The 57671-nt window shown below is 63.2% G+C and carries 50 protein-coding genes and 1 pseudogene (1 of these 51 cut by a window edge); 22 read left to right on the top strand and 29 right to left on the bottom strand.

Annotated features, from left to right (window positions below):
• On the bottom strand, positions 1-5001 hold the 5' portion of the coding sequence (locus D1F64_RS15940; protein ID WP_117413230.1) for an antitoxin. It extends 117 nt beyond the left edge of the window; only the first 5001 of its 5118 coding nucleotides appear in the window; its start codon is at positions 4999-5001; its stop codon lies beyond the left edge, outside the window.
• Between the two features lie 266 nt (positions 5002-5267).
• On the opposite strand from D1F64_RS15940, the gene D1F64_RS15935 reads away from it, so the two are divergent.
• From D1F64_RS15935 to D1F64_RS15910, 6 genes are all read left to right on the top strand, one after another.
• Positions 5268-5561, top strand: a complete 294-nt coding sequence (locus D1F64_RS15935) for a hypothetical protein (RefSeq protein WP_117413229.1) — start codon at positions 5268-5270, stop codon at positions 5559-5561.
• Positions 5562-5981: 420 nt separating this feature from the next.
• On the top strand, positions 5982-6374 hold the full coding sequence (locus D1F64_RS23505) for a hypothetical protein (protein ID WP_162901606.1): 393 nt from the start codon (positions 5982-5984) through the stop codon (positions 6372-6374).
• A 70-nt stretch (positions 6375-6444) separates the two neighbouring features.
• Positions 6445-6768, top strand: a complete 324-nt coding sequence (locus D1F64_RS15925; protein ID WP_117413227.1) for a 2Fe-2S iron-sulfur cluster-binding protein — start codon at positions 6445-6447, stop codon at positions 6766-6768.
• A gap of 450 nt (positions 6769-7218) precedes the next feature.
• Positions 7219-8400 (top strand): efflux RND transporter periplasmic adaptor subunit, encoded by a 1182-nt coding sequence (locus D1F64_RS15920; RefSeq protein ID WP_117413226.1) that lies wholly within the window; start codon positions 7219-7221, stop codon positions 8398-8400.
• Positions 8401-8419: 19 nt separating this feature from the next.
• The gene (locus D1F64_RS15915; RefSeq protein ID WP_117414648.1) at positions 8420-9142 is read left to right on the top strand and encodes an ABC transporter ATP-binding protein; all 723 of its coding nucleotides are present in this window, start codon (positions 8420-8422) and stop codon (positions 9140-9142) included.
• The gene (locus D1F64_RS15910; RefSeq protein ID WP_117413225.1) at positions 9142-10353 is read left to right on the top strand and encodes an ABC transporter permease; all 1212 of its coding nucleotides are present in this window, start codon (positions 9142-9144) and stop codon (positions 10351-10353) included. Before D1F64_RS15915 ends, D1F64_RS15910 begins: the two co-directional genes overlap by 1 nt.
• Positions 10354-10359: 6 nt before the next feature.
• Here D1F64_RS15910 and D1F64_RS15905 read toward each other — a convergent pair whose 3' ends face one another.
• Positions 10360-11595, bottom strand: a complete 1236-nt coding sequence (locus D1F64_RS15905) for an MFS transporter (protein WP_205470499.1) — start codon at positions 11593-11595, stop codon at positions 10360-10362.
• 193 nt (positions 11596-11788) lie between these two features.
• On the opposite strand from D1F64_RS15905, the gene D1F64_RS24720 reads away from it, so the two are divergent.
• Together D1F64_RS24720 and D1F64_RS24105 are read left to right on the top strand one after the other, a co-directional pair.
• The gene (locus D1F64_RS24720; RefSeq protein ID WP_117413224.1) at positions 11789-12796 is read left to right on the top strand and encodes a helix-turn-helix transcriptional regulator; all 1008 of its coding nucleotides are present in this window, start codon (positions 11789-11791) and stop codon (positions 12794-12796) included.
• Positions 12688-13101 (top strand): universal stress protein, encoded by a 414-nt coding sequence (locus D1F64_RS24105; protein ID WP_248304786.1) that lies wholly within the window; start codon positions 12688-12690, stop codon positions 13099-13101. Before D1F64_RS24720 ends, D1F64_RS24105 begins: the two co-directional genes overlap by 109 nt.
• A 17-nt stretch (positions 13102-13118) precedes the next feature.
• Here D1F64_RS24105 and D1F64_RS15890 read toward each other — a convergent pair whose 3' ends face one another.
• From D1F64_RS15890 to D1F64_RS15855, 8 genes are all read right to left on the bottom strand, one after another.
• Complete coding sequence (locus tag D1F64_RS15890; protein WP_117413222.1) at positions 13119-14297, bottom strand: VWA domain-containing protein; 1179 nt, start codon at positions 14295-14297, stop codon at positions 13119-13121.
• A gap of 37 nt (positions 14298-14334) precedes the next feature.
• On the bottom strand, positions 14335-14814 hold the full coding sequence (locus D1F64_RS15885) for a hypothetical protein (protein ID WP_117413221.1): 480 nt from the start codon (positions 14812-14814) through the stop codon (positions 14335-14337).
• A 184-nt stretch (positions 14815-14998) separates the two neighbouring features.
• Positions 14999-16087 (bottom strand): glycosyltransferase family 2 protein, encoded by a 1089-nt coding sequence (locus tag D1F64_RS15880; protein WP_117413220.1) that lies wholly within the window; start codon positions 16085-16087, stop codon positions 14999-15001.
• Positions 16084-17013, bottom strand: coding sequence for a Gfo/Idh/MocA family oxidoreductase (locus D1F64_RS15875; RefSeq protein ID WP_162901605.1), 930 nt, complete (start codon positions 17011-17013; stop codon positions 16084-16086). The genes D1F64_RS15880 and D1F64_RS15875 overlap by 4 nt, the downstream gene beginning before the upstream one ends.
• Positions 17010-17552, bottom strand: coding sequence for a dTDP-4-dehydrorhamnose 3,5-epimerase family protein (locus D1F64_RS15870; RefSeq protein WP_117414646.1), 543 nt, complete (start codon positions 17550-17552; stop codon positions 17010-17012). Before D1F64_RS15870 ends, D1F64_RS15875 begins: the two co-directional genes overlap by 4 nt.
• A gap of 210 nt (positions 17553-17762) precedes the next feature.
• A complete protein-coding gene (locus D1F64_RS15865) occupies positions 17763-18695 on the bottom strand; it encodes a TIGR01620 family protein (protein ID WP_248304484.1) in 933 nt (310 codons plus the stop codon).
• A 97-nt stretch (positions 18696-18792) separates the two neighbouring features.
• A complete protein-coding gene (locus D1F64_RS24715) occupies positions 18793-20304 on the bottom strand; it encodes a YcjX family protein (RefSeq protein WP_248304785.1) in 1512 nt (503 codons plus the stop codon).
• Positions 20305-20418: 114 nt separating this feature from the next.
• Positions 20419-20967: a histidine phosphatase family protein gene (locus D1F64_RS15855; RefSeq protein WP_117413216.1), complete on the bottom strand. Its 549-nt coding sequence runs from the start codon at positions 20965-20967 to the stop codon at positions 20419-20421.
• Between the two features lie 223 nt (positions 20968-21190).
• On the opposite strand from D1F64_RS15855, the gene D1F64_RS15850 reads away from it, so the two are divergent.
• The gene (locus D1F64_RS15850; RefSeq protein ID WP_162901604.1) at positions 21191-22000 is read left to right on the top strand and encodes an EAL domain-containing protein; all 810 of its coding nucleotides are present in this window, start codon (positions 21191-21193) and stop codon (positions 21998-22000) included.
• Between the two features lie 6 nt (positions 22001-22006).
• On the opposite strand, the gene D1F64_RS15845 is transcribed toward D1F64_RS15850, so the two are convergent.
• Both D1F64_RS15845 and D1F64_RS15840 read right to left on the bottom strand, forming a co-directional pair.
• The gene (locus D1F64_RS15845; RefSeq protein WP_117413214.1) at positions 22007-22540 is read right to left on the bottom strand and encodes a hypothetical protein; all 534 of its coding nucleotides are present in this window, start codon (positions 22538-22540) and stop codon (positions 22007-22009) included.
• Between the two features lie 5 nt (positions 22541-22545).
• Positions 22546-23391, bottom strand: a complete 846-nt coding sequence (locus D1F64_RS15840) for a MoxR family ATPase (protein WP_117413213.1) — start codon at positions 23389-23391, stop codon at positions 22546-22548.
• A 389-nt stretch (positions 23392-23780) separates the two neighbouring features.
• Here D1F64_RS15840 and D1F64_RS15835 point away from each other — a divergent pair, with 389 nt between their 5' ends.
• From D1F64_RS15835 to D1F64_RS15825, 3 genes are all read left to right on the top strand, one after another.
• Positions 23781-25148, top strand: a complete 1368-nt coding sequence (locus D1F64_RS15835; protein WP_117413212.1) for a flagellar hook-basal body complex protein — start codon at positions 23781-23783, stop codon at positions 25146-25148.
• Between the two features lie 77 nt (positions 25149-25225).
• Positions 25226-27115 carry a flagellar hook-associated protein FlgK gene (gene flgK / locus D1F64_RS15830; RefSeq protein ID WP_117413211.1) on the top strand — a complete coding sequence of 630 codons (1890 nt, stop codon included), beginning with the start codon at positions 25226-25228 and terminating at the stop codon, positions 27113-27115.
• Positions 27116-27123: 8 nt separating this feature from the next.
• The gene (locus D1F64_RS15825; RefSeq protein ID WP_117413210.1) at positions 27124-28638 is read left to right on the top strand and encodes a hypothetical protein; all 1515 of its coding nucleotides are present in this window, start codon (positions 27124-27126) and stop codon (positions 28636-28638) included.
• Positions 28639-28760: 122 nt separating this feature from the next.
• On the opposite strand, the gene flaF is transcribed toward D1F64_RS15825, so the two are convergent.
• The 12 genes and pseudogenes from flaF to D1F64_RS15770 all read right to left on the bottom strand — a co-directional run bounded on the left by flaF (position 28761) and on the right by D1F64_RS15770 (position 41353).
• Positions 28761-29099, bottom strand: coding sequence for a flagellar biosynthesis regulator FlaF (gene flaF, locus D1F64_RS15820; protein ID WP_205470498.1), 339 nt, complete (start codon positions 29097-29099; stop codon positions 28761-28763).
• Positions 29014-29508: a flagellar biosynthesis repressor FlbT gene (gene flbT / locus D1F64_RS15815; protein WP_117413208.1), complete on the bottom strand. Its 495-nt coding sequence runs from the start codon at positions 29506-29508 to the stop codon at positions 29014-29016. Before flbT ends, flaF begins: the two co-directional genes overlap by 86 nt.
• A 348-nt stretch (positions 29509-29856) precedes the next feature.
• Positions 29857-31314 carry a flagellin gene (locus D1F64_RS15810; protein ID WP_117413207.1) on the bottom strand — a complete coding sequence of 486 codons (1458 nt, stop codon included), beginning with the start codon at positions 31312-31314 and terminating at the stop codon, positions 29857-29859.
• Between the two features lie 370 nt (positions 31315-31684).
• Positions 31685-33154 (bottom strand): flagellin, encoded by a 1470-nt coding sequence (locus tag D1F64_RS23500; RefSeq protein WP_162901603.1) that lies wholly within the window; start codon positions 33152-33154, stop codon positions 31685-31687.
• 414 nt (positions 33155-33568) lie between these two features.
• On the bottom strand, positions 33569-34627 hold the full coding sequence (locus D1F64_RS15800; protein WP_117413206.1) for a flagellin: 1059 nt from the start codon (positions 34625-34627) through the stop codon (positions 33569-33571).
• Positions 34618-35037 carry a hypothetical protein gene (locus tag D1F64_RS15795; protein ID WP_117413205.1) on the bottom strand — a complete coding sequence of 140 codons (420 nt, stop codon included), beginning with the start codon at positions 35035-35037 and terminating at the stop codon, positions 34618-34620. The genes D1F64_RS15800 and D1F64_RS15795 overlap by 10 nt, the downstream gene beginning before the upstream one ends.
• 578 nt (positions 35038-35615) lie before the next feature.
• Positions 35616-37085, bottom strand: coding sequence for a flagellin (locus D1F64_RS15790; protein ID WP_117413204.1), 1470 nt, complete (start codon positions 37083-37085; stop codon positions 35616-35618).
• 544 nt (positions 37086-37629) lie between these two features.
• On the bottom strand, positions 37630-38013 hold the full coding sequence (locus tag D1F64_RS23495; RefSeq protein ID WP_162901602.1) for a hypothetical protein: 384 nt from the start codon (positions 38011-38013) through the stop codon (positions 37630-37632).
• Between the two features lie 483 nt (positions 38014-38496).
• Positions 38497-39266: pseudogene (locus tag D1F64_RS15785) on the bottom strand (IS5 family transposase).
• Positions 39267-39339: 73 nt separating this feature from the next.
• Complete coding sequence (locus D1F64_RS15780) at positions 39340-39822, bottom strand: hypothetical protein (protein WP_205470497.1); 483 nt, start codon at positions 39820-39822, stop codon at positions 39340-39342.
• Positions 39822-40187, bottom strand: a complete 366-nt coding sequence (locus D1F64_RS15775; RefSeq protein ID WP_205470496.1) for a rod-binding protein — start codon at positions 40185-40187, stop codon at positions 39822-39824. The genes D1F64_RS15780 and D1F64_RS15775 overlap by 1 nt, the downstream gene beginning before the upstream one ends.
• Positions 40187-41353, bottom strand: a complete 1167-nt coding sequence (locus D1F64_RS15770) for a flagellar basal body P-ring protein FlgI (RefSeq protein WP_117413203.1) — start codon at positions 41351-41353, stop codon at positions 40187-40189. Before D1F64_RS15770 ends, D1F64_RS15775 begins: the two co-directional genes overlap by 1 nt.
• A 285-nt stretch (positions 41354-41638) precedes the next feature.
• Here D1F64_RS15770 and D1F64_RS15765 point away from each other — a divergent pair, with 285 nt between their 5' ends.
• The gene (locus D1F64_RS15765; protein ID WP_205470495.1) at positions 41639-42025 is read left to right on the top strand and encodes a flagellar assembly protein FliX; all 387 of its coding nucleotides are present in this window, start codon (positions 41639-41641) and stop codon (positions 42023-42025) included.
• Positions 42026-42227: 202 nt separating this feature from the next.
• On the top strand, positions 42228-42644 hold the full coding sequence (dksA, locus tag D1F64_RS15760) for an RNA polymerase-binding protein DksA (protein ID WP_117413201.1): 417 nt from the start codon (positions 42228-42230) through the stop codon (positions 42642-42644).
• A 328-nt stretch (positions 42645-42972) separates the two neighbouring features.
• On the opposite strand, the gene flgH is transcribed toward dksA, so the two are convergent.
• Genes flgH through flgF form a run of 4 tightly spaced genes read right to left on the bottom strand, consistent with a single transcriptional unit; the run spans position 42973 to position 46298 of the window.
• A complete protein-coding gene (flgH, locus tag D1F64_RS15755) occupies positions 42973-43734 on the bottom strand; it encodes a flagellar basal body L-ring protein FlgH (RefSeq protein WP_117413200.1) in 762 nt (253 codons plus the stop codon).
• Positions 43731-44726 (bottom strand): flagellar basal body P-ring formation chaperone FlgA, encoded by a 996-nt coding sequence (gene flgA, locus D1F64_RS15750; protein WP_117413199.1) that lies wholly within the window; start codon positions 44724-44726, stop codon positions 43731-43733. The genes flgH and flgA overlap by 4 nt, the downstream gene beginning before the upstream one ends.
• 17 nt (positions 44727-44743) lie before the next feature.
• The gene (gene flgG / locus D1F64_RS15745) at positions 44744-45529 is read right to left on the bottom strand and encodes a flagellar basal-body rod protein FlgG (protein ID WP_117413198.1); all 786 of its coding nucleotides are present in this window, start codon (positions 45527-45529) and stop codon (positions 44744-44746) included.
• Positions 45530-45560: 31 nt separating this feature from the next.
• On the bottom strand, positions 45561-46298 hold the full coding sequence (gene flgF / locus D1F64_RS15740) for a flagellar basal-body rod protein FlgF (protein ID WP_117413197.1): 738 nt from the start codon (positions 46296-46298) through the stop codon (positions 45561-45563).
• Between the two features lie 285 nt (positions 46299-46583).
• Between flgF and D1F64_RS15735 the strand changes: the two genes are divergently transcribed.
• The 5 genes from D1F64_RS15735 (at position 46584) to D1F64_RS15715 (ending at position 53653) form a co-directional block, all read left to right on the top strand.
• Positions 46584-47114, top strand: a complete 531-nt coding sequence (locus tag D1F64_RS15735) for a flagellar basal body-associated FliL family protein (RefSeq protein ID WP_117413196.1) — start codon at positions 46584-46586, stop codon at positions 47112-47114.
• 27 nt (positions 47115-47141) lie between these two features.
• Positions 47142-48380, top strand: coding sequence for a flagellar motor switch protein FliM (gene fliM, locus D1F64_RS15730; protein ID WP_117413195.1), 1239 nt, complete (start codon positions 47142-47144; stop codon positions 48378-48380).
• A complete protein-coding gene (locus D1F64_RS15725) occupies positions 48377-48895 on the top strand; it encodes a DUF6468 domain-containing protein (protein ID WP_248304483.1) in 519 nt (172 codons plus the stop codon). Before fliM ends, D1F64_RS15725 begins: the two co-directional genes overlap by 4 nt.
• Positions 48892-49590: a hypothetical protein gene (locus D1F64_RS15720; protein WP_117413193.1), complete on the top strand. Its 699-nt coding sequence runs from the start codon at positions 48892-48894 to the stop codon at positions 49588-49590. The genes D1F64_RS15725 and D1F64_RS15720 overlap by 4 nt, the downstream gene beginning before the upstream one ends.
• Before the next feature lie 289 nt (positions 49591-49879).
• Positions 49880-53653 carry a hypothetical protein gene (locus D1F64_RS15715; protein WP_162901601.1) on the top strand — a complete coding sequence of 1258 codons (3774 nt, stop codon included), beginning with the start codon at positions 49880-49882 and terminating at the stop codon, positions 53651-53653.
• 105 nt (positions 53654-53758) lie between these two features.
• Here the strand turns inward: D1F64_RS15715 and fliP are convergent, their stop codons facing one another.
• A complete protein-coding gene (fliP, locus tag D1F64_RS15710) occupies positions 53759-54538 on the bottom strand; it encodes a flagellar type III secretion system pore protein FliP (protein ID WP_117413191.1) in 780 nt (259 codons plus the stop codon).
• A gap of 1125 nt (positions 54539-55663) precedes the next feature.
• On the opposite strand from fliP, the gene D1F64_RS24710 reads away from it, so the two are divergent.
• The 3 genes from D1F64_RS24710 (at position 55664) to flgC (ending at position 57612) form a co-directional block, all read left to right on the top strand.
• On the top strand, positions 55664-56221 hold the full coding sequence (locus tag D1F64_RS24710) for a hypothetical protein (protein WP_248304482.1): 558 nt from the start codon (positions 55664-55666) through the stop codon (positions 56219-56221).
• 449 nt (positions 56222-56670) lie between these two features.
• Positions 56671-57180, top strand: a complete 510-nt coding sequence (flgB, locus tag D1F64_RS15700; RefSeq protein ID WP_346432252.1) for a flagellar basal body rod protein FlgB — start codon at positions 56671-56673, stop codon at positions 57178-57180.
• A gap of 21 nt (positions 57181-57201) precedes the next feature.
• The gene (flgC, locus tag D1F64_RS15695; protein WP_117413188.1) at positions 57202-57612 is read left to right on the top strand and encodes a flagellar basal body rod protein FlgC; all 411 of its coding nucleotides are present in this window, start codon (positions 57202-57204) and stop codon (positions 57610-57612) included.
• Positions 57613-57671 lie beyond the last annotated feature (59 nt).

Genomic DNA, 57671 nt, shown 5'->3' with positions numbered 1-57671 from the left:
CGCCTCGAAGTCCTCGATGTAGCGGTCGACAGCGGAGCGGAACTCCGGATCGCGCTTGTACTTCTGACGGATCTCGTCGAACGTCTGCTGGCCCTGCAGCGTGTAAAGGCGTCGGGTGAAGACGTTGCGTTCGCCGGCGCGATAGCGGTCCCAAAGGTCGATGAAGGCCTCGTGATCGATGGCGCGGGCGATGTCCATGGACAGCGAGTTCAGGGATTCCACCATGTGCAGCGCGCTGCGCGAGCCGCCCGACGGCGCGGCCGCCGGTGCGGCGCGTTCGCTCGCGCCGGTGTCGCCTTCGTCCTGTGAGGCGCGGCGCAACAGATCGGACATCCAGCCCTTCTGTTGGGCGTCGTTGCCTGCGCCGCGTGCCGGTGCCGGCTGGTACGTGCTTTCGGGCGCTTGCGGACGGCGGCGCGCCTCATACTGCTGTGCGTCTGCCGCCGGTTGAGCCGGTTGCGGGGCAGGCTGTTGCGGCTGGGCGGCGGCGCGCGCGCCATTTCCGGCGCGAGCCGGTTCGGCGGGCTGTGTCGCGTCCAGCGCGTTGGGCTGGCGGGCGGCGATTTGCGAAAGCTCGTTCAGTGCGCGGATCTGTTCGCTCACCACCTTGCGCATGGCGGAGGACGATTCGCGCGCTTCTTCGGGAAGCTCCAGAACGCCGCGCTTGAGTTCGCTGCGGGTGACATTCAGTTCACGCTGCACCTCGCGAGCGATCGCACGCATGCGCTCGGTCGCCTCGTTGAAACGCTCGGAGGCTTCCGCCGCGGTCTGCGTGACCTCGTTGAGGAACGCGGCTTGCGTGGCTTCCACCGTCTCGCGGGTTTTCTGGCTTTCGAGCCCTGCGGTCCGCTGCATGGACCCCAGGTGTTCGGCCAGCGTCTGGGTCGCGGTGTCGGCCGTGGTCGCCAGCAGTTCGGCGACCGAGCGTGCCTTCTGATCGGCCGTTTCCAGGGTCTCGGCCATCAGGCTAGCGAAGGCGCGCGACAGGCTGTCGACGGCTTCCGTCTTGGCAACAAGCGTCTTGGCAACCGTCTCGATGGTCGCGGCCTTGTCGCCGACCGAGTCCTCGAAGGCTCGATTGCTTTCATCGAGATGGCGTGCGGCGGAGGTCAACTGGCGGCTCTGCTCCTCGAAGCGGTTTGCCAGATCCGTGATGTCCCCGAGCATCGATCCGCTCACCTGACGTAGGTTGTCCACCTGTTCGCCGATGAGGCCGCTCGACGCGTTGGTCTCGCTGACCGCGCGGTCGACCGCCGAACGGAAATCTCCAGCACGGCGGGTGAGACCGGTTTCGATCTCCGACAGATTGTCGCTGGCGTCCGCCAACACGCCCTGTAGGCTCGAATTGGACTGATTGAGCTTTTCGAGGATGCCGGTGATGTCCGACTGCAGCCGTTCGTTGGTCGTGTCCAGCATCGACATGGAATCGCGGGTGCGTTCCTCGATGGCGCGGGTCACCTGATCGCCGCTTTCGGCCAGGATGCGGCTGGTTTCCAGCCCCTGGCGGGCAATCGTCTCGCTGACGTTGCGGCCCTTGACGGTGATCGCCTCGAGGATGGCGTTGTTGACCTCGTTCACGCGGCTGGTCAGTTCGGAGGAGCGCGCCTCGATGGCGTTGATCAGCTCGTTTCCGTCGGTTCCGATCAGATGGGCGAGCTCGGAGGACCGGCTCGACAGCGCCTCGTTGAAATCGCCGGCCTGTGCTTTCAGCTCGTTCGCAACGGTGCGGCCGCGTGCCGACAGCGTGGCGGCGGCATCCTCGATGGCCGATGTGACGCGATCACGCAGATCGTTGGTCTCGCCGGAGATCAGTGCGTGCAGTTCCTTGGCCGTGCTGCCGAGGACGAGGCGCGCGTGTTCGCTCTCGGCGTTCAGGCTGCCGCTGACTTCGGCGATCGTGCGGGCGAGGTTCTCGCGCACCGCGTCGCTTTCGCCGGTCAGCGAGCCGGCCATCTGGGCGAGCGATGCCGAGTAGAGGGCCTGTGCCTTCTCGCTTTCGGCCATCATGGACCGGCCTGCCTGCTCGATGGTCTGCAGCACCAGGTCGCGAACGCGGGCGCTCTCGTCGCCGAGCGTATCGCCGGCCTGCGCCATCGCCTGCGAGACGACCATGCGGGCCTTCTCGCTTTCGGACGCCAGGGTGCCGGAGATCGCGGCGAGGCGGGTTGCGAGCATGCGCTCGATGCCCTCGGCGCGATCGTCCAGGGTCTCGGCGACCTCGAAGATCTTCGACCCGAGCGAAACGTTGATCTCGGCAATGCGCTCGGACAGCGTCTCTGTGAGCTCCTGGGTCTGCCGCGACAGGACCTGGCTGACTTCTTCCAGGCGGCCGTTGAGCGCCTCGGTCATCTCGCTCTGTCCGGTCACGAAGGCGCCGGCGATTTCGCGCGTGCGGCTGATCAGCGTTTCGCTGATCTGGCGGGCGCGGGCATCGAGCGTTTCGTCGACGCGCGTGATGTTGTGGCTCATGGAGGTGACGAGCTTGTCCGCCTTGTCCGACAGGCTTGTCGAGGCGGTTTCGATCTGCGTGCCGACGGAGCGGTCGAATGCCTGGATGTGCTCGCCCATGGTCTGGCCGATGGCGTCGGCGCGTTCCTCGAGCCGCTTGCCGATGGAATCGGCGCGTTCGCTGAGCGCCTCGGAGACCTGATCGGCCTTGCTCGACAGGTTGGTTTCCATCTCGCTGGCGCGCTGGCCGATGGCGTTGGAGACATCCTGCACCTTGGCTTCCAGGGTATTGGAAATCCGTGTTCCGCCGCTTTCCAGCGTCGTCGCGAGTTGGCCGGTGCGCTGCTCGAGCGCGGATTCGATGCTGGCGATATGGCCGTCGAGCGTCGAGGAGATGGCGCCGGTCTTCTGCTCGAAGCTGTTGACCAGATCGCCGCCGCGCACGTTGATCAGAGAGTCGAGCTCGGCGAGGCGTGTCGCCAGCCCGTCGTGCAGGACGCGGGCGCGGACGTCGAGCGTATCGGTGATTTGCGAGCCGATCTCGCCGAGTTCGCCGGTCAGCTTTTCGCCGCGCGCGCCAATCAGGCGCGCAAGCTCTGTGCCTGTTTCCGCGAGGTTTTGCGCCAGTTCCGCCGAGCGCTGTCCAAGGGCGGCGCTGATGTCCGCATTCGCCGTGCTGACGGTCTGTTCGAACGCGCCGGTGTGCTGGCTGATGACGTCAGCCAGTTCCTGGCCGCGGCTGTTGAGCCGCTCGTCGAGCGCAGCGCCGTCGACGGTGATCGACGAATGAATGCGGTCGCCGATGCTGCCAAGGCGGTCGGCAAGTTCGCCGCCCTTGCCCGAAATCGTCTCGGAAAGATGGGCGGCCGTCTCGTCCATCTTGGAGGCGATTTCCTGTCCGCGCAGCGACAGGTCAACGACGATGGACTCACCGGTGCCCTGAAGGATTTCGGCAACGTCCGTGGTGCGGCTGGTCACCGTATCGATGATCTCGGCGCCCTTGGTGGCGATCATGCTTGTGACCTGGTTGCCCTGGTGGGCAATGCTCTCGATGACGCTTTCACCAGTCTGCGAGAGGGCCTCGTCGAGGGCGCCGACGCGGCTCTCGAGCGTGTTCGTCAGTGTTTCGGTGCGCTCGGACACGGTGTCGACAAGCCGGTTGCCGGTCGCGTCGAGGTGCGCCGTGATTTCTTCGCTGCGCTGGGCGAAGGCGCTGGTGACCGACGCGCCGGTGGCGGAGAACGTCTCGGAGATCTCGGCGGTGGTGGAGGCGAGTGTCTCGTTGATCGCGCGGCCACGATCGGTCAGCGTGGTGATCAGGGAGTCGGTCGCATCCGTGAGGTGAATGTTGATCTCGTTGCCGCGGTTGGACAGCGCTTCCACGAGGCTGGTCGCCGTGGTGGTGATCTGATCGCTGAACGTGCCGCCCTGTTCCTGCAGCGCTTCGGCAAGCTGTGAGCCGGTGCTCGTCAGCTGGTTGACATAGGTCTCGCTGCGGCTCGTCAGGGTGTTGACGAGGGACTGGCTGGCGACGTCGACGCTGGAGTTCAGCTCCGAGACATGCTGGTCAACCGTCGTGGAGAAATGCAGCACGCCGGATTCGACTGCGCCGCCGATGCGCCCGGTGGCGCTGCTGACCGTGGCTTCGATCTGGTCGGCCGTGGTGGTCAACTGGGTGGCGATGGTCTCATGCGCGCCGGACAGGGATGTGCGCACCCGGTCGGCGTTGGAGACGATGGCTTCACGTTGGCTGACGAGTTCCTCGATCAGCGCGCGGATCTTCAGCTCGTTGTCGTTGTAGGAGCGTTCCAGCGAGGAGACCTCGTTGTGAACCATCACCTCAAGCTCGCTGGCGCGCGCCATGGCGCGTTCGATGCCGTCGCCCATGGCGGCGACTTCGCGGCGGATGGCCTGGCCGACGCTGAGGACGGATTCCTTGGCAATGTCTTCGGGTTCAGCAAGGCGCAAGGCGACTTCTGTCATGCCGCGGGCGACAATGCGCATTTCCTGCGCGCGCCGGATCATGATTGCCAGCACCCAGAAGAAGGCCACCGGAAGAACGACGGCGCTTGCGCCAGCGATGAGCGCCGGGCGGGCGGCCAGCTGCGCGAATGTGGTGATCGTCAGGATTTCCGGACCGAAGACGGACCACAGGATGCCGCCGCCGATCGCGAGCCACACGACGCTCATCATGAACGCCATCCAGATCGGCGCCGAGGAGGGCTGGCGCTGGAGTGCGTAAATCAGGTTGCCGATGGAGCGGCGGTCGTCGTTCGCGGCATTGGGGCGGTTGCCGCGGCCGCGGCGGGCGGCCGGGCGGCGATCCTTGGACCGCTCCTGCTCAGCAGCCTGTGCCTCGGACTCCGCCTGAGGCGCGGCGGGCGCGGGACTGGTCGCGGTCTTCGCGGAGGTGGAGGCCTTCTCGGGAGACACGGACGGCGCCGGTGCGCCGCCGGCATCGGCCGGTCCGCCAAAGTCGAGCTTGAGCGCCTCTTCGACTGCCGAGAGTGCCGCTTCAGCCGGATCCTTAACCTTTGGAGAGTTGCCCGCCATGATTGGTCGCCTCGTATCCGAACTCTACTAATTGCCGTTGCCGCCCGATTGACCCCGTGAATGTGGTCGTCTTGCGGCGTCGCGCGCGGCCGCTGCGGAGCTCGTATGTCCACACTTGGAAATAAGGTTTCAGTCCGCCGGGTAAATCGTTGTGGCCGAACGACCTTCTTCCCGTCTTGCCGCGCTTCCTATCGTAATGGCACAATCAGGGTAAATGAACAAGAAAAGACGGTTTGGCGAGGCGGCCTGCGGGAGCGGACAGAGCCATGACGAAGCGGCAGAAATCGACGGCGCGGACTCGTCGCGAAGAAGCTCCCCGGGGCCTCGCGCAGCCGTCCGCGGCGCAACGCCGGTGGCTTGAACTGGGCACGTCGCAGCCCGGTGGAAAGCTGCCGCTGTTTTACCACGATGGCCGCGAAGTCGGGCGGCGCACGATTGAAAGCTGCATCGCCAAAGGTTGGGCAGAACCTTGGTTTTCCAATCCAATTAAGCCTGACTGGGTCGTCTGCAAATTGACCCGGGCGGGATATGAGGCGCTCGATCGCCCGCCGTCCGGATAGCCGCCGGCCGCGCCCGTCGCACGGCAAAAGATGACACCCGGAATTCCGGTCGGACACGTCTGCGGCGCAGAGCCCTCCGGGTACGGGACGCAAGGTCAATCGGGTGCCTGTATGGCCGTTAACCAATAATTCACTTTGTTCTCAATCGTGGCGGCAATGCCAGCCGTTTTGCCAACATTCTTAACGGGGCATTCGTCTTCGACGTCCACTGTGGAGATCGACGGCAGAGGGTCGGCCGCGAATCGGAACAGGCCCGCGATCCGGGATCTGCGTGATTGCGGGGCGGCGTCCGATTGGCGCCCAGCGACGGAGACGATCATGGCTGTAGTGGCAGCACTTCAGAGGTACGTCCCTGGCGATTCATGCGCGGGGGATGCATCTGGCGGTTCGCGGGCCGTCCGCAGCCACGGCGCGCATCCCGTGGATCTGGTTCATCTTGCGCGCCACACACTGGGCAATCGCGATCTCGAGCAGGAAGTCCTGCGTTTGTTTATCCGCCAGTCGGTCGTGTTTCTCGACAAGATGAAGGGCGCCACAAACCATGAGCAGCGCGCCTGCGCGGCCCACACGATCAAGGGATCCGCCGCGGTATTGGTGCCTGGCAGGTCGCGGAATGCGCGGAAGCCGTCGAAGGGGCTGATACAGGGGAGCCGCTGGTTGCGCTGGAAGGCGCGATCGACGAAGCCAATACCTACATCAAGGCTCTTCTGGACTGAGTATCTGTTCCGGCCGGCGCCCGAAGCCGCCCTTCGGAAGGCAACCGCGACCGTTTCGACCGCCTTGCGGCACGGCTCAGGGCAGCTTCGCGCTTGACTGTTCGCGCTGAGTGGTTATCTGGGGACGAACATCTCCTTGGCCCAAACCCTCAATCCAGCGGACCTTCATGCCCAAAATCACATTTGTCAGCGCCGATGGCGCCGAGCGGACGGACATTGACGCCGCCTCCGGTTCGACCGTCATGGAAAACGCCATCAAGAACATGATCCCGGGCATTGAGGCCGAATGCGGCGGCGCCTGCGCTTGCGCGACGTGTCATGTCTATGTGGACGACGCCTGGGCGGAGAAGGTCGGATCGCCGGAGCCGATGGAAGAAGACATGCTCGACTTCGCCTATGACGTGAAGCCGACCTCGCGCCTGTCGTGCCAGATCAAGGTGACCGACGAACTCGACGGTCTCGTCGTCCAGGTGCCCGAGCGCCAGGCCTGAGAGCATTCCTGAAAGTCGGTCGCCGCTTTTCGAAATCGAACCCGCACCCGGCCTCCGGTGCCCGGCGCGCGTCGCGCAGCATGTGCCGGGGTGTCAGGTGGCTGCCGTCACACCCATGCCAACCCGCCAAGACATTTAATTATTTGTAATTATCGCGGGCTCTCCGGCGCTGTTATTGATCGAACTCATGGCGGGGGGCGTGTGTCGCCCTCACGCTGCCATGCAGGCGTGTGCCGCGCCAATCCCACAATTGGTATCGGACACGCTCGGCAGGCACTGAGTTGAACTCGATTGTCTGGATCTGTTGAGAGGGTGATCGCTCTATCGGATCCATCGCGTGAGGCGGCGTTTCATGAATATGCAGGATAACCCCCGGCGGGCGATGACATAGCGGCAATTCTGGCGCGCGAAAAGGCGGCCGGAGGAGGGCGCAGGCGGCGGATCATCCTGATGGTCGTGGCGCTGGTGGTACTCGCAGCCGGTGGCGCGTGGTATTGGACGCTGGCCCGGACCGGCGACAGCGTCCGTTACACGACCGAGACGGTCGTCCGGGGTGACGTCACGGTTTCGGTGACCGCGACCGGTACGGTGGAGCCCACCAATCAGGTCGATATTTCGAGCGAATTGTCCGGTATCGTTCGCTCTGTCGTGGTCAACTACAACGATGAGGTAAGCGTGGGCCAGCTTCTGGCAACGCTGGATACAGACAAGCTTGCGGCGGAAGTGGCCCATGCACGCGCCACCCTGCTGACCAAACAGGCGTCGCTTACCCAGGCGCGCGCGACGGTGCAGGAGAAATCGAGCTCGGTTGCCCGTGTGCGCCAGCTCGTGCAGCGCAATGTGGCCTCGCAAAGCGACCTCGACACGGCGGAGGCGGAGCACGCTCGCGCGCTCGCCGGCGTCGAGATCGCCAATGCGGACATCGATGTCGCCAGGGCGAGCCTGCAGATCGCCGAGACCAATCTGGAGAAAGCCCGGATTGTCTCGCCGATCAACGGCATCGTGCTCGATCGCGGCGTCGACCCGGGTCAGTACGTGGCGAGTTCCCTGCAAGCGCCGGTCCTGTTCACGGTCGCGGAGGATCTTCGGCAGATGGAGCTGCTGGTGGATATCGACGAAGCCGATGTGGGGCAGGTGGTTGCCGGTCAGACCGCGTCCTTCTCCGTCGATGCCTATCCGGATCAGACGTTTCCCGCGATCATTCGTCAGGTGCGCTATGCGCCGGTGACTGCCGACGGCGTGGTCACCTATCAGGCGGAGTTGACGGTCGACAACGGTAAGCTGCTGCTGCGTCCCGGCATGACCGCGACGTCCGAGATAATCGTCAAGAGTGTGGAGAATGGTTTGCTGGTGCCGAATGCGGCGCTGCGGTTCCAGCCGCCGAGCACGGAGAGTTCTGACGACGCATCGGTCAGCCTTACCTCACTGTTTCGAATGGGACCGCCTCGGATCCGGTCGGCGAGCCGCAACGCGCGGCGCGCGGCTTCGCCGCAAGTCTGGGTGCTGCGCAATGGCGTCCCGGTGGCTGTCGACGTGCTGACCGGTGTTACCGACGGTCAGCACACCGAGATTGTCGGCGGCGAACTCGCCCCCGGGGATGCGGTGATTGTCAATTCCGCCGTGAATGGCTGACGGGAGTGTGGCCGTGGATATGTCGCTTCCCTCGGAAGCTGAGGACACGCCGCTCGTTCAGTTCGAGCGCGTGAGCAAGGTCTATGGCGCTGGCGAGACCGCCGTGCATGCGCTGGATGCCGTTGACCTCGCCATCCATCGCGGCGAATTCGTCGCCATCATGGGTCCGTCCGGTTCGGGCAAATCGACGGCGATGAACATTCTTGGGTGTCTCGATACGCCCAGTGCGGGGACCTATCTGTTCGATGGTGCCGATGTGAGCACTCTGTCGCGCGATCAGCGCGCGCTGCTGCGGCGCCATTTCATCGGTTTCGTGTTCCAGGGGTTCAATCTGCTCGCCCGCTCGAGCGCTCTGGAAAATGTCGAACTCCCCCTGATCTATCGAGGTATGAAGGTGGAGCAGCGCCGCGCGCGCGCCTTCAAGGCGCTCGACCAGGTCGGTCTCGCCGGCCGCGAAGGGCATACGCCGGCCCAGTTGTCAGGCGGACAACAGCAGCGCGTTGCGATCGCGCGCGCCATTGTTACCGATCCGGTGCTGCTTCTTGCCGATGAACCCACCGGCAATCTCGACACCGCCCGCAGCCGCGAGATCATGGAATTGCTGGTGAGCCTGAATGAGGAGCGTGGCATTACCATTGCCATGGTGACGCACGAACTGGAGATGGCCGCTTTCGCCCGGCGTGCCATTCATTTTGTCGATGGCCGTGTCGCACGCGATACCATCAACGCGGAGATGGCGTGATGTGGTGGGAAACCGTCAAGCTCGCCTTCAAGGCGATTCGCCGCAACACGATGCGCTCCGTGCTGACCGTGCTCGGAATCGTGATCGGCGTCGCGGCTGTCATCGCGATGGTTTCGATCGGCCGCAGCACAACGGCGCAGGTTACCGAAAGCCTGTCCAAGCTGGGCACCAACCTGCTGGTGGTGCGCCCGGGCGAGGACCAGCGTGGGCCCGGTGGCGTGCGTTCCGACGCCAAGCCCTTTGATCGTTTCGATGTGGCCGTGCTGAAGGCGCAGCTCTACAGCGTCAAGGCGGTATCGGCGAATGTGACCACCAGCGGCATCGCGGTGGTTGGCAACGAGAATCGCACCACGTCAATCCGCGGCACTGACAATGACTACCTGATCACCCAGGACTGGTCCCTGGCGCGCGGGCGCACGTTCCTTGACAGCGAACTCAGGGCCGGCCGGCCGGTCTGCATTATCGGCGAGACCATCAATCGGGAGCTGTTCGCCGGCGCTGACCCGATCGGCGAGCGCATCCGGCTGAAGGCGGTTTCCTGCGAGGTGATCGGGGTGCTGGAGGCAAAGGGCGAGTCGAGTTTCGGCCAGGACCAGGACAACACGGTCATCATGCCGTTGCGCACGGTGCAGCGTCGGATTCTCGGCAAAACCGACATCGAGATGATCTATGTGTCTGCGGCTGACGGCGTCGATACGGGCACGGTTCAGACTGACATCGAGGCCCTGCTGCGTGAGCGCCGGAAGATCGCGCCGGGCAAGGACGATGATTTCAACGTGCGCGACATGAAGCAGATCGTCTCGACCATGACCGCGACGACGACATTGATGACCGGACTGCTCGGCGCGGTCGCCGCCGTCAGTCTTCTCGTCGGCGGTATCGGCATCATGAACATCATGCTTGTGTCCGTGACCGAGCGCACGCGGGAGATCGGTATCAGGCTGGCCATCGGTGCGCTGGAGCGGCAGGTGCTGATGCAGTTCCTGGTCGAGGCGGTCGTGCTGTCGCTGTTTGGCGGGGTCATTGGGATTCTGGCCGGGATCGGGCTCGCGTTTATCGCCGTCAGGTTGATGGAGATGCCCTTTGTGCTCGACGGGACGACGATTCTGATTGCCTTCGTGTTTTCTGCCTTTATCGGCGTGATCTTCGGCTACTTCCCCGCCCGGCAGGCCGCGCGCCTCAATCCGATCGAGGCGCTGCGGCACGAGTAGGCGGAACTATTCGGCCGGCAGGGGCGTGTAGTTGGCACGCTTCCAGATTGTTTCGTGTCCGATCGCCGGATCGCGAGGGATCAGCCGGGCAAGCCCCAGGCTGGCGCAGGCCATCACCGCGCCGACAAGGAACACCGCCGCCGGCGAGATCAGCCAGATGAAGCCGAAGCTGACCGGGATCACGACAGCCGCGATGTGGTTGATCGTGAAGGCGACGCCGGCGGTCGGCGCGATGTCGGCTGGATCGGCGATCTTCTGGAAATAAGTCTTCATGGCGATCGCGATGGCGAAGAAGGCGTGGTCGATCACGTAAAGCGCGCCGGCGACAGTGGCGTTGGTGACGAAGGCGTAGGCAATGAAGATGCCGATCAGCCCGATGTATTCCAGCGTCAGCGCGCGGCGCTCGCCGAAGCGCACGATCAGCGAGCCGATCGAGGGCGCCAGCAGCATGGAGAAGACGCCGTTGACCAGGAACAGGGCGGCGACTTCATGCACGTGGTAACCGAAGCGCTCGACCATCAGGAAGCCGGCGAAGACGGTGAAGATCTGACGACGCGCGCCGCCCATGAAGGTCAGCGCGTAATACAGCCAATAGCGCTTCTTCAGGATCAGCTTCTTGTGCTGGGGTACCGCCTCACGGAACTGCGGGAAGCTGACAACCAGAAACACCACAACGATCAACGTCAGCGCGCCGGCAATCGCGAAAACCAGTTCGAACGACAGGTCGAAGGTCTTCCATGCCAGGAAGATGACGCCGTAGGCGACCAGTTGCGCCATCGCGCCGACGGAAATGATCTTGCCCATTGTCGCGGCTGCGGTCGCTTTCGGCAGCCACTGCAGAGACAGCGACTGGCTCATGGTCTCGTAGTAATGGTAGCCGAGCGACATCAGCAAAGTGGTGGCGTAGAAGCCGTACTCGGAGGGAAAATATCCGGTGATCGCCACGCCGACGCCGAGCAGCGTCAGCGAGATAAGCGCCAGGGTCTGCTCGCGCATGACCAGCAGCACGTATATCGCGGCGAACGACAGGAAGCCCGGGATCTCGCGGATGGTCTGCTGGATGCCGATCTCGCGGCCGGTGAAGCCGAGCTCATGCACGGCGAAATTGTTCATCAGGTTCCACCAGGCGGCGAACGACAACTGCATGGCGCCGGCCATGATCATCAGCATGAGCGCGGGTGTGCGCCAGTCTGCCTTGGAACCTTGCATGGCGGTCGGCGGGGTGGGGGAACTGAGCGGCATGGGGATCCTGTCGATAGACTCGATGGTGCGTTGCGATCCGAAAAGGACGCCTTGCCCGAAAGCACAGACCGGGATCGTAGGCTGCCTCGGGAGGGGCGGATATCCGTCCTATAGCGCCGATCCCTGAGCGCGTGTTATCGTTATTTCGTCAAAAAATGTCTCCCAGTCGCCAAAGGCATCAGGCAGGTTTGAAATGATCCATCCCGATGTGTTCACCACCACCCGCGAGGCCGTGAAGGCGCCGGTGATCGCCTATGCCGGAACCCAGGAGAAGGGATCGGTCAACACCGGTCACAGCCACCCCCAGGCGCAGCTTTTCCATATCGTTTCAGGGTCGGTGACGGTGGAAACGCGCAGCGGCAGCTTCGTGGTGCCGCCGGAGAGGGCGCTGTGGATGCCCCCGCGCATGCATCACACCTGCACCTATCACCAGCACTCCACGCTGCGGTATCTGTATTTCCGTCCCGAGCTGGTCACGCATTTGCCGAAGCAGCCGGCCGTCATCCGGCTGTCTCCGTTGTTGCGGGAACTGGCGCTGGCCTTCATGGCCCATCCGAGGGAATACGCCGAAGACGGGCCGGCGGCGCGCCTGGCGGCCGTCATTGTCGATCAACTGGCGGCGGAACCCGCGACGCCGCTGCATCTGCCGATGCCGCATTCGGCGCGGCTGCGCAAGGCGATCGCCGGAATCATCGCCGATCCGTCGAGCGCCGACAGTGTTGTCGACGTTGCGGCGTCCGCGGCTCTGTCGCAACGCTCGTTTGAGCGGCATTTCACGGCGGAAACGCATGTTTCGTTCCGCGCCTGGCGCAAGCAGGCGCGCTTGATGAAGGCGGTGGAATGGCTGGCGCAGGGCCGTGCCGTCGGCGAGATATCCGATGCTTTGGGCTACGAGGGCCGAGCGCCTTCATCGCCACGTTTCGCAAGGCTTTCGGCACCACGCCGGGGCGCTATTTCGCCAATACCGCGTCATCCGGTCGTCCGGCCACGCGCGACGTCGCACCTGCGGTTTGACATTGCTCAACGCGGACGCTCGTTGAATGGCGGATGCTGGCTCCAACGAAGAGGAGTGGATGCGCCATGTACAAGAAAATCCTGGTCGCCGTTGACCCCGCCGAAACCGACTTCTCCAAGCCCGCGCTCGCCAAGGCGGCGCAGTTTTCCAACGATTATGGCGCGGTCCTGCGTCTGCTGTCGGTGATGCCCTTTGTGCAGGGCTATGTGTCCGAGTTTCTCCCGCCGGATTTCGACGAGAAGACGCTCGCCGACATGCGCAAGCGGCTTGAGGACATCGGTCGAGGCCTCGGCCTGCCAGCCGACAAGGTCTCTGTCGATGTGCGCACCGGCGGCGTCTATCACGAGGTGCTGGAAGCGGCGAAGACGTTTCACGCGGATCTGATCGTGGTCAGCTCGCATCATCCGGGCTTCGCCACCTACCTGATCGGCTCCAATGCGGCCAACGTCGTCCGCCATGCGGATTGTTCTGTGCTGGTGGTCCGGGAGTAGGAACAGGGGGGGTTCGTCTACCGCACCAGTTCCTTCATCGCCGCGTCCAGGCCCTCGAGTGTCAGCGGATACATGCGGTTGTCCATCAGCTGACGGAGCATCTGGGTGGACTGGGTGTAGTCCCAGTGCGCTTCAGGCGAGGGATTGAGCCAGACCGCGTGCTCGAACGTCTTGGTGAGGCGCTCCAACCAGACGGCGCCGGGTTCCTCGTTCCAGTGCTCTACCGATCCGCCGGGATAGGCGACCTCATAGGGGCTCATGGCGGCGTCGCCGACGAAGATCAGTTTGTAGTCGGAGGGGTAGGTGTGCAGCACGTCCCATGTGGGAATGCGCTCGGAATGTCGCCGCGCGTTGTCCTTCCAGACGAATTCATAGGGGCAATTGTGGAAGTAGAAATACTCCATGATCTTGAATTCGCCGCGGGCGGCTGAGAACAGTTCCTCGCAGACACGGATATGATCGTCCATCGAGCCGCCGATGTCGAAGAACAGCAGCACCTTGACGGTGTTGCGGCGTTCAGGCCGCATCTTCACGTCGAGCCACCCCTGGTGCGCGGTGGCCTTGATGGTGTTGTCGAGATCGAGCTCGTCTGCCGCGCCCGCGCGGGCGAACTTGCGCAACCGTTTCAGCGCCACCTTGATGTTGCGGGTGCCGAGTTCGACGGTGCTGTCGAGATCCTTGAACTCGCGTTTGTCCCAGACCTTCACCGCGCGGCGGTGGCGGCTTTCGTGCTGGCCGATGCGGATGCCTTCCGGGTTGTAGCCATAGGCGCCGAACGGCGAGGTTCCGGCGGTGCCGATCCACTTGCTGCCGCCCTGATGGCGGCCTTTTTGCTCCTCGAGACGCTTTTTCAGCGTCTCCATCAGCTTGTCCCAGCCGCCCAGCGCCTCAATCTGCGCCTTTTCTTCCTCCGAGAGATGTTTTTCGGCCAGCTTGCGCAGCCATTCCTCCGGGATCTCCGCCTGTTCGACGGCGTCGCTCATCAGGTCCAGGCCCCGGAACGTGTGGCCGAACACCTGGTCGAACTTGTCCAGGTTGCTCTCGTCCTTCACCAGGGTGAGGCGCGCGAGATAATAGAAATCCTCCACCCGTTTCTCGGCGAGATCGGCCTCGAGCGCCTGCATCAAGGTGAGATACTCGCGCAATGACACGGGCAGTCCGGCGGCTTTCAGATCGGTGAAGAAGGTGATGAACATCGTGGACCCTTTGATGGCGGCGAAGGGTCGTTTGCGATCAGCGTTTCGTCAAGGGGAGATCGAGCAGCGTGGCCTTGTTGCCGCCAGTCACAGTGAGCCGCACCCTGTCGTTGCCCGAAAGCGCCATCGTGAGATTGCTCGCCTGGTCGTCACCACTGATGCGCAGCTGCAGGGAATCGCCATGGCGCTTCCCCGAAAGCGATCGTGTGCCGGACAGCGAGGCGCCCTGGAGACTGCCGACGTACAGGCCTGGTCCTTCGGACCAGCGCAGGTTGCCGGCCATCTTGGCGCCCTTCGCGGCGCCCGAGCATTGGCCGGATATCGTCAGGGTCATGCCGTTTTTCGTCGTTTCCAGGCGGCATTCGATCATGCCTGGCTCGGCGTTGGCGTTATCGCGCAATTCGCCCTTGCCTTGCCACGACCCGACCAGGCGGTCGAGAATTTCGATATCGGCGGGGCCGCCGAAAACGGGGGATGTTGTGAGCAGGAGCGTTGCGAAAGCGGCGGCGCGATGCATGGGCCATTTCCCAAGGAGTTGCTGTGAATGGGCAAAGCACAATGACACATCAACGCGCCCGGACTTCCGATACGTAAGGAACGAATATGGCGGTTTCGCGAAGCATCCCGGGGATGCGTGAGGCCCCGGGATGGCGGTGGAAATCGGCGCGGAGCGTGCGCCGCTCCCGCGACGGCGGCCTCCGTCACCGGTTTTTGAGAAAATTCTCCAGCCGGCGCAAGGGCCATGAGAGCGTCCAGAGGGGCGACGACTTGATGGTGTCCAGTTCCCGCCAGGCGGCTTCGGCGTTGGCGCGAAGAGCGTCGACGCCTTCGGTCAGGGAGTCGGCGCTTGATTGCACCTTCACGATCGTGTTCGCGATGGAACCCGGCGGCAGCTGGGACTGATGCGCGCAACCGCCGGGCGTCGGGGTCTGAAGCCCCTGCGCCGGCTTCAATGGCGCGAGCGACGCGTTGATTCCGTCCAGGGCTGTAGCGACGCGGTTCAGCTGGTCATTGAGTATCGTCTGTCTGGCATGAAACAGCGCCTGAAATGCCCGCGCCTGAAAGTCGCGGCGCCGTTTGGGTGCGGTGAACATCTGGACGGCGCGCGCGTTTTCAGCTTCCCGTTCCCCGACGCCCATGGTCTCGCGGCCATGCGCGGGGAACTTGATGCCTTGCACCGAAAAACGCGTGCCAAATGTCAGATCGTCGCGTTCGAGGAATTTTCGCCACATGTGCAGATCGGACCACAGGTCCTCGGGTGCGGGGCTCCAGCCGCGCGCCAGCTTTCTGTATGCCGCCATCCGGTAACCGGCCACGGAAGGGCCGAAGAAATTCCATGTGTCGAGGAGCATGTGATCACGGGTCTGCGGTTCGGACAGGTCACCGACGTGGACTTCGATAGTCCCATCGGTCAGCAGTTCCGCCTGCAGCAAGTTGCCGAAATCGACATCATCCAGCAGAGCCGACAATTCCGTGAGATGGTCTGGAAACCAGATGTCGTCGTCGCCGATATGCGCCACGAAGCGTGCCGTTGTATCCGCGAGCGCCGCATGCCGGTGCGCCTCGCCATGCCGCTCGCCCTTGTCAAAATCGAACACCTTGACGCGTTTGTCGCGGGCGGCAAACGCATTGGCGCAGGCTACGGTTTCGCGCGGCGCGCCGTCGCAGACGATCAGAAGTTCAAAACTGGATTCGATTTGCGCAAGCACGCTTTCGACCGCAATGCGCAGCATGTTCGGCGGCCTGTGCACGGGCAGCAGGATCGCGAAGAGAGGGGTGTTGTCGCTCATCGCAGGCCGGCCATTTGCCTCAGTTCATGAATTCGCTCGACGATCATCAGTCCTTCCGCTGCGGAGCTTCGCGGTGCGGGGCCTCCTTTGAGATGAGAGAGGAAGGCCGACAGTTCGAGCAGCAGGGGCATCTCTGTTCCCACCGGCAGGCGCTGAGGCGTCGCCATTTGTCCGGGCGCCGCCGCGACGGTCAGCAGGCAATCGTCGTAGGAATCGGCGAGTTGGGCAGTCCCCAGCGTGCCGATAACGGTCACCGAGCGGCGGGACGCCGGCTGGCACGCAGACACCTCGGACGTGACCAGAACATCGCCGGGTCCATCCTGCAGGGTTGCGATAATGCCGTCCCCGGGTCTTCCGGGAATGAGGGCATCGGCCTTTCGGGCCGCTGGAATGTCGCCCATGATTTCGAGAACGATTGAAAGGTCATGCGGCAACAGGATCCAGACCGCGTCGACGTCATTGTGCGGATTGCCCCAGCCCAGTCTGTAGGTGCGAATGGCGAGGATCTCGCCCAGCGCGCCGGACTTCGCGTGTTGTGCCAGCGCGACCACACCGGGGTGGTATCGCCATTTGTCCATGACGAAGATCCGGTCCCCGGCCATGTCGACGAGGCGCCGCGCCGCGGCGGGATTATCTGTCATGGGCTTTTCGACGAAGATCGGGCGTTGTCGATTGGCCAGGATCTCAAGCACATGCGCATGCATATGCGTCGAACACGCGACGACATAGCCATCCATACCGGTCAAATCACGCACATCGCCAACGGCGGAGAGGGCGCCTGCTTCAAGGGCGGCCTTCTGGCTCAAGGGTCCCGGCACGGCGACATGGACCGCTACGCCCAGGCAGCGGAGATCGCGGAAGATGTTCTTGCCCCAGCGTCCGAACCCGACCAGCCCGATGGATACGTCTGCAGGATCTGCGGTCAAACCAGCGTCTCCGCCGCCTGCCGGTTCAGTTTGTGCTGAAAGGCCTCGTTCATCGCATCGAACGATCCCGCCGCGGCGTCGCGCGCTGAGAGAACGGGATCGCTGCTCGGCCATCGCAGCCCAAGTTCCGGGCAATCGTAGCGGCAACCAAGGTCCTCAGTCGGTGTCCAATAGGCTGAAAGGCCGTAGATGTAGACCGTTGGAACCGGAAAATAGAACCCGTGACACACACCGGGCGGGATAGAGATCGAACAAGGAGCGTTGCCTTCGAGCGTGATCAGATCCGATTCCCTGTGCGTCGTGCTGTCGGTGCGGATGTCATGCAGTCCGAGAACGAGTGTTCCCGAGAGAACGACCAGATAGTCGAAATGGTCCGCGTGAACATGCACGCCACGGATCACGTTCTCGCGGCTGTGGACCACGTTCCACTGCACCGTATCGCAATCATCGCCCCATTCGTATCTGTATATCTCCACCAGACCGCCACGCGCGTCCGTCAGATGATTGAGTTCTCGAGTTAGAATGCCGTCGATCACCATGAACCTGCTCTTGGAATGCGGGGACAATCACTGTTTGCCGGGCTGCGCCCGATCGTGGCGCGCGATGTGTGAAACCGGCATTAAGCATAATCGCCGGATAGGCGATCGGACAATCACGCTTGGAAAAAAGTGAAATCCTGCCCGACTCCGTCGCAGGTCAATCCGGGGTGGAATTGCGTTCGCGGTCTTCCTCGCTGTCGACGGCTTTCGTCAGCTCCCCATGAAGTCCGTCATGCGTGGCGGCTTGGTTCCAATGAATGGCGCGGGACGGCACACGTCGATGGCGGCGGCGCCGATACGGGCGGTCAGCAGGCCGTTGATGACTCCCTCGCCAAGGCGTGCCGACAGACGTGCGGCAAGTCCGTGACCCAACACCTGCTGGACGAGACTGTCGCCCGCCGCCATGCCGCCTGTCACCGCCAGGTGGCCGAGGACGTTTCGAGCCAGTCGCAGGAAGCCGATGGTGCCGGGCCGTCCGCCGTAGAGATCCGAGATCCGCCGGATCGTGCGCATGTTCTCGATGGCCACATAGGCGAGATCGATCAGGGCGCGGGGGCTTATGGCGGTGACGACGGACACCCGTTTGGCGGCATCCGCCACAAGCCGGCGCGCTTGTGCGTCGAGCGGTGCCAGCAGCGTGCGCTCGGTGAGGATCACCAGGTCGCGCCCGTCGATGATCTCGCGCATATGCTCCCGCATCGCGGCGCGTCCCTGCGCGGTCTCGGGGCGGCTTTCGTAGAGGGCGGTCAGCTCGTTGAGCACGGGCCTGGCGGCGCGTGCATCGTCTGCGTCCGCGGCAGCCGCGAGGCGCGTGCGGATACTGTCGATCCGCTTGAGGCGCATCAGGCCGAATATCTCACGCAGGGCGAGGGCCGCCAGAGCGAAGGCGGCAAGGCCCGCAAGCGCCAGCCCGGTCCAGCCGAGCCAGTCGTTGCGCGCGAACAGGTCGCGGATCAATCCGTCGATGGCGAGTCCGATGGCGAGCGTCGCAAGCCCGCCGAGAGCCGCCGTCAAAAGGCGTCCCCACCCCGTGCGCCGCTTGCGGCGAGCGGGTGCCAGCGGGCGGCTCGCCGGTTCTTCCGGCTCAGGCACGATCCGCGCCGCGGCCTTGGGGAACGTGTCGTCGGTCCGCGCGTCCTGCACGATGACATCGCGGGCGTCCAGGCGGAAGGCGCGCGGCGTTCGTCCGCGCGTGCCGGTCTCCTTCTCGGGCGCCCGGCCCGGCGGTTGTCTCGGGGGGTCATGCCAGCCGGTCTCCGATAAGGAATTGCAGGGCCCGATCGAGGCGGATATGGGGCAGTGAAAGCGGCCGCCCGCCCGGAGTGCGTTCGAGCTTCGGCGGCTGGAAGCGCAGAAACCGCAAGCCCGCCTGAGAATGTGATTCAACGGCTTCATGTTGTGATTCAACCGCAACATCTTCATTCGTATTATTAACAGCGTAAGTTTTATAAATTGATTCCGGAAGATCAGGTAAGTCCCCGGGAAACATGGCGATTTCTGATGTTCCGTCAAAAGCCTCGCCGTTGATCCTTTCGCCGGCGAGCGGCGTGCCCAGGATGGCGGGAAGGATATCGCCGCCCTGTTCGACCTGCGCTTCACGGGTCGCGCGGATCGCGGCCATGGCCACCACGTCCACATCCGCGCCGGCGAATTCGGCACGCTCGATGGCCTGGGCCACGAGCCGGCGGAGGATTGCTTCCAGCCGGTCGTGATCGCCGTGGTGCACGTGATCGGCCTTTGTGGCGGCGAACAGGATGCGGTCGGTCCGGCGCGCCAGAATTGAGGACAGCCAGGAATTCTTTCCGGGACGGAAGCAGGTGAGAATGCCTTCAAGAGCGGCTTCCAGATCGACGATCGCCGCGGGTCCCGCGTTGAGCGCCGCCAGCGTATCGACCAGGACGATCTGCCGATCGATGCGAGCGAAGTGATCGCGGAAAAAGGGTTTCACCACGTAGCGTTTGTAGGACTCGTAGCGGCGCTCCATCATCGCGTGCAGTGAGCCCTTGCGCATGGACGCGTGTTCGTCCACGTCCAGCGGCGCGAAGGTCAGGGCGGGGGATCCCTGCATGTCTCCCGGCATCAGGAAGCGTCCGGGCGGCAGCAGCGACAGGGCGTGCTCGTCGTGGCGGCAGGCAGCCAGATAGCTGGTGAACCGTGCCGCCAGGTCGCGGGCTGTGGATTCGTCCGCGTCTGCCGCGGGATCGGCGCCTTCCAGGCTGCGGTGCCAGTCTTTCGCGAGCGGCGCGCGCGCGGGAGAGCGTGACAGCGCCAAAGCCTCGCGGCTCCAGGTTGCATAATCCTTGGACAGCAGCGGGAGGTCGAGCAGCCATTCTCCTGGATAATCGACGATGTCGAGATGCAGCTTACCGCTGCCGAAGGTCCGACTGAGCCATGCGGCGGATTCGAACTCCAGCGTCAACCGCAGCTCCGAGACCTGCATGGTGGAATGCGGCCAGACGCGGTCGTTGAGCAAGGCGTTGATGTGGGATTCGTAATCGAAGCGGGGAACGGCATCGTCGGGCTGCGGCTGCAGATAGGCGCGCGCCAGCCGTCCGCCCGCCAGAGCCTCCAGCATCGGCAGCCGTCCTCCGTGGATCAGGTTGTGCACCAGAGCCGAGATGAACACCGTCTTTCCGGCGCGCGAGAGCCCGGTCACGCCGAGCCGCATGGTCGGCACGGTCAGGTTCGTTGCGGCGTCGCTGAGATTCGCCAGCGCCAGGCGGGCTTCGTCGGCAATATCGGGGAGCTTGATCAAGGGTTCGGGCCGTCATGGTGGATGGATCCGCTGGTGATGCTGTGACCCCCGCGGACATGTGCTGTGTCGGATGTCATGTAGGTGTGACAAGGGGCTTGGGCAAACACGACCTTAATCCTCGTCGTGGCTTGTCGGTGTCTGATCGATATCGCGCGGCGTGATGAAGGACTGGAGGCGGGCCGTTCGGGGCGCGACGTCCGACCAGCTCTCGATGTCGAGGTCCAGTACCGTGAGCGCCGCCGTGGGATATTTTGTCACGATCGCGGCGATCAATGCGGGGTCACCGTCCTTCGTGAGGTCGAGCGCCATCTCCTGGATCGACGGGTTGTGGCCGATCAGCATCAGCGTTTTCGCCGCCCCACCGTGCTTTCGTATGATCTCGTAGCAATCGCGATGCGGCGCGTCATACAGCGCGTGCGTCAGCAGGATCCGGTGGTCGTGCGAAAAGACGGCGAGGAAGTGCGCCAGGGTCTCGCGCGTGCGCTGAGCCGCTGAACAGAGGATCGTCTCGGGCAGAAGCGCATGGGCGTTCATGTAGTCACCCATGAGCCGGCAGGCGCGCCGGCCACGGCCGGACAGGGCGCGGTTGAAGTCGGCTCCCGGCTCGTCGTTCGACGCCGACTTGGCGTGTCGGACCAAAAACAGACGGCGGTGTTGCATGGAGCCTCCAGGTTTTCGTCCGTGTATCCAGTCACGACATGCGGACGGATTAGATGCCGTTGCTATTCATCGCCTAAGTTCATGTCACGTTTAATTCGGATTTTAGCTTTTTTTCGGGTACTTGCGATTAATCATGCGGAAAGAGATTCATTCGTATTGTTTTTCCGATGAGGCGATACACGGATGGAAACGCGTTTTGAATGGTGAAGAGGCTCAGCGGGTTGTGCGCAGTCTCTCGTATGAGAGAGACGGTCGCTCGATAGGATGCTTTGAGCGCTACCGGCTGGAAAGTGCGTTCCAGCCGATTTTCCGCCGCGGCGAGCGCGGGCTCGTGCTCCAGGGGCATGAGGCGCTGCTGCGGCCGATGCTCGATGGGGTGTCGCTTCCGGTTCATACGTTCCTGAACGCGGTGGATCGCGACCAGGGCTTTTTTCTCGAGCGCCTCTTGCGGGTCCTGCATGTGCGCAATTTTTGCCTGCTTGCGGACGGCACTCAGAAGCTCTTTCTGAACATCAATCCGGAGGTCTTCACCGACGTGCTGCGCTCGGAGCGCTGTGTCGATACGTTCATGCAGCGCCTCGAGAGCCACGGCATCGAGCCGCGCCGTCTCGTGTTCGAGATTATCGAAACGATGCATGACGACAAGGTCATCCTGGCGCAGGTCGTCGAACAGTTCCGCAGCCACGGCGTTGCCATCGCGATCGACGATTTCGGCGCGCAGCACTCCAATTTCGACCGGGTGTTCGACCTGCATCCCGATCTTGTGAAATTCGATCTGCAATGGCTGTCGCGCTGTCGCGGGGACATGCGCGCGGTTCGTTTTCTCACCGGCATGGTTGAGCTAATCAAGGAACTGGATGTCGAGGTCAGCTGCGAGGGTATCGAAACCGAGCAAGAATTGCGCATCGCCCTTGATGCCGGGTTCGATCTGTTTCAGGGCTATTTCCTCGGCCGGCCGTCGCCTGCGCTTGTGCAGGGCACGATCGATTATCCGCATGTCGATGCGCATGTCCGGGCGCGCGTGTCGGTCTGAAACGCGCTAGCGGGTCGCCTGCGCGGCACGCAGCATCTGGACGACGGCGTCGTACAAGGTGTCGACCTCCTGGCGGTCGACCTCGTGGCGGTGGCTGACCCACAGGATGTGATCGTTACCACCGACCCGTATGGGCCACATGGTTTCGAGCAGTTCGCGCGACCCGATGCGCCCGACGGCGAAAGTCAGGCCGATTGAAGAGGCTGCCTCGCCCTGTACAAGCGGGAAACCGCTCGACAGATAGTTTTGTTCGAGAGTGTGAAGCGCCCGCACGACGGCGTTTGGTTCCATAATCCCGATCACGGCGTGGATGTCGGCGGACTGATAGGTGCAACTGGCCAGCATGTCGCCGAACGCGCTGGTGGTGTCCGTCCGCGTCAGCGATGCGATCCGGTTGGGGCAGCGAAGTCCACTGAAGTGCACCAGGCCCGCCGCCTCGTCACGCCAGCCACTGACCGCGTGCGAAGGTTTCGGCATCAGACATGCCGCGAGCAGCGCGAGGACTGTGGCGACGAGGAACGCGCGCGGTTGTCCGGCCATGGCGGTCAGCGGCTTTCGCGGCGCGCCATGAAGGCCAGGCGCTCGAACAGATGCACATCCTGTTCGTTCTTGAGCAACGCGCCATGCAGCGGCGGTATCAGTTTGGTGGGATCGCGTTCCTTCAGCGTCGCCGCATCGATATCCTCATTCATCAGCAGCTTGATCCAGTCCAGCAGCTCGGACGTCGAGGGCTTCTTCTTCAGGCCCGGCACATCGCGCACGTCGTAGAAGATCTGCAGCGCCTCGCGCAGCAGCATGCCCTTGATGCCGGGGTAGTGGACGTCGACGATTTCACGCATCGTGTCCGCATCGGGAAACTTGATGTAGTGGAAGAAGCAGCGGCGCAGGAAGGCGTCGGGCAGGTCCTTTTCATTGTTGGACGTGATGATCACCAGCGGTCGCCGTTCCGCCCTGATGGTCTGTCCGGTCTCGTAGACATGGAATTCCATGCGGTCGAGTTCCAGCAGGAGGTCGTTGGGGAACTCGATGTCGGCCTTGTCGATCTCGTCGATCAGCAGGACCGGACGGTCGTCGGATGAGAAGGCTTCCCAAAGCTTGCCGCGCTTGATGTAGTTGGCGATGTCGTGCACGCGTTCGTCGCCAAGCTGACTGTCGCGCAGGCGCGAGACCGCATCGTATTCGTACAGGCCCTGCTGCGCCTTGGTGGTCGACTTGATGTGCCATTCGATCAGGGGCGCGTTCAGCGTCTTGGCGACCTCGTTCGCCAGAACCGTCTTGCCGGTGCCCGGTTCGCCCTTGATCAGCAGAGGCCGCTCCAGGGTGATGGCGGCATTCACCGCCACACGCAGATCTTCGGTGGCGATGTAGTCGGCAGTGCCTTCAAAACGCATGGCGCGGGGATCCTCTTTGATATTTCGCGCCTGATCCTAGAGCAAAAATCGTTCAAGGAGCATGACCTGATTGACACAACGCACGGCTCACATCACATCGGCGCCACTTCCACCGCATTCAGGCACCCTCTGCGGGTGGACTCGGTTCGCCAGCTGGCATCGCGATGCGTGAATGGCTCGGCAAGGACCGTCGCCGCATCCGGCAAACTTTGCCGCGGGCGGCACGAATTGCCATTCGCCCGCTGTGTCTCCCGCCCTTTCCATCCTGAGAGTTTATTGATTCCATTGCGTTTTATCTCCTTCGTTGGGATTGGCACGCTGTTTGCCAATTGAAGGACAGCTCACTGCGGACACGGCTGCGCGTTCCGTACCAACTTTAGGAGAAGTCGATGGGAATCTACGGGGCCATCAATGCGGCGATTTCCGGTTTGAAATCTCAGTCCTACGCACTCGAGAATATTTCCGGCAATATCGCGAACTCACAGACCATTGGTTACAAGCGGCTCGATACGAGCTTCGCCGATCTGGTTGCCAGCGGCGGTACGGACCAGACCACGCAGATTGCCGGCACGGTGCTGGCGAACTCGCGCGCCACCAATGATATCGCCGGCGATATCCAGCGCTCCGACATCGACACCTTCATGGCGATCAACGGCGACGGCTATTTCGTCGTGCAGCAGAAGGTGGGCGAGAGCGACGGCCGGTCGATCTTCTCCGGTGATAACGTGTACACGCGCCGTGGCGACTTCCAGTTCGATGAGGAAGGCTTTCTCGTGAACGGCGCCGGATACTATCTGTTCGGCAACGCCATCGATGCGACGACGGGCAACCCGTCGGGCAGCGTGCCGGAGCTGATCCAGATCCAGAACGACATTCTTCCGGCCACCGCGACCACCGAGATTCAGTATCGCGCGAAGATCGCGACCTATCCGTTGACGACCAACGCGGATCCTGCCGATCCGGGCTCCGAACTGCTGGTCGGTACCCCGGGCGCTGACATCACGGCGGCGACCGAGAGCGACTTCCTTGCCTCTTCCGTCGCTGGCGAAGCCATCACGATCTACAACGACAACGGTTCTCCGGTGAACGTCCAGTTGCGCTGGGCCAAGACCGAAAACGCTGATCCCACGGCGGGTCCCCCGGCGACCCTCGACACCTGGAACCTCTACTATCTCACCGACGCGGACGCGACGGGCGCGAATGCGCGCTACACCAACGTGGGTGAGTTCCAGTTCAACGGCAATGGGTCGTTGGCGGTACCCGCCACGACAAGCATCACGCTCTCCAATGTGACGGTGAACGGTGCGGTTGTCGGCGACGTCAATTTCAACTTCGGCTCCGGCGGTCTGACGCAGACCTATGATCCCAATGGTCGAGTGACGGTCAACACGTTGAACCAGAACGGTTTCTCGACTGGCGATCAGACCGGCGTGAAGATCAGCGGCAACGGCCGGATCGTGGCCACCTACAACAACGGCCAGACCCGCGCGCTCTATGAGATCCCGATCGCCTCGTTCAACGCCGATGGGCGTCTCGCGCGGCTTGAAGGTGGTGCCTTCGCGCAGACGACGGACTCCGGCGTGCCGTTGTTCAGCGCGACCGGATCGGTGGAGGGCAACGCCCTTGAGGCGTCCAACACCGATATCGCGGATGAGTTCTCCAAGTTGATCATCACCCAGCAGGCCTATTCGGCGAACACCCGGATCGTGACCAGCGGCGATGAGATGCTTCAAGAAGCGCTCAACATGGTCCGATAGGACCCTTTGCCCCGCCGCCGGCTTTCATCTCGGCGGCGGGGCGCACGTCAGATGGGTAAACAAGTAGGGTTGATGTCATGGGTCTGAGTTCCGCGCTCAATACCGCTCTGTACGGCCTGGCATTCAACCAGCGCCAGCTTGACGTCACCGCAGCGAACATCGCCAGCGCCGACACGGTTGGCTACACCAAGAAGAGCGTCACCGCTTCCGTCTACTATGGCAACGACGGCCAGGTCATCGGCGTGGTCGGCGATCAGGTGAACCGCAGCCTCGACGAGCAGGTGCAGGCGCAATACCGCACCAGCCAGGCCGACATGGAGTTCATCAACCTGATGGCCTCTTATTCGTCGCGCGTCGACGAGCTGGTGGGCAGTCTCAACGACCCTGGCTCGCTGACCCAGGTGATGTCGGACTTTGTGGGCAGCCTTGCCGATCTGGCGTCGAGCCCTGAAGACTTCACCATCCGCCTGACCACGATGCAGAACGCCAAGGCGCTGGCATCCGAACTCAACAGCGCCACGGCCACCATCCAGAGGATGCGCCAGGATGCGGAAACCGGTATCAGCGATACGGTCGACCGGATCAACGAACTGGTCAAGAACGTCGGCGCGATCGATCAGGAGATCGTCCTGCAGAAGGCGGGCGGCTTCTCGGCAACCGATCTTCTCGATCAGCGCGACCGGTACCTGGATGAGCTCTCCGGGCTCGTCGATCTGAATATCAAGGAAGCCGAAAACGGTTCGGTGCGGTTGCACACGACCAACGGCATCCTGCTGCTGGACGTCTATGCCTCCGATCTGCGCTTCGACAAGCGCGCCACGATATCGGCGGAGTCCCAGTGGGACGCCGATCCGGCGTTGCGCGGGGTCGGGACGCTGACGCTTGTGGCGGCGGGCGGCTCGACGACAGATCTGATTTCCACCAACGGCATCGGATCGGGCGAGCTCGGCGCTTATCTGGCGATGCGCGACGACTATCTCGTGACTGCGCAAAACCAGCTTGACGAGATCGCGAGCCAGCTGTCGCTCGCACTGTCCAATTATACGGTTCCCGGCACCGCGGCCGGAGGACCCAACCCGGCGCCCGCCGGTTTTGACATCGATCTCTACAATCAGCTCGAGAAGGGCAACGTCGCGACGCTGACCTACACCGATGTCGGCTCCGGTGAGAGCCGCACGGTCAGTTTCGTGCGCGTCGACGACCCCTCGCAGCTGCCGCTCGCCAATTCGGCCACGGCGAACCCGTCGGACACGGTGTTCGGCATTGATTTCACGGCGGGCACGGCTGACACCGCGTCCATCGTGGCGCAGATCCAGACAGCGCTCGGCGGCACCTTCACCGTCAGCGACGAGGGCGGTGATGTCATCCGCATCCTCGACGACGGCGGCACGGCGACCAGCGTGACCGGCCTGAGCGCCAACGTTACCGCGACCGGATTGACGGGGGAGGGTACTGCGCTGCCCCTGTTCACGGATGGGGTGACGAACCAGAGCTATACGAACGCGCTCGACGGCCGAGATCAGAAAATCGGCTACGCGGGCCGAATCACGGTCAACCGGGCGCTGGCGGAAGATTCCTCGCGACTGGTGATCTACGAGACGTCTCCCGAGACGCTGTCGGGCGATCCGACCCGGCCCCAGGCGCTTTACGACGCCCTGACGAAGACGGCGTTCCAGTTCGACAGCGCGTCCGGGATCGGCACCAAGACGGCGCCGTTCAACGGCTCGGTGGTCGACTATCTGACCGAAATGATCGCGCATCAGGGCGCGCTGTCCGCGGGCATCGAAACATCACGGGCGGGCCAGGAAGTGGTCAGCAACAACCTGCGCGACCGGCTGGATGCGTCCTCTGAAGTGAATATCGACGAAGAACTCGCCCGGCTGATCGAGTTGCAGAACGCCTATTCCGCCAACGCGCGGGTGATGACGATTGTGCAGGAAATGTTCGACGTCCTGATGAGAGTGTGAGGTAGGGTATGTCTGTATCAACGGTCTTTTTCAAGGATGCGTCGCTGGTCACCCAGCTGACGAGCATGCGCGCGAAGTTCGATGATCTGCAGCGCCAGCTGGCAACCCAGAAGAACTCCACCACTTACGGAGAGCTTGGCAGCACGCGCAGTCTCGATCTGTCCTTGAAGCAGCGCATCGGCGAGGTGGGAACCCATCAGCGCACCATCGATCTGGTCACCCTGCGCATGTCCGTGCTGGACCAGACGGTCGGTCGCATGGGAGAAATCCGCAGCGAGGCGCGCGCCGCGATCGATCCCAACAACTTCGTGCAGCAGACCGACGGCAGCACCAACAGCCAGACGTCCGCGAAGGTATCGCTCATCGAAATGATCGCATTGGCGAACGCGGACGTGGGCGGACGGCAACTGTTTTCCGGCAAGGACGTCGATACCGCGCCGGTCGTCTCCTACGAGACCATGATGGGCGGGACGGCGACGCAGGCCGGGCTGCAGCAGGTCATGGACGAATATCTGCAGGCCGATCTGGGCACGCTGGAGAACGGCCGTTTGACCAGTGGGCGCGCCGCCGGCACCGTGTCGCTCGCCGAGGACGGAACCCATCCGTTCGGCTACAAGATCGTCGAGGATACCAGCGGTGCAGCGGGACTGAGCAACGTCACCGTTACCTACAACGCCGGCCCTCCGGCGGATCAAGCGTTCGATTTCACCGGGCAGCCGGCGGTCGGTGAGAGCATCAAGATCTACCTGGACCTGCCCGATGGATCGCAATCGGTGATCGAGTTGCATGTGGCGGCGGAGGCCGGCGAGCAGAACGGCTTCGAGCTGGGCGCAACGCCGGACGACACTGCGCAGAATTTTCTCGATGCGCTCGATCTCGCGCTCGGCGAGGACGCGCGAACGAACCTCAAGGCCGCGTCGCACAGCCGTGCCGGCGACCGCTTCTTCGACACCTTTCAGGGCAACCCGATCCAGCGCGTCGACGGCGGCGGCCCGCCGCCAGATTTTGCCAACGCCACGGCCGAGCGCGACGGCACCGCCGACACCGTGGCCTGGTACGTGGGCGATAATTCCGCGACCAATCCGCGCGACGACGCGATCGCGACCATCGACCAGTCTTTCAATATCTCCTATGGCGCGCGTGCCAACGAGGAGGGTATCCGCGAGATCATCCAGGCGATGGCGGTATTCCAGGCGGCCGACTTTTCCGCCGATAGTGAGGCGGATCACGGTTTCTATACCGCGATGGCGCAGCGTTCTCGCAGCGAACTGACGGACACCGATGGGCGTGCCTCCGCGATCCAGCGCCTCAACATGGAGATGGCCACAACCTATGTGGCGGTGCAACGTGTGGATGAGCGCCACACCACGACCCAGGCCTCGCTTGCCGGTGCGGTGCAGGATATCGAGGGCGTGGATCTGGAAACGGTTGCGGCGCAGGTGTTGCAGTTGCAGACCATGATGGAAGCCAGCTACCGGGCCACGTCCATCCTCTACAATCTGACGCTCGCCGACTATATCTGACGGCGGGGACGCAGGGCCGCGGAAGCATCCAGGATACTTGAAATGCAAAACGCGCCGTGGATCGCTCCCGGCGCGTTCTTCGTTGTGCAACGAGAAGCAGGTGGCCGCGGGCGGCCGCGCTGCTATCCCTGGTTGCGCAGGCCTTCCGCGATATTGCGGTTGATGGTGATAAGCACGGTCAGCCGTTCTGGAGTCGGCTTCAATTCCGTGTCGATCGTGTGGTTGAGGATGAACACGCCAAGGCTGAGAATGTTGTTCTTGATCGCCTCAGGGAGCGGGTTGCCCTCTTCCTTGATGGCGGCAAGAAAGAAAACCCACAGACGGCGATTATAGGTCAGACGCTCATGGATCAGCTCCGACGAAGCGTTGTCCCAGTCATCCTTTAGTGTCTGGAGCTGAGCCGCCGCTTTCATCAGCAGGGTTGCCTCCAGGTCCCGGGGACTGACTGCGACCTGGCTCATTCTTTGGTAAGCCGTTGCCGCCTGATTGTGCATGCCCGATCAACTCCTGCTCATAGTCTATCAGCATCTTCGCATCTTTAAGAGCATGATAGAGCGAACCCGTTAAGATCTTGTTATTGATGGTGTCGATAAGCGGGAAAGAGCTCGGCGCCGCCTTGAGAAAGTCATCGACAAGATCGAAATAGAGATCCTGATGTGGACGTGAATCCTGATCCAGGTATATGAGCTGGACGACAAGGTATATGCGTTTGGCCGGCGTATCGGCCGTCTCCTTGGTCAGGATGTCCTTCTCACGCAGGATCGGTGCGTCGCCTGATATAAACAGGCGCGTCCTGTGATCTCCATTCGTAATAACGCTGGATCCCAGTATAAAGCGTTCGCCGGGTTTTAATTCGATTTTCAGAGCCATGGTGACCGGTATCGCGGTTATTGATTGAAGCTGTGTTGACGATCCGTGCCGGAACAATACAGCGCGCTGGCACCATCGGTGGCAAGCTTATCAGGTTGACGTAGAACTACCAGTGCGAAACCGGCATGCTGGTGTCGTTTCGTTGCGATAAGCGCGCCGAATTCAATGTGTTGTTGATTTGATGCGCGGGAAAACTGAGGAAATGAGGCGCGGTGAACGGCACACCGGATGCGCCGCCAGACAGTCGCCGTGAAACGGTCGGGAGAATATGTAACCGGCGCCATCAGGCAAGTCGTCGCGCCCGTAGCGTTTCCGGCCGGATATTCGCGTACCCGGCCGGAAAGGGAGCTAGAACAGCTGCAGCGGAGCCTGATCGGCCTGCGAGGCCAGTGACAGGGCGGTCGAGGACAGTTGCTGACGGGTCTGAAGTGCCAGCATGTTGGCCGCCTCCTCGTTGCCGTCGGCCAGCACCAGGTTGTCGGCGCCGGTTTGCAGCGTGTTCATCATCGCCTTGGTGAAATCGCGCCGGTTCTCGACGATCGACAGGTTCGAACCGAAGGCGGAGGACTGCGACCGAACCGTGTTCAGCCCCGCTTTGACCGTGGAGATGAGCGCATCGATATCGTTGTCGCTGTCGAGATCCTGGGCGACGATGTCGCCGAGGTTCAGATAGGCGGAGTTCAGCGCTTCGGCGTTCTTGGTCTGAATGTCGATGGTCGAGGTGTCGGTCTCGTTGAACGTCAGGCGCAGCAGGTCGCCACGCAGCAGGTTGACGCCATTGTAGGACGCGTCATCCGACAGCTTGTCGAGCTGATCTCGCAACTCATTGAACTGTGTGGCCAATTCGGCGCGAATGGTGTTGCCGCCGATCGCCGATGTGCCGGTGTCACCATCAATCGTGCCGGTGGTTGTGACGCCGGTGACGGTCAGTTCCTGAGTCGACTGGTTCTCGATGCGCAGGCTGCCGCTGTCGTTGGTCGCGCGGACCTTGCCCTTGAGGTCCACGTCGCTGTTGATCGACGCGACGATCTGGTCGACGGTCAACGCCTCGTTGACGGCCGCCGGCACGCCCTGCGCCGCCAGGCCGGCGATCGCGCCGGTGCCACCGACGGTGATCGCCTGGGTGTTGTCGTCGGCGGTCAGGGTGAAGGCGCCCGTCGTCGGATCGATCGAGGCTGTGACGTCGACATTGGCATCAAGGTTGATCGCGCTGATCAGGTCGTCCAGATCCTCCGTCGCGGCGGTGCCCACGGTGTAGGTCACCGTGTCCGTGCCATCGCCGATGATCAGGGTTTCGCCGTTGGCGAAGCCCGCGGCGGCCAGCGTCGTGCCTCCGGTCAGCCCGGTCGCGGTCGAGGCCGTGGTGGCGGCCGCGGCGGTGTTCGTCGTCAGGTCGACGTCGACAGCCGTCGTGCCAACCGAGCCACCCGAGAACGACAGCATTTCCGTGCCGGCCGGTGTGGCGCCGAGGCCGAGAGTGTAGGTGGATGTCTGGAACGTCTTGTCCTGACGCGCCTGGCGCAGGGTCGACTGCATGGATTCCAGCGTCTTGGTGATCGAGGTCAGGCCGTTGTCGGCCGCCTCCAGCGTCTTGACGCCGTTGGACATGCCGTCCATCAGCGCGGACAGCTCGTTCGAACGCGCTTGCAGTGAAGAGGCCGTGAAAAAATTCGTCGCGTTGTCGAGCGCCGTGTTCACCTTCTTGCCGGTGGCCAGGCGATTCTGGGTCGTGGCCATCAGATCCGCTGTCTTTTGCAGCGAAAGAAGGTTTTGGCGGACGCCGGCGGAGAGGGTGATATCAGACATGTTGCGTTCCCGGTCTGGGGATGAATCGGGCTCCTTTTGCAGAGCTGGCGATTCGTGTGATCAGGAACGTTAGCAGTTTATTAATACCAAGTGAAACCGCGTCTTGACGGAATTACACTTGGCAGTATTGGCCGTAAAAGCCGCCTCGGATGCTTGTCGTTCTGATGGAGGACCTTTGCGCTGAGCAGGTTTGCGTGCCGCTCGCGCGCAAGCATTTGCGCAACGGGCGTTGGACAGGGCGCAAGACAGATTTGATGCGGGGATCGGGACTACGCCCGGGAAAATAAGTGTTGTAGGTGGGGAAATCGGGCACAAAAAAACGGCGGAGCCAGTGGCCCCGCCGTTCGATTTTCTTGAGATGCTGCGACGATTAGAAGAGACGCAGCGGAGCCTGATCGGCCTGCGAAGCGAGCGACAGGGCCGTCGAGGACAGCTGCTGACGGGTCTGCAGAGCCAGCATGTTGGCTGCTTCCTCGTTGCCGTCGGCCAGCACCAGATTGTCGGCGCCGGTCTGCAGCGTGTTCATCATCATCTTCGTGAAGTCCTGACGGTTCTCCACGATCGACAGGTTCGAACCGAACGCGGACGACTGCGACCGGACCGAGTTAAGCGCTTCCTTCACGCCCGAGACCAGACTGTCGATGTTGGCGTCGCTGTCCAGATCGACAGCTTCGATGTCGCTGATGCCCAGCGTCGCCGAGTTGACCGTCTCGCCATTCTTCGTCTGAATGTCGATGGTCGACGTGCTGGTTTCGTTGAAGGTCAGCTTCAGGTTGTCGCCGCGCAGCAGGTTGATACCGTTGAAGGAGGCATCATCCGACAGCTTGTCGAGCTGATCGCGCAGCTCGTTGAACTGCGTCGACAGATCGGCACGCACGGAGTTTCCGTCGATGGTGCTGGTGCCGGCGCTGCCGTCAATACCACCGGTACCAGTACCCGTGAGCGTGAGATCCTGCGTCGACTGGTTCTCGATGCGCAGCTTGCCGTTGTCGTTCGACGCTCGCACAGCGCCCGAGAGGCTGGTGTTGGCGTTGATCGCGGTGACGAGTTCGTCCACCGTCTTCACCGTACCGGTCGTCGCGACCACACCGTCGGTGCTGACGTCGTTGTTGGCAAGGCCGATCACGGCATCGACCGAGGCGTTGGTTGTCGTGACGGTCACATTGGCGCCGTCCGCACGGCTGACGTCAAGACCACCCGCGGTGCCGGCGGTGGTGAAGCCACTGGCGCTGAGAGCACTTTCCAGAGCGGCCTTCTGACCCGTAGCCGAGCCGGTGAAGGTGTAGGCGACGGTGTTGGTCCCGTCAGACAGGGTCAGGGTTTCGCCAGCGAGGGCGCTCAGATCAGGATCTGCAACCGACAGATCCGTGCCGCCGGCGCCGGTGAGCGTGGCCGCCGTGGCCGCGACATCGGCCGTGTTCAGAGCCACATCGACCGGCGTGGTGCCGACGGCGCCACCGGAGATCGACAGGGTTTCAGCGGTCGCCGTGCCGATCGTCGCGGAATCGATCGTGAAGGACGAGGTCTCGAAGGACTTGTCCTGGCGGGCCTGGCTGAGGGTCGACTTCATCGACTCCAGCGTCTTGGTGATCGAGGTCAGGCCGTTGTCAGCCGCTTCCAGCGTCTTGATGCCGTTGGACATGCCGTCCATCAGCTGCGACAGGTCGTTGGAACGCGACTGCAAGGAAGACGCCGTGAAGAAGTTGGTCGGGTTGTCGAGGGCCGAGTTGACCTTCTTGCCGGTGGCGAGACGGTTCTGGGTGGTGCCCATCAAATCGGCGGTGTTCTGCAGCGAGAGCAGATTCTGGCGTACGCCAGCCGAGAGGGTGATATCTGACATAACTGAATTCCTTCTTGGAATTAACGACAACTCCCTTCTGGGAGGATCGCCAATAACTGCATGAGAGGAATTAACGAGATGTAAATGCCTACGGACCGCGCGGTTTTGCTGGGGTTTTTTCCGACCGGATGAAAAATCCGGGAGGCAAAAATGGCATGCGAATATTCTCGTCGCAGTTGTTGACGTGAGGAACCGTGCGTAGACGCGTAGGCGCCGGCCCTTCTGTGGCGCGAGAGGCGACCTCGTGCCGTTTCGGCTTGTATTTGCTTGGTTTTTTGTAAAGTCGCGCGCTTGCGAGCGGCGACTCCTGTGCCCAAGGGCGATGAAAGCCGAGGGGCGGGACTTTCGCATGGACAACAAAAAACGGCGGGACTTTCGCCCCGCCGCCGGTCGTTTTGGAATCGGCGTCTGAAGCTAGAACAGCTGCAGCGGCGCCTGGTCGGCCTGCGAGGCCAGCGACAGGGCGGTCGATGACAACTGCTGGCGGGTCTGCAGGGCCAGCATGTTGGCTGCTTCCTCGTTGCCGTCGGCCAGCACCAGATTGTCAGCGCCGGTTTGCAGGGTGTTCATCATCTTCTTGGTGAACTCCTGGCGGTTCTCGACGATCGACAGGTTGGAACCAAACGCCGACGATTGCGATCGCACATCGTTGAGGGCTTCCTTCACCTGGGCAACCAGGACGTCGATGTTGACGTCGCTGTCGAGATCGACGGCGGTGATGTCGCTGATGCCCAGCGTCGCCGAGTTGACCGTCTCGCCATTCTTCGTCTGAATGTCGATGGTCGACGTCGAGGTCTCGTTGAAGGTCAGCTTGAGATTGTCGCCGCGCAGCAGGTTGGTGCCGTTGAACGACGCATCATCGGAAATCTTGTCGAGCTGATCGCGCAACTCGTTGAACTGCGTGGCCAGATCGGCCCGCACCGAGTTGCCACCGATGGTGCTGGTGCCCGCGCTGCCGTCAATGCCGCCGGTGCCGGTGCCCGTGACCGTGAGATCCTGGGTTGACTGGTTCTCGATGCGCAGCTTGCCATTGTCGTTCGACGCGCGCACGGCGCCCGCGAGGCTGGAGTCGGCGTTGATCGCGGTGACCAGTTCATCGACGGTCTTCACCGCACCGGTTGTCCCCGCCACACCGTCAACACTGACGTCGTTGTTGGCAAGGCCAATCACGGCATCGACCGAGGCGTTGGTTGTCGTGACGGTCACATTGGCGCCGTCCGCACGGCTGACGTCAAGACCACCCGCGGTGCCGGCGGTGGTGAAGCCACTGGCGCTGAGGGCCGATTCAAGAGCGGCCTTCTGGCCCGTTGCCGAACCGGTGAAGGTGTAGCTGACGGTGTTGGTGCCGTCCGACAGGGTCAGGGTTTCGCCGGTGAGGGCGCTCAGATCCGGATCGGCGACCGACAGATCGGTACCGCCGGCACCGGTGAGCGTGGCCGGTGTGGCCGCGACATCGGCCGTGTTCAGGTCCACGGGATTGGGGTGACGCCGACAGCACCGCCGGAGATCGACAGCGTTTTGGCAATCGCCGTTCCGATGGTGGCGTCGTCGATGATGTAGGAACTCGTCTCGAACGACTTGTCCTGGCGCGCCTGGCTCAATGTCGACTTCATCGATTCCAGAGTCTTGGTGATCGAGGTCAGGCCGTTGTCGGCCGCTTCCAGCGTCTTGATGCCGTTCGACATGCCGTCCAACAGCGCCGACAGGTCGTTCGAGCGGGCCTGCAGCGAGGAGGCGGTGAAAAAGCTGGTCGGGTTGTCGAGGGCCGAGTTGACCTTCTTGCCGGTGGCGAGACGGTTCTGGGTCAACGCCATCAGGTCGGCTGTGTTCTGCAGCGACAGCAGGTTCTGGCGGACACCGGCGGAGAGCGTGATGTCAGACATGTAGGTTCCCTTTCTTGGAACGAAAAACCACTCCCTTCTGGGAGCCCGTCATTAACTAATTTCGTATGCTTAACGAGACGCTAATTTTGGTCCATTTTCGGCGAAATTCCGCCAGTTTTACTACCTATAGGCAGTGTTGACGCTGGCAGAAATCGCCGTGATATGGTTAATTTTTTGGAGGCGCGCCGTATTTGTCGGGAGGGGGTGCCGGATGGGGGCGTTCGGGCAAATATGGCGCCGCGGGTGCCGACAGCACGGGCGGAGCGCTCTGCGAAGCGGCCAGGGATGGAATTGATGTTGTGAAAAGCGGCGCGGCGGGCGCCGCGTTCATTGTAAAAGAGAAACGGCGGAGCCAATGGGCCCCGCCGCCAGACTGCTGACAAGCCACCTCCGCGATCGTCGTCATCCTCGGCCTTGTGCCTCTTCGTCATCCTCGGCCTTGTGCCGAGGATCCATTCTTTTCAAGCGCTTATGGATGCTCGGGCGAGCATGACGAAGGAGAGGTCGGGGGCTTTGTCATCAAAAAAACGGCGGAGCCAGTGGCCCCGCCGTTCGATTTTCTTGAGATGCTGCGACGATTAGAAGAGACGCAGCGGAGCCTGATCGGCCTGCGAAGCGAGCGACAGGGCCGTCGAGGACAGCTGCTGACGGGTCTGCAGGGCCAGCATGTTGGCTGCTTCCTCGTTGCCATCGGCCAGCACCAGATTGTCGGCGCCGGTCTGCAGCGTGTTCATCATCATCTTCGTGAAGTCCTGACGGTTCTCCACGATCGACAGGTTCGAACCGAACGCGGACGACTGCGACCGGACCGAGTTGAGCGCTTCCTTCACGCCCGAGACCAGGCTGTCGATGTTGGCGTCGCTGTCGAGATCGACAGCGTCGATGTCGTTGATGCCCAGCGTCGCCGAGTTGACCGTCTCGCCATTCTTCGTCTGAATGTCGATGGTCGACGTGCTGGTTTCGTTGAACGTCAGCTTCAGGTTGTCGCCGCGCAGCAGGTTGATACCGTTGAAGGAGGCATCATCCGACAGCTTGTCGAGCTGATCGCGCAGCTCGTTGAACTGCGTCGACAGATCGGCACGCACGGAGTTTCCGTCGATGGTGCTGGTGCCGGCGCTGCCGTCAATACCACCGGTACCAGTACCCGTGAGCGTGAGATCCTGCGTCGACTGGTTCTCGATGCGCAGCTTGCCGTTGTCGTTCGACGCTCGCACAGCGCCCGCGAGGCTGGAGTCGGCGTTGATCGCGGTGACGAGTTCGTCCACCGTCTTCACCGTACCGGTTGTCCCCGCCACACCGTCAACACTGACGTCGTTGTTGGCAAGGCCAATCACGGCATCGACCGAGGCGTTGGTTGTCGTGACGGTCACATTGGCGCCGTCCGCACGGCTGACATCAAGACCACCCGCGGTGCCGGCGGTGGTGAAGCCACTGGCGCTGAGAGCACTTTCCAGAGCGGCCTTCTGACCCGTAGCCGAGCCGGTGAAGGTGTAGGCGACGGTGTTGGTCCCGTCAGACAGGGTCAGGGTTTCGCCAGCGAGGGCGCTCAGATCAGGATCTGCAACCGACAGATCCGTGCCACCGGCACCGGTGAGCGTGGCCGCCGTGGCCGCGACATCGGCCGTGTTCAGAGCCACATCGACCGGCGTGGTGCCGACGGCGCCACCGGAGATCGACAGGGTTTCAGCGGTCGCCGTGCCGATCGTCGCGGAATCGATCGTGAAGGACGAGGTCTCGAAGGACTTGTCCTGGCGGGCCTGGCTGAGGGTCGACTTCATCGACTCCAGCGTCTTGGTGATCGAGGTCAGGCCGTTGTCAGCCGCTTCCAGCGTCTTGATGCCGTTGGACATGCCGTCCATCAGCTGCGACAGGTCGTTGGAACGCGACTGCAAGGAAGACGCCGTGAAGAAGTTGGTCGGATTGTCGAGGGCCGAGTTGACCTTCTTGCCGGTGGCGAGACGGTTCTGCGTCGTTGCCATCAGGTCCGCTGTGTTCTGCAGCGAGAGAAGGTTTTGGCGGACGCCGGCGGATAGGGTGATGTCACTCATAACTGGGATTCCTTCGTGGAACTCAAACAACACATCCTTCTGGATGCGCCATAGGAACCTAGGTCTCCCCCCTTAAGCGGATATGAACGCTGAAGTACAATGTATGTAATAGCTATATTAATTGATATAAATATCACGTATTTTGTTTAATCAACGTATGCAACTCTGCGCAAATTACTTATTTATCGCTAGTAAGAATTGCCAATAATGCGAGTTTACTATTTGCAGGTGCATAACAATCACCATGAAAAAATTGGCCCCGATATATCTGCGTAGGCGTGCCCTGATTCAGGGTCTTGAATGGCCAAAATCCGCCATTTCTGCGCAAGGAATCGGCTCGTTTTCGACCTGCATTTTTGGTTTCTGGAAGGTTAAGCGGTGCGCCGCGCCCATTTGCACTCCGCGCAGCCGGCCGTTGCCCCGTTTTGACGCGCAGGGCTGCGGAGCCGCGCGCGGACGGCCGAACGCAAACCGCAGGCGGCACCGGTTGGGTGCGCCTGCGGCGGGCAGTGTCGCGATGGGGCAGGGGATCAGTAGGTGCGGTTCACGCTGGCAGTCGTTGCGGCGTAGGCCGAGGACTGCTCTGTGTCTGCAAGCGCGCGGCGCAACCGCAGGATGGACTCCTCGGGATTTGTCGAATGACCTCGCCCGATGTCTCGTCCACTTCGCGGAACACCAGCGTGTCGGTCACGCTGTCTCGAATATTCTCGCGCTTCAGCCGGCGTTCGACGGCCACGCCTTGTGCCTTGTCGCGGCTTTCGTCTCGAGCCTCGGGGAAGGTGGCAAGCCGAGCCAGGGTCTCGCGCGCTGGCGAAACGGCCTGAGCCTCCGGAATATCTGTCTTCGCCACAGGTGTGGTTGCTTCAGGAGCCCGGGGGCTGGGCGATATAACCTGGATCGGCAGTGGTCTGACTGCTCCTGTATCCATGATCGTCTCCTTCGGCGTGACCTTTCGCGCCGCTCAAATCATGGAACAAAATAAGCTTAGGACTCTAAGGTTCTTCTAATGGAGGCCTGATAATTTTACTAAAATTTAACGGATTTCGCGGAGGGCAGCACGGGCGCCGATTCGCCGTGTCGCGGAGGGCGTCCCGGCAGCCGCGCGTGAGCGAGCCGCCGGCGCCCGGGAGGCTACGGCTGCCTAGAGCGGTTCCTTGTTAAATGGAACCATTCTGCGGCGATGAATTTTGTCGAGGATCAAGAGGATTGGCGAAGGGCATATCGCGGATATGGCCGAGACGGGCCTCGCCGATAATCGGGAAAATTCATCCCGCCCAAAGGGTTGGTCGAAACCGGCCGCCCGCCGCGTCAACGGCCTCCGCCGTAGCATGGGCTACGCCGTTCGCCCGTTTCCTCGCGGATCGAACCGGTTTGGACCAACAGAATTGATCCCATTTGACAAGGAAACGCTCTAGGTGACCGACTCATAAGTTCGCAACCATATGCGGATTGAAGCGAGTTGGACTGACGCGAGAAAATTGTCGTCGCGCTTGTCGTATCGTGTGGCAATGGCCCTGAAGTGTTTGAGTTTGCTAAAGAAACGCTCGACGGCGTTGCGTTGTCGATAAACCCAGGCGCTGAAGGGGAAGGTTTTGACGCGGTTCGGCATGGCGCGGATGTTGGCCCATGCGCCCCGCGCGGCCATTTCGGCGCGCAAGGCATCGCTGTCATAGGCGCGGTCGGCGAGCAGGATGTGACCGGCCTTGAGCGTTTCGAACATGTCGGTGGCCGAGCGTCCGTCGTGGGCCTGGCCTTCGGTCAGCTTGAGGCGGATCGGCCGGCCCTCGGCGTCGACGAGCGCATGGATCTTGGTGGTCAGGCCGCCGCGCGAGCGACCCATGCAACGGGATCGCTCCTCTTTTTTTGGCCGTTGGCGGCATGCTGGTGAACGCGGATCGATGACGAGTCGATCATCTGCACGTCACCGTCGTAAGCATCTGATACCGCTTCAAGAATGCGTGCCCAATGACCGGCCTTGCGCCAGCGGTTGAAGCGGTTGACGCAGGTCGTGTACGGGCCATAGCGCGCCGGAATGTCGGCCCAAGGCGCTCCCGTGCGCAGCCGCCAGAAGATGCCGTTCAGCACCTTGCGGTCATCGGCGCGCGGGACCCCACGCACCTTTGTCGGCAGAAGCGGCTGTATCACAGACCACTCGAAATCCGTCAGATCGAAGCGAGCCATCCTGACCTCCATTGATGGTGGTCAGTGAATCAGAACCCTCGCGCCAAGGGAATCCCGTTTATGAGTATGTGACCTAGAGGCTGCGGTTCACGGAGATGCCGTGGGCGGAGACCGGTCCCGCGGGCGGCGAGCCCGCGCGGCCATAGGTCTTGGGCGGCTGGATGGTGCCGACGCATTTGGCCACGGTCCGCACAAGACCTTCGGCCACTTCACGCGCGGTGGACAGCACCGCGAGATTGATCTTCAGCACCGCCTGGAATTCCGAGTGCCGGCTTCGCAGCGCCGTCACCGCGTCCGGCGCGAGGTTGCCGAGCGCGACGGAGTTGCTGCGGGTGCGGTTCATCATCGCGATGTAGGTCTGCATCAGGTCGGCCTTGCGCGGCTGCAGGTCGCCCGCCTCGCTGAGCTTGCCGGCGCGCACCAGGGCGGTTTCCTCCTCGATCGCCATCAGCAGCGAATTCATCGTCCGCTCCAGAGTGGCGCATTCGGCTTCCGCTTCGGCCCGGGTGGTGATCGCCCGGCGCGGAGCGCTCTCCTGGCTGGTCATCGTGCTCATTAGAAATGGCCTTCCTGTAATGCGATGAGTTCGCTTTGCACCGACTCGGCGATGCCGATGCCGCCAGCCTTGACGACCGTCTTGGCGTATTCTTCGGCGAGCATGCCGCGCCAGGTTTCCGAGGCGTTTGAATCGCCGAACGTGCCGCCGCCCTCGACGGTTTCGAACATCGCGTTGAACATGTTCTGCAGAAAAACCGCTTCGAAATCCTCGGCCACGGCGCGGGTGGGGTCGTTGAGTTTCGCCGCCGCGTCGCGCGCGGCCGGGCCGTTCGTCTGTTGCTGCCCCTTCATCCGGGCCAGCAATTGTGTCTGGAGCTGAGCCTGCGATTGGGTCTGGCTGGTGAAAAGCGGATCGGTGGCCATTACATCACCTCGATTTCCGCTTGCAGCGCGCCGGACGCCTTGATCGCCTGAAGGATCGAGATGAGATCGCGCGGACCGATGCCCAGGGCGTTGAGCCCGTCGACCAATTGCTGCAGCGTCACGCTTTCGCGCACCAGAGCCAGCTGCCGGTCGCCGCCGTCCGTCACGGTGAGGTCGGAGCGTGGCACGACAACCGTCTGGCCGTTTGAGAACGGTCCCGGCTGACTGACCTCGGGGCTCTCGGAAATCGTCACGGTCAGGTTGCCCTGCGCCACGGCCACGGTGGACACCCGCACGTTCTGGCCGATGACGATGATCCCGGACTTCTCGTCGATGACGATCTTGGCGGGCAGGTCGGGCTCGATGAGTAACTGCTCGATATCGGTGAGCAGGTCGACAATGTTGCCGTCATAATCGCGCGGCAGGGTCAGGCGCACGGTGCTGGGGTCGGCGGGCTCCGCCGTCGGCAGGCCGATCAGTTCGTTGATCGCCAGCGCAATGCGGCGGGCCGTGGTCAGATCGGGATTGCGCAAGGCGACCCGCAGGGAGGTCATCGATGCGAGCTGGAATTCCACCTCGCGCTCAACCAGGCCACCGTTGGAGATGCGGCCCGAGGTCGGGACCCCGCGGGTGATGGTCGCCGCGTCGCCGCCGGCCGAAAAGCCGCCGATCGCCAGCGGGCCCTGGGCGATGGCGTAAACCTCACCATCCGCGCCAAGCAGCGGTGTCACGAGCAAGGTGCCGCCCTGCAGACTCTTGGAGTCGCCCAGCGCGCTGACGGAGACGTCGACGCGGGTGCCTTGCGTGGAAAACGCCGGCAGGTTCGCCGTCACCATGACGGCGGCGACATTCTTGGTGTTGATATTGACGCCGCGGGTGTTGACGCCCAGCCGCTCCAGCATGGCCTGCAGGCTCTGGCGCGTGAAAGGCGCGTTGTTGAGGCTGTCGCCCGTACCTTCCAGGCCGACAACGAGGCCGTAACCGATCAGCTGGTTTTCACGGATGCCCTCGAAATCGGCGATGTCCTTGATGCGCGAGGCCGCCTCGGCACTTCCGCCCGGCATCATCGTGCTGCCGGCTAGGAGGCCTGCCACCGCACATGCCGTCGCCGCGGCCACGATGGCGGGGCGCAGCAAGGTGGTCAGGAGGCGGGGCGCGAAGGTCATGGTGCTGGTCCGAAGTCGGTTGCAACTTGGCCAAAAGGAATGCGAGAGCCGTGCCACAGCGAGGCGCGGACGCGATATTTCGCAAGTCGTTGTTTCTTAAGAGCTAAATTTCACCACATTGAAGCGCTACGAGGAAATTCACAGCCAGTCCCAAGTCCGTCTCGGCAAATTCTGCCGCTTGGCGGAAAATTGCATTACACTGGTGGCAGTTTCTGCCTGTGACACACAAAGCCAGAGGAACACTCGACGATCATGCGAATTTCCGGCCCAGGAAATCTGTCCGGCGTGCAATCGCGCCCGGCCGCCAAGCGCAACAAGAAGTCCGGGGCGACCTTTTCCACCGAGGAGCCCACGGAAAGCGCCCGCTCGGGAACGGTCGCCGGCAGCGGCGCGGTGCATGGCGTCGACGCGCTGTTGTCGTTGCAGGAGATTGACGATCCGTTGGTGGGCCGCAAACGGGCGGTGAAGCGCGGCCACGACATGCTCGATGCACTGGAGGCGATGCATGCGGCGCTGCTTGCGGGCAATGTCCCGGGCGAGCGGCTGGAGCGAATCACCCAGCTCATCAGCATGCGCGCGCCATCGGGTGATCCGTCGCTGGAAGCGATGATTGACGACATAGAATTGCGCGCCCGCGTCGAGCTCGCCAAGCTTGGCCGGTTTCCCGCTTGAGCGACGGTTCCGCGTTGCAGCGCCTTGGATTTCAAGCAATTGCACGGGTCGATGCGGACGCTTTGAGGCCTTGGATCCGGCAGGACCCTGCGGATTTTTGCCCTCCGTATTTGTTTGACGGAAATTTCATATCTCCGGCGTTGTCGTGGGGCGAGAGCGCCGCTATATTCCGCCCGGCCTTAGTAGGTTTCCGGAGTTGCTCATGACGGTTGCAGTTGAGGAAGAATATCGTCCCAAAGAGGGCGATCCGTTCATGAACGAGAGGCAGCGCGAGTATTTTCGCACCAAGCTGCTCGTATGGAAGGAAGAGATCCTCCGTGAAAGTCGGGAAACGCTGACCCACCTTCAGGAGGAAAGCCAGAACCACCCCGATCTCGCGGATCGGGCATCGTCGGAATCGGATCGCTCGATCGAGCTTCGTGCAAGGGATCGGCAGCGCAAGCTGATCTCCAAGATCGACGCCGCATTGCAGCGCATCGAGGACGGCAGCTACGGCTACTGCGAAGAAACCGGCGAAGCGATCTCGGTGAAGCGTCTTGACGCCCGGCCGATCGCCACCTTGTCGGTTGAAGCGCAGGAGCGCCACGAGCGCCGCGAACGCGTCTATCGCGACGATTGAGCGGGAAGACCTCCTTCCAAAACAGAGATTTGTTAGCGCCGCCTCCGGGCGGCGTTTTCTTTTTGACTGCGCGTTGGACCGTGTCCTGTCGTGCTGCCGGCCTCGTTCGCGCTGCCGGCCGGGTTGTCGTGTTTGTTGAATCAAAACGGGCGCGGCACGCTGGGGAGCATTGCGCCGCGCCCGTTTTCGCGGATCGGCCCCGGGGAGCGGGGGCGATCTGCGGGGGCTCTGGCCGGCGAAGGTCCTGGCGAAAATCCAGATCCCGACACCGGCAGCATGTGACCGTATCGGCAAGGCCTGCGCCCCGTGGGACGCAGGCGGGGCCGTCCTAGAACGGCAGGATGATGTCGAGGACCTGGCTGCCGTAACGCGGCTGCTGGACTTCCGTGATCTGCCCGCGGCCGCCATACGAGATGCGGGCCTCGGCGATCTTCGACGACTCGATGGTGTTCTCTGCGCCCACGTCCTCGGGCCGGATCACACCGGCGACGATCAACTCGCGCACTTCGAAGTTCACCCGGATCTCCTGGCGTCCCTCGATCACGAGATTGCCGTTCGGCAGCACCTGGGTGACGACCGCGGAGACGGTCGTCTGCAGCACTTCCGCGCGATCCACAGATCCTGAACCGCTCTGGTTGGAGCCGGAGGAAATGTCGGCGAGGTTGCTCGCCGCCATGCCCGCGGGCAGCAGGATCGTGTCGATCGCGCTGCCGATCGCCCCGCCGGCGCCGACGCTGTCGGAGGAGGTTCGCGAACGGGACGTCGCGTTGTCGATCTCCGCCTTGTCGGAAATCGTCACCAGAACGGTGAGGATGTCGCCGATCTGGCGGGCGCGCTGGTCCTTGAAGAAGGTGCGCGCGCCGGAACGCCACAGCGAGTTGGGGCTGTAGTGAACCTGGGTCGGTTGTGGCATCGGCATCTGCACGGGGCGGTAGCCGGCGGTGGTTGTCGGATCCTGAATGGCGCTCAGCGAAGGTGCCTCGCCGATGTTCTTAAGCCTGTCGGCGGCGCTGCAGCCGGCTGTGATCGCCGCAAGGCAGCACGCCGTCAATGCGCGGCAGGAGATGAGACCAAGACGCTGGGCACTCATTGCAGCGCCTCCCTGAGACCGGCGACGTGAGACGTGCCGCTGATGACTGTGACCCGGCCGGGACCGGAAACGGTGGCTTCGATGCGGCGAAGCGACTGGGCGTTCAGAACCTCGATCGTGTCGCCTTCGGAGCCGTCCTCAAGCGCCTGTCCCTGGACGGTGAGCAGCATCCCGGGCACGCGGTATGTGATGATGACCTTCTCGCGCCGCTTGACCATCAGGGGCGGCTGGAAGTCGCGGCTTATCAGCGGTTGGCCGGGGCGCTGGCTGCGGCGTGCGACCAGGCCGACGATATCGGCGGCATCGATGACATTGGCCGCGCGCAGCCGGTTGCGCGGAATGCGCTGGGTTGACAGGTCGGAGCGCTGCACCGTGTCGCCGCGCAGCAGCCGGCGCGCCAGGATCGCCACGTCGACCGTCTCAACCGCGGTACCGGCGATGGCGATGGTCTTGTCGCGGTGACCCTGGCGGACGGTCAGCCGTGCATCGAAGCGGCCCGAGCGGGCGGAATAGTCGAGCTGCTCAAGATACAGGGGCACGGTGGCGGTAGCGCTTGCTTCTTCCCGCGGCAGGGCATGCGCGAAGTTGACGTCGATGCTGTCCGTGCTGACGGCGCCGATCCGCTCCGCGAGCGCCTCGCGCAGCATGCTGGTGATCATGTCCGGGGTGATCTTGGTGCTGGCGCGGCGGACGATCACCTCGGTGAGATTGTCGCGGTCGGGGTTGGCGAGTCCGGCCGACGCGGCACGGTCCATGACGAATGAGGCGGACACGGTTCCCGACTGGCCAAGATCCGGTGCCCGGAACAGCGGCGTCAGCGCCATGTGGCCGGCGTTGACGAAGAAGTCGCCGATCGTGGCGATGTTGCTTTCCACGGTGATGTCGCCACGCAGAACGGGACGTTCGCCGGCGAAGCCGGCCGTGGTGCCCAGGATGCTCGCGCCCATGACGCTCGCGCAGAGCGCGGCGATCAGGGTGAGGGAACGGATCATTGTCTGTCGCTCCCTTTCTAGCGCAGTTGCGAGGTTGTGGAGGCCATCTCGTCGGCCGCCCGGACAACACGCGAATTCATCTCATAGGCGCGCTGCGCGGCAATGAGGTCGGAGATCTCGGTAACCGCCACCACGTTGGCCATCTCCAGATGCCGCTGCAGGATGGTGCCGGTGCTGTCGATTCCGGGATCGGAGACCTGTGCCGGACCGCTTGCGTCGGTTTCCATGAACAGGTTGTCGCCGATGGCCTCGAGCCCGGCCTTGTTGACGAAGCGCGCGAGCTGGATCTGGCCGAGCGTCTGGGCCTGGGCGGCGTTGCCGATGATCGCTTGAACGGTGCCCTCGGAGTTGATTGTCACATCCTTGGCGTTGTCGGGGATCGTGATGCCCGGAACCACGGTGTAGCCGTCTACGGTCACCAGCGTGCCGTCGGGGCTGCGCTCGAAGGAGCCGTCGCGGGTGTAGGTGGTGCGTCCGTCCGGCATCTCGACCTGGAAGAAACCTTCGCCGCGAATGGCGACGTCGAGTTCGCGCTCGGTCGACTGGACGTTGCCTTGCGACATGATGCGGGTCGTCGCTGCCGTGCGAACGCCGGAACCGATCTGCACGCCGGTCGGCACCACGGTGCCGGAATCCGATGTGGCCGTGCCCATGCGGCGCAGGTTCTGGTACAGCAGATCCTGGAACTCGGCGCGCTGACGCTTGTAGCCCGTCGTGCGCATGTTCGCGATGTTGTTCGAGATGACCTCGACGTTCAGCTCCTGGGCCATCATGCCCGTCGCTGCGATGTGAAGAGATTTCATTGGATTGCCTCCTCAGGGCTGCACGGGCGGATCATGCTTCCAGGCTTCCGAGCGAGTTGATGGCGCGTTTGAGCAGGTCGTCCTGCTCCTTCATCATCTTGGTGATCGACTGGTAGTCCCGCGTCACTTGGATCATGCGGGTCATCTCGACGACGCCACGTACGTTGGACCCTTCGATCGCGCCTTGGGACAGGCGCGGCGAGTCGACGTCGATCGGATTCTCACCGGTGAACAGATTGTCGCCCTGGTTCTGCATCGCCTGCGGCTCCTCGAAGCGCACGATGCGCAGCTTGCCGCGCACACCGTTCTCGCTCGATATCGTGCCGTCGCGGGCGATCGTGATCGCTGTATCCGTGGGGCCCAGCGTGATCGGGCCGCCGTCGCCCAGAACCGGACGCCCGTCGGATGTGACGATCTGACCCTCGGTGTCCGTCTGGAAGTTGCCGCTGCGTGTGTAGCGCTCCCCCTGGGCCGTCTCGATCACGAAGAAGCCCTCATCCTCGATCGCCACGTCCAGCGGATTGCCGCTTAACGTGATCGAGCCGGTGCTGAAGTCGTGAAACGACTGATAGTCGTGGACATAGGAAAGGGTTTCATCCCTACGAGGAAATTCTGACGCCTCAGCCACCGGCATGAGGTATTCCTCGAAGATGAGATTCTGGCCCTTGTAGCCCGTGGTATTGAGGTTCGCGAGATTGTTGGCGATGACATCCAATTTGCGCATGAGCGCGGTCTGGCGAGTCAGGCCTATGAGCTCGGCGTTCTCCATCGTTAACGATTCCTTTTGCTCCCCAGCAAACGCCGCAGTCTCCCCAGACGCGGCGCTTGTTAACCACGTTGCATGGGGCGTGCCAGTTTCTAAATGCTTGAAATCGTTGAATCGGAACGGCCGGCTGGCCTGGGTTCGGGCAAGAATTGCCGAGCGATTTTTCCTTCCGGCAAATGCTGCCCGGGCCGGCTCATTAACGAATTGGAAACCTTTCGTTAACCATTAACACTTTAGAAACTAGTTGCGCCTGGGGAGCGGGCGCAACGGATCGGCAAGGGGCCAAAAATGGCTAATGTGGATACCGGCGCCGAACTCGACGAAGAGGACGGAGCCGAAGCGGCCGAGGCGGCGGGCAAAAAGAAGAAGCTGATCATGGTGGCTGCCGCCGCGCTTGTCGGCGCGCTCGTGATCGGCGGGGGTGCCTCGTATATGTTCGGCATGTTTGACGGGGCGCCCGTGCGCAACGCCACGCAAGGCTCGGAAATGGTCGAGCCGGAAGTTCCTCCGGCCCGGGACGTGGTGTTTTACGATCTTCCGGAAGTGACCGTGAATCTCGCTGCGACCGGCCGGGCCACGTACCTCAAGGTGCAGATCTCGCTGGAAGTCGCGGACAACGACATGATCGATCAGATCGAGCCGTTCCTGCCGCGCGTGCTGGATGCGTTCCAGGTTTACCTGCGTGAGCTGAGGCCTTCGGATCTCGAAGGCTCCGCGGGGCTGTTTCGCCTGAAGGAAGAGTTGCTGCGCCGGATCAATACCGCGGTCTATCCGGCGCGGGTCGACGGTGTGCTGTTTAAGGAAATTCTCGTTCAGTAGGGCTGGGCGGGATGGTGGGAGCGAACCATGGCCGATGATGACGACGATCTCGACGTTGGCGATATCGACTCTGCGTGGGGCGATGCCCTTGCGGAGCAGCGCGAGGACGAGGACGAGGACGACGGCGATGATCTCGCCGCGGCCTGGGGCGCCGCGCTCGAGGAGCAGGGCGCTGGCAGCGCGGACGACATGGCCGCCCACTGGGCCTCGATGGTCGATGACAGTGAGCCGGAAATGGAAGGCGCCAGCCGCGGCGCCGACCGTGTGCTCAATCAGGAGGAAATCGACAACCTCCTGGGCTTCAACATCGAAGACACGATTTCGGGCGACCAGAGCGGCATTCGCGCGCTCATCAACTCGTCGATGGTCTCCTACGAGCGTCTTCCGATGCTCGAGATCGTTTTCGACCGCCTGGTCCGCCTGACGACGACATCCTTACGCAACTTCACCTCCGACAACGTCGAGGTGTCGCTCGACTCGATCACCTCCGTGCGCTTTGGCGACTATCTGAATTCCATTCCGCTGCCGGCGATCCTTTCGGTCTTCAAGGCCGAGGAGTGGGATGGCTTCGGCATGGCGACGGTGGAATCCAGCCTGATCTACTCCATCATCGACGTGCTTCTGGGCGGCGGCCGCGGCACCGCCGCGGTGCGCGTCGAGGGGCGTCCCTACACGACCATCGAAATCAACCTCGTGCGGCGGATGATCGAGATCATCCTCGCGGATGCCGAGCAGGCCTTCGCGCCGCTCTCGCCGGTGCATTTCAATCTCGAGCGTCTGGAGACCAACCCGCGGTTCGCCGCGATTTCCCGGCCGGCCAATGCCGCCATCCTCGTCGAGCTTCGCATCGACATGGAGGATCGTGGCGGCAAGGTCGAGATCATGCTGCCATACGCGACGCTGGAGCCCATCCGCGAGATGCTGCTGCAGATGTTCATGGGCGAGAAGTTCGGCCGCGATCCGATCTGGGAAGGCCATCTGGCGACGGAAATCTACGCCGCCGAGATGGAAGTCGACGCGGTGCTCTACGAGACCGAGGTGCCGATCAGCCGGATCATGTCCCTCGATGTCGGTGACACCTTGATGTTCGACATCGGGCCGAAGGATCCGGTGGCCGTGAAATGCGGGGATATCCACCTGTCGGCGGGCAGTCTCGGCTGTGTCGACAGCCACATCGCGATTGCGCTCAACCGCGGTCTCAACCGCCAGAAAATGACCATGTCGGCCTTTGAACGGGCTATGCAGAAAGAAATGGAAACGTCGTGACCAACCTCCCTCTTGGAATGATCATCGAAGGTCTCGTCGCCGTCTTGCTGATGCTGACGATTGGCTATTGCGTCGTGCTCAACGGCCGTCTCAAGCGGTTGCGATCCGACGAGGAAGCTCTGCGGGCGACGATCTCCGAGCTGATCACGGCGACCGAAATCGCCGAGCGCGCGATCCTGGGCCTGAAGGCGACAGCCAACGACTGCGATACGACGCTTAGCGACCGTCTCTACGAGGCCGAGCGCGTGTCCCTGGAACTCGTCGAGCAGATCTCCACGGGTGAAACCGTGCTAGGTCGCATCAGCCAGATCGCCGATGCGGCGCGTCCGGGAGTCGTGCGGCCGCAGAGGACAGCCTCCACGGGTCACGGGAACGCCGCCGGCGGAAACGCGGAACCCGAGGCCGCGCCTGCGCCTTCAAAACCCATGTCCGGCAAGGATCTGAAAGCCGCCGCTGCGGAAACCGCGGCCCGGCTTGAGAACTTCCGCCGCCGTTCCTCGGAGCGCGCGGCGTGAACTTCCGTCTTCTCCCCATCGTGCTGTTTGCGACTGTGGCGCTGCTTGTGCTCAAGAGCGCTTCACTGGTCGTCTCCGACGGCTTCGTGTTCGCGCCGGTCGTCGTCGAGGCGGCCGCCCAGGACGCGGCTCGCACCGATGCGGGGGAGGGCGACGACGCTGTTGCCGGCGGGATGGAGGCCGCGGATTCGGCTCCCGAGGCCGACATGTCTTCCGCCGGCGAGAACGATCGGCCGGATCTGGGCAAGTCGCGTTCCGAGCGCGCGGTTCTCGAACGTCTGCGGGAGCGCCGCGAAACGCTCGATGGGCGCGAGCGCCAGCTGGAACTGCGCGAGCAGCTTTTGCGGGCCGCCGAAAACCGGATTCAGCAGCGCGTCGGTGAAATGAAGGCGCTGGAAGATCGTATCGGCGTCGCCACCAACAAGAAGACGGAGCAGGAGCAGCAGGAATTCGCCAATCTGGCCAAGATGTACGAGTCGATGAAGCCCAAGGATGCGGCACGGATCTTCGATCGCCTGGAACTCTCCATCCTGCTGAAGGTATCCAAGGCGATGAAGCCGGTGAAGCTTGCCGACGTGATGGCGAAAATGGCGCCTGAGGTGGCTGAGCGGCTGACCGTCGAGCTTGCCACCGGCGGCAATGGAATGAGTGCCGACACGCCCATGGCCGAGCTGCCGAAGATCGGCGGAAGCTAGGATGGGGCGGCTCGCCGCGGCCCTGGTGCGGCGCGCCTTTCAAAGCGGGAAGGTTTCCTGCGGCCTGTGCCCTGCTGCCGTTCAGTCCGCCGCCTTCACGCCGATGCTGTTTTCGGCTTCATGACCTGACGGTCGCTTAAGATCTGAATGATTGACGTAAGGGCGCGTTAAGTCCGGCCTCCTAGGATGGGTGTTTGGGGCACAAGTGGAACATTGGATTGAAGCGGTGATGGCGAGACGGGCAGTCGCACAGCGGTGTCTGAGTGCTGTCGCGGGCGCGTGTCACGTCTTGACGTGGCTGGTCGTGTCCGTGACGCTTTCGCTTGCCGCGTCGCGGGTTGCCGCCGCCGCGGAAGTCCTTCCGGCCGATGTGGAAGCGCGCGCGGAGGACGGGTTCGGCCGCATCGTGCTGACGTTCCGTGACCGTTCCCTGCTGCCGTCGTTTGATGCGCGCATCTCCAGCGGCGTGTTGCGCATCGCGTTCGAGAACGAGGTCGACGTCAAGGTCTCCGATATTCCGCTGGCCCTATCCGATTACATTTCCGTGGCTCGTCGCGATCCCGACGGCACCGGCATTCGCCTGGCCCTCAAGCACGACCTTCGCATCAACACGATGGAAGCGGGCGAGAAGCTGTTCATCGACCTGCTGCCGCCGAACTGGACCGGACTGCCGCCGGGCCTGCCCGACGACGTGGTGCAGGAACTGGCGCGCAGGGCGGAAGCCGCGCTGCGGCGGGTGCGCGAGCTGGAGCAGGCGCAGCTGGAAAACCGGACCGGCCCCAAGGTCGAGCTGCGTATTGGTGAACACCCCACATTCACCCGGCTGGTCTTCGATTGGACATTGCGCTTCGATTCCAAATTCATACGCGAAGACGACCTGGTGAAGGTGATCTTCAACCATTCCGCCGAGCTCGACCTGAGTGAGTTGCGCGCCCGCTTGCCGGTCGGCGTAGTCGACGCGACGGCGTTCGATGCGGATGAGTCCCTCAATTTCCTGATGCGCGTCGATCCCGCGGTGGACATTCGCGCCTTTCGCGAAGATCAGACCTACGTCATCGACATCGTGCAGCCGCTCGACGCCGGCGATGGCGTGAGCGACGCCGCTCAACCGGCCGCGGGGCCGGGAATGGTGACCCAGCGCGTGTCGGCGCCCAGCTCGCGTGAGCAGGGCTCGTCCGCATCTCCGGAAAGTGCTCCGGCGATGGCTCCCGAGCCGCTTGCACCGCAGGCGCCCGTGATGCCGGACGATAGATCGGGCGCAATGCCGGAGCCGGCCACCACTGCGATGACGCCGGTCGTGCCCCGGCCGGAGAGCGCTCCCGTGCCCAACGCACTGCCGGCGGAGCCGATGCTTCAGCCTGAGCCGGCGCGGGCCGCGGAGATGCGTGCCGAACAGCCGCCCGCCGAATCCGTGGACGAAAGCCAGACCGGGTCGGTGGTCGAGCCCATGAGCATCGGCGATCTGATTGCGGCCAACACGTACACCGGGATCCAACCGGTCCCGGAGCCGGCATCGGACTATGCCCAGTCGACGGATGCGCCGGTTACGGGATCGCAGGCGGTCCCGGTTACGGAGGCGCCGAACCCGGAGGCGTTCACCGAGGACCAGGTCGCGGAAATCCGCAACTTTGTCAGTGTCGAGGCGCGCCGGATCGGCGATACGGTCCGCGTCGTGTTTCCGTTCGCCGATCCTGTGGCGGCTGCAGTGTTCCGCCGCGGCAACTCGGTCTGGCTGGTGTTCGACACCGACGTGCCGATCGATCTGCGCGCGATCGAGACGGCGATGGGAGCCTCCATGCGATCGATCGACGTGTCCGAGCACAGCGGCTGGCAGACCGTGACAATGCGATTGACCGATCGGGCACTGACCACCATCGGGACCGACGGCGCGGGTTGGATCTTGACCATTGGCGACATGATTTTGGAGCCGTCTCGCCCGCTTCAGCTGGAGCGCAACGTGCGCGGGGATGGCAGTTCGGTCCTGCGCGTCGGATTCGGTGCGCCCAAGATGACTCACGTCATCGATGACCCGGCGGTCGGGGACCAGATTATCGCGGTGACCGGGCTCGGTCCGGCACGTGGCCTTATCAAGGCGCAATCCTTCGTCGAATTGCAGACCCTGACGTCGGCGCATGGTGTCGCGATCCTGCCGCATGTCGACGATTTGAAGCTGAGCTACGCGGGTGACGATATCATCATCGAGCGCGCCGACGGTCTGGCGCTGTCCAATGGAAACTTGTCCAGTGGCTCGAGCATCCATCAAAACGGTCAGCAGGAGGAAGAGGAGCAGGGCTTTATCGACTTCTCGCGACTGGCAATGCCCAATCCGGCCGACTATCTCAAGATGCTGCAGCGGCTTGAAGGGAATGTCGCGGCCCTGCCTGCGAGGGAGCGCAAGACGGCCCGGCTGGAGCTCGCGCGCTTCCAGTTGGCCAACCGCTACGCCCACGAGGCGATCGGAATTCTCAGCCTGGTCAACGAGGAAAGCGGCGTTGCCGCCAATGATCCAACCTACCATATGCTGATGGGAGCCGCTCTCGTGCTGGCCTCTCGGCCCACGGAGGCGCTGGCCAATCTGAAGTCGTCGGAACTGCTGGACAACCCCGATGCCGCCGTCTGGCGGGTGATGGCCGAAGCCGCGCTTGGTGAGTGGACGGCGGCGCGCCTGGCGATCCCCCGGGCACAGGCGGTCATCGGCAACTATCCTCCCGAGCTGCTGACCGAATTCAATCTCGTGAGTGCGCGGTCTCTTGTCGAGGTCAACGATTTTGGCACCGCGGCCGCATTCTTGTCGGAAGTTGATTCCGATTTCATGACGCGCGCGCAGGCCACGCGCTACGACATCCTGCGCGGACGCATCGCGGATGCCGCCGGCCGGTTTGAGGAAGCCCTTCGCGCCTTTGACATCGCCTCGCGTTCGAAAGACCGTCCGGGCGCCGCTGAAGCCAAGCTGCGGGCCCTGAGGATGCGCTACCGCGACGGCGATCTGGATGTCGGCGAGGCAACGGAGCAGCTCGAGAGCTTGACCACGGTCTGGCGAGGAGACGAGGTCGAGCTGCAGGCGTTGCGCTTCCTGGCGCAACTTTATGCCGAGACGGGCCAGTACCGCTCCGCCTTCACGTCATTGCGCGCGGCCATTCAGGCACAGTCGGGTTCGCCGACGACGCGGCTGATGCAGGAAGAGATGAACGGCGTTTTCACCACGCTGTTCCTGGACGGCAAGGCCGATGACCTGCCGCCGATCGATGCGCTGGCGCTCTACTACGATTTTCGCGAGCTGACGCCCGTCGGCCGCAATGGCGATGAGATGGTGCGGCGACTGGCCGACCGGCTGATTTCGGTCGATCTTCTCGGGCAGGCCGCGGAGCTGCTGCAGCATCAGGTCGACAACCGCCTGAAGGGCGCCGCACGCGCCCAGATCGCCGCCGATCTGGCGCTGGTCTATCTGTTGGATCGCAAGCCCGAGAAGGCGCTCGCCGTCATGAACCGGACGCGCCAGGCGCATCTTCCCAAGTCGCTCGATCGTCAGCGGCGTATTGTCGAGGCGCGCGCGCTCACCGACACCGGCCGGTCCGATCTCGCGCTGGAGCTGATCGGAAATCTGCGCGGGGCGGAAATCGACCGCCAGCGTGCCGACACGCTATGGCAGGGCGAGCGCTGGCAGGAAGCCGGCGAGCAACTGGAAGGCATGCATGGCGTGCGCTGGTCGGATCCGCTGCGCCTCGACGAGCAGGAGCGCCTCGATATACTGCGTGCGGCGATTGCCTATTCGCTTGGCGGCGATCAGCTCGGGCTTGATCGGTTGCGCTCGAAATACGTGGCCAAGATGTCTGACAGCCCCTCAGGCGCCGCCTTTGACATCGTGACCCGGCCGATCGACTCCAAGGGGGTCGAATTCATGGCGATCGCCAAGGAAATCGCGGCGGTGGATACGCTGGAGAGCTTCCTGGCGGAGTATCGCCGGCATTATCTCAACGGTGGCGCGCCCGCTCCGGACATGGAGCCTCTTCCCCAGGCAGGTGCGGCCGCTGATGCGCCGGACCCGGCCGCAACGGCCGGATAGCCCGCTGCGGGCGCGCAATCAGCGCATCCTCTAAAATCTGACGGTCCTGCCATTCCCATGCCGCGTCCGCCGGCGCGGCGCGCGGAAATGCACGTCGCTGGACAATCAGCCGCCGGCAAAGCTGCGAACAAGGCTCGCCGCCAGCAGGTTCCAGCCGTCCACCAGCACAAAGAAAATCAGCTTGAACGGCAGTGAGATCACCACGGGTGGCAGCATCATCATGCCCATCGACATGAGCACCGAGGCGATCACTAGATCGATGATCAGGAACGGCAAATAGATCAAGAAGCCGATCTCGAAAGCGCGGCGCAGTTCGCTGATGATGAAGGCGGGAACCAGAACGCGCAGGGACAGCTCTTCCGGTGTCTCCGGCACTTCCTGTTTGGCCAGTTCCAGAAACAGTCCAACATCCTTCTCGCGCACATTGGCGCGCATGAACTCGTGAAACGGCACGGCGGCGCGGTCGAAGGCCTCGGCGAATTCGATGTTCCCGGCAACGAGCGGCTGGACACCTTCCGTGTAGGCGGTTTCGAAGGTGGGGGCCATCACGAAGGCGGTGAGAAACAGCGCCAGGCTGATCATCACGGAGTTGGGCGGGGCTGATTGCAGCCCAATGGCCGAGCGCAGCAGCGACAGCACCACGACGATGCGCGTGAAGCTCGTGACCATCACCAGGATGGAGGGCGCGAGGCTGAGCACCGTCAGCAGCGCCACGAGTTGAACCGCGCGTTCCGTCAGCGAGGTGTTCTCGCCAAAGGTGACCGACAGATCCTGCGCATGGGCGACCGCCGCCCATCCGAGCGCAATTGCGGTGAGCGTCAGGCCACCAAGCAACAGGCGTCTGGCGCCGAGCCGTCGCGCGGGACGGCTTCGGGAGTGCCTCATTTCTTGTCTTTTCCGCCGATCTCGTTGAGAAGTTTCGCCATTTCCTCCTCGATCGTGTCGATCGTCACTGCCTCGTCCTGCGCGTCGCCGTCCTTCTTGGATGCTTCGCTGGCGTCCGTATCACCACCCGGGTCCGTCCTGGACTGGTCGTTCGCCGCCTTTGGCGTCTCCGCTTTCTTGGAGTCTTCAGGGTTTGCAGCGGGTTCGTCGGCCTTGGACGCCTCGGGTTTGTCTTCGACCTTTGGCGTCTCAGCCGTCCCTTGACCCTCGTCCCGCTTCTGGGTCTCGGGGCCTTGGGCGTTTCGGCGGGTTTGGGCACTTCGGCGAGCTTGGGCGCCTCCGCGGGTTTGGGCTCGACAGGTGCTGGGCCGAGCAGCGCCTCTTCCAGATGGGCCGCCAGATCGACGGTCTGCTGCTGGGGGCGGCTCGGTGCGGGTTCTGGTTGCTTCGCGGTCTCCGGCGCGGGAGCGGCCTGCTTCGCGCCGTTGGAGGAGGGCGCCATGCTGAGGCCGGCGCCAAACACCGGTGTCGGCGCGGCCGGTGCCGCGGGCCCAGGGGCTTCGGGCTTGACGGCCGGCGCGTTGACGCTCACGGGAGGCGTGACCGGCGCGGGGGCCGGGCGGACGAACGGTGCGGCTGCCTCGGGCGGTGTCTGGATGCTCGGCGCCGTGCTTGTCTGCACGGGCGCGCGGACCGGCGCCGAGACGGGTTCGCGACCTCGCTCCGCACTGGGGAGCCGGAAGGAGCGGCCCTGTCGCCGCTGCTCGATTGGACGGGGGGATAGCGCTGCGCTTCGGGCGCGGACGGTGTCTCCGCGGACTTGGTGCCGTTTGCGGCGGCGCCTGCGCCAGGGCGCCCGTATTGCGGCCTCTCCGGCTGACGCGGGGCGGACTGTTGCGGGGCTGCGGCCGGGCGATAGCCCGGCTGCGCCTGGGGCTCGGCGCCGATCTGGTCAACCGCGTCACGCGCACGGGCCACGGCTGCGGATGCGCCCGAAGGTCCGGACTGTTGGGAAGGCGGGTTTGCGGACTGTGCGGGGGCCGGAGCGCCGCCATAGGGGCGGGCGCCTGCAAGCAGGCTCGATTGCGCCGGCGGCGCGGTTGCCGGTTGTCGCGGAGCCGGCTGTTGCGGCGCGGGCTGTTGTGGCTGCGGCGCGCGTGGCTGCGCCTGCTGCTGGGGCGGTGGCGTTTGCGCGGCTGGCATGGGCCGCGCGCTCGCGGGGTGCTGCTGGGGAGCGGGCGGCGGAGCCTGCGGCGCCTGCAGCGGCGCTTGTTGCGTGGCGGCCACAGGACCCTGGGCGGCCTGACGTCCGTAACCCTGGGCGGGCTGGCCCCGAACGATGTTCTGCTCGACGACGACGTCCGACGGACCGCCGACCAGCAGCAGGTGCTCGATGTTGTCGCGGCGCACCAGAATCAGCCGGCGGCGCGCGTCCAGGGCGGTCGTATCCATCACCGCGATGCGCGGCTGGCGGTTGCGCGGGCCGCGGCCGACGCGCACGCCCGAAAGCCGGCGCAGGATCCATACAAAGACAGCGATCAATCCAAGGACGATCAGCAGTGCGATGACGAATTGGAGGCCCCTGGCAAAGCCGGGATCAATATTGAACGCCTCCTCCAGCCAACTGTTCATTCCATCCTCACTGTCTTCTTCGCGACTGTCTCAACGACGCGTCGGGCTTAGCCTGAGCGATCCTTCGCAGCGCGTGGTCTTGCGCACGGAATCAGCATATCCGCAATTGCGGATCCAGACTTATTAGCGCGTCGCGGGCGGCTTGTCCCACGCCCAACCATTTTTTCCCGGTTCAGGTCCGGCACCGGGACAAGTCTTTTACCGATCCGTTTCCCGGGCGGAACGATGGTCCGCCCCTGTGCCCGGCGACCGGCAATCGCGCCTGCGGATCTGGAGTGGTGGCCGCATGAGCGTGCCCTTGCCCCGCGGCGAATCTTTGTCACTCGCGCAAGGTTAACAGAGTTGGGCATTTTTTGCCGGTTCGGTCCTTAACGAATGGTTTTCGTACGAGGGTGTGCGATGGGTGAAAGCGGCGTATTCGTTCACTTCCATGGTTAGCGAAACATTAACGGCGTTAAGAACTCGTTAACCTTATGCCCGGCAGAATGTGCCTATCGGCCTTGGAAGCAGGGGTAAATGGCGGTTTTCCGGGCATGACCCGTCGGGAATCGCGGCAGCCGCCCGACCAGGCCCAGAGGGTAGGGCAGCGCAACAGAACTGGCGAACTCATGGCCGTCACCGATCTTCCGATCTTTCAGGCGCTGCGGACCAAGATGCAGTGGCATCAGACGCGTCAAAAGGTGCTGGCGGAAAATGTCGCCAACGCTGACACGCCCGATTTCCATTCGCGTGACATCAAGCAGGTGAGCTTCACCAACACCTTGAAGGGGTCGCGGTCGCAATACGTCCAGCAGGCGGTGACCCAGGAAGGTCACATGCGGACCGGGAGCCATAACGGGCCGAACCGGCCCCGCGAAGTCGGCAGTTTCGAGATTACCCCAGAGGGCAACTCCGTTGTCCTGGAAGAGCAGATGATGAAAATCACCGCCAACCAGATGGACTACCAGGCGGCCACGTCGATCTACACGCGAGGCATGGGCCTCATCAAGACCGCGCTCGGCAAACGCTGATCGTTTTACCGGAGCACCACAATGGACTTTGTCAGATCGCTGATGATCGCCGCGTCCGGCCTGAAGGCGCAAAACGGACGCATGCGGGTGATCGCGGAGAATATCGCCAACAAGGATTCCACCGGCAGGACGCCGGAAGAGGATCCCTATAGGCGCAGAATTCCTACCTTCCGCTCCGAGTTCGACCGGGAACTGGGCGCCCGGGTCGTGGAGCTCGGCCGTATCCAGCTCGACAGGTCCGAGTTCCAGGTGCGCCACGAACCGGGCCATCCGGCGGCGGATGCCGCGGGCAATGTGCGCATGCCCAATGTCAACACGCTGGTTGAAACCGTGGATATCCGCGAGGCGCAGCGGTCTTACGAGGCCAATCTCAACGTTATCCAGTCGACGCGCCGCATGCTGCAGCGAACCATCGACATTCTCCGCGGCTAAGAACCCTTCACCGCCCTGACACAGTCAACATTTGACGGCTCGAAGCGTCCAATTCCAGG

Origin of the sequence: Breoghania sp. L-A4, from assembly GCF_003432385.1 — a bacterium.
In the GTDB taxonomy this organism is placed as follows: Bacteria; Pseudomonadota; Alphaproteobacteria; order Rhizobiales; family Stappiaceae; genus Breoghania.
This window is presented reverse-complemented; position numbering and strand designations above follow the sequence as displayed.

Excerpts from the sequence above, each read along its gene's own strand:
- D1F64_RS15935 (WP_117413229.1), top strand. The coding sequence starts at position 5,268 with ATGACGAAGCGGCAGAAATCGACGGCGCGGACTCGTCGCGAAGAAGCT.
- D1F64_RS15925 (WP_117413227.1), top strand. The coding sequence starts at position 6,445 with ATGCCCAAAATCACATTTGTCAGCGCCGATGGCGCCGAGCGGACGGAC.
- D1F64_RS15920 (WP_117413226.1), top strand. The coding sequence starts at position 7,219 with ATGGTCGTGGCGCTGGTGGTACTCGCAGCCGGTGGCGCGTGGTATTGG.
- D1F64_RS15915 (WP_117414648.1), top strand. The coding sequence starts at position 8,420 with ATGTCGCTTCCCTCGGAAGCTGAGGACACGCCGCTCGTTCAGTTCGAG.
- D1F64_RS15910 (WP_117413225.1), top strand. The coding sequence starts at position 9,142 with ATGTGGTGGGAAACCGTCAAGCTCGCCTTCAAGGCGATTCGCCGCAAC.
- D1F64_RS15905 (WP_205470499.1), bottom strand. The coding sequence starts at position 11,595 with ATGCCGCTCAGTTCCCCCACCCCGCCGACCGCCATGCAAGGTTCCAAG.
- D1F64_RS24720 (WP_117413224.1), top strand. The coding sequence starts at position 11,789 with ATGATCCATCCCGATGTGTTCACCACCACCCGCGAGGCCGTGAAGGCG.
- D1F64_RS15890 (WP_117413222.1), bottom strand. The coding sequence starts at position 14,297 with ATGTTCATCACCTTCTTCACCGATCTGAAAGCCGCCGGACTGCCCGTG.
- D1F64_RS15885 (WP_117413221.1), bottom strand. The coding sequence starts at position 14,814 with ATGCATCGCGCCGCCGCTTTCGCAACGCTCCTGCTCACAACATCCCCC.
- D1F64_RS15880 (WP_117413220.1), bottom strand. The coding sequence starts at position 16,087 with ATGAGCGACAACACCCCTCTCTTCGCGATCCTGCTGCCCGTGCACAGG.
- D1F64_RS15870 (WP_117414646.1), bottom strand. The coding sequence starts at position 17,552 with ATGGTGATCGACGGCATTCTAACTCGAGAACTCAATCATCTGACGGAC.
- D1F64_RS15855 (WP_117413216.1), bottom strand. The coding sequence starts at position 20,967 with ATGCAACACCGCCGTCTGTTTTTGGTCCGACACGCCAAGTCGGCGTCG.
- D1F64_RS15845 (WP_117413214.1), bottom strand. The coding sequence starts at position 22,540 with ATGGCCGGACAACCGCGCGCGTTCCTCGTCGCCACAGTCCTCGCGCTG.
- D1F64_RS15840 (WP_117413213.1), bottom strand. The coding sequence starts at position 23,391 with ATGCGTTTTGAAGGCACTGCCGACTACATCGCCACCGAAGATCTGCGT.
- D1F64_RS15835 (WP_117413212.1), top strand. The coding sequence starts at position 23,781 with ATGGGAATCTACGGGGCCATCAATGCGGCGATTTCCGGTTTGAAATCT.
- flgK (WP_117413211.1), top strand. The coding sequence starts at position 25,226 with ATGGGTCTGAGTTCCGCGCTCAATACCGCTCTGTACGGCCTGGCATTC.
- D1F64_RS15825 (WP_117413210.1), top strand. The coding sequence starts at position 27,124 with ATGTCTGTATCAACGGTCTTTTTCAAGGATGCGTCGCTGGTCACCCAG.
- flaF (WP_205470498.1), bottom strand. The coding sequence starts at position 29,099 with ATGAGCCAGGTCGCAGTCAGTCCCCGGGACCTGGAGGCAACCCTGCTG.
- flbT (WP_117413208.1), bottom strand. The coding sequence starts at position 29,508 with ATGGCTCTGAAAATCGAATTAAAACCCGGCGAACGCTTTATACTGGGA.
- D1F64_RS15810 (WP_117413207.1), bottom strand. The coding sequence starts at position 31,314 with ATGTCTGATATCACCCTCTCCGCCGGCGTCCGCCAAAACCTTCTTTCG.
- D1F64_RS23500 (WP_162901603.1), bottom strand. The coding sequence starts at position 33,154 with ATGTCAGATATCACCCTCTCGGCTGGCGTACGCCAGAATCTGCTCTCG.
- D1F64_RS15795 (WP_117413205.1), bottom strand. The coding sequence starts at position 35,037 with ATGTCTGACATCACGCTCTCCGCCGGTGTCCGCCAGAACCTGCTGTCG.
- D1F64_RS15790 (WP_117413204.1), bottom strand. The coding sequence starts at position 37,085 with ATGAGTGACATCACCCTATCCGCCGGCGTCCGCCAAAACCTTCTCTCG.
- D1F64_RS23495 (WP_162901602.1), bottom strand. The coding sequence starts at position 38,013 with ATGGATACAGGAGCAGTCAGACCACTGCCGATCCAGGTTATATCGCCC.
- D1F64_RS15780 (WP_205470497.1), bottom strand. The coding sequence starts at position 39,822 with ATGAGCACGATGACCAGCCAGGAGAGCGCTCCGCGCCGGGCGATCACC.
- D1F64_RS15775 (WP_205470496.1), bottom strand. The coding sequence starts at position 40,187 with ATGGCCACCGATCCGCTTTTCACCAGCCAGACCCAATCGCAGGCTCAG.
- D1F64_RS15770 (WP_117413203.1), bottom strand. The coding sequence starts at position 41,353 with ATGACCTTCGCGCCCCGCCTCCTGACCACCTTGCTGCGCCCCGCCATC.
- dksA (WP_117413201.1), top strand. The coding sequence starts at position 42,228 with ATGACGGTTGCAGTTGAGGAAGAATATCGTCCCAAAGAGGGCGATCCG.
- flgH (WP_117413200.1), bottom strand. The coding sequence starts at position 43,734 with ATGAGTGCCCAGCGTCTTGGTCTCATCTCCTGCCGCGCATTGACGGCG.
- flgA (WP_117413199.1), bottom strand. The coding sequence starts at position 44,726 with ATGATCCGTTCCCTCACCCTGATCGCCGCGCTCTGCGCGAGCGTCATG.
- flgG (WP_117413198.1), bottom strand. The coding sequence starts at position 45,529 with ATGAAATCTCTTCACATCGCAGCGACGGGCATGATGGCCCAGGAGCTG.
- flgF (WP_117413197.1), bottom strand. The coding sequence starts at position 46,298 with ATGGAGAACGCCGAGCTCATAGGCCTGACTCGCCAGACCGCGCTCATG.
- D1F64_RS15735 (WP_117413196.1), top strand. The coding sequence starts at position 46,584 with ATGGCTAATGTGGATACCGGCGCCGAACTCGACGAAGAGGACGGAGCC.
- fliM (WP_117413195.1), top strand. The coding sequence starts at position 47,142 with ATGGCCGATGATGACGACGATCTCGACGTTGGCGATATCGACTCTGCG.
- fliP (WP_117413191.1), bottom strand. The coding sequence starts at position 54,538 with ATGAGGCACTCCCGAAGCCGTCCCGCGCGACGGCTCGGCGCCAGACGC.
- flgC (WP_117413188.1), top strand. The coding sequence starts at position 57,202 with ATGGACTTTGTCAGATCGCTGATGATCGCCGCGTCCGGCCTGAAGGCG.